The 55,164-nt window shown below is 72.8% G+C and carries 54 protein-coding genes (2 of these 54 cut by a window edge); 25 read left to right on the top strand and 29 right to left on the bottom strand.

Annotated features, from left to right (window positions below; genetic code table 11):
* Positions 1–94: the 5' portion of a chaplin gene (locus ACF09E_RS27840; RefSeq protein ID WP_392207974.1), read on the bottom strand. Its footprint begins 140 nt before the window's first position; only the first 94 of its 234 coding nucleotides appear in the window; it begins with the start codon at positions 92–94; the stop codon falls past the left edge of the window.
* A 171-nt stretch (positions 95–265) separates the two neighbouring features.
* On the bottom strand, positions 266–679 hold the full coding sequence (locus ACF09E_RS27835; protein ID WP_361861190.1) for a rodlin: 414 nt from the start codon (positions 677–679) through the stop codon (positions 266–268).
* Positions 680–897: 218 nt separating this feature from the next.
* Between ACF09E_RS27835 and ACF09E_RS27830 the strand changes: the two genes are divergently transcribed.
* The 3 genes from ACF09E_RS27830 to ACF09E_RS27820 all read left to right on the top strand — a co-directional run bounded on the left by ACF09E_RS27830 (position 898) and on the right by ACF09E_RS27820 (position 3,265).
* Complete coding sequence (locus ACF09E_RS27830) at positions 898–1,308, top strand: rodlin (RefSeq protein WP_388793020.1); 411 nt, start codon at positions 898–900, stop codon at positions 1,306–1,308.
* A 414-nt stretch (positions 1,309–1,722) separates the two neighbouring features.
* A complete protein-coding gene (locus ACF09E_RS27825) occupies positions 1,723–2,763 on the top strand; it encodes an LCP family protein (RefSeq protein ID WP_392207972.1) in 1,041 nt (346 codons plus the stop codon).
* Between the two features lie 94 nt (positions 2,764–2,857).
* On the top strand, positions 2,858–3,265 hold the full coding sequence (locus ACF09E_RS27820) for a rodlin (protein WP_341622677.1): 408 nt from the start codon (positions 2,858–2,860) through the stop codon (positions 3,263–3,265).
* A 76-nt stretch (positions 3,266–3,341) separates the two neighbouring features.
* On the opposite strand, the gene ACF09E_RS27815 is transcribed toward ACF09E_RS27820, so the two are convergent.
* Positions 3,342–5,360 (bottom strand): thioredoxin domain-containing protein, encoded by a 2,019-nt coding sequence (locus ACF09E_RS27815; protein WP_392207970.1) that lies wholly within the window; start codon positions 5,358–5,360, stop codon positions 3,342–3,344.
* A gap of 200 nt (positions 5,361–5,560) precedes the next feature.
* The gene (locus tag ACF09E_RS27810) at positions 5,561–7,480 is read right to left on the bottom strand and encodes a hypothetical protein (protein ID WP_392207968.1); all 1,920 of its coding nucleotides are present in this window, start codon (positions 7,478–7,480) and stop codon (positions 5,561–5,563) included.
* Between the two features lie 150 nt (positions 7,481–7,630).
* Between ACF09E_RS27810 and ACF09E_RS27805 the strand changes: the two genes are divergently transcribed.
* Together ACF09E_RS27805 and ACF09E_RS27800 are read left to right on the top strand one after the other, a co-directional pair.
* Entirely contained in the window at positions 7,631–7,894 is a 264-nt protein-coding gene (locus tag ACF09E_RS27805) for a hypothetical protein (protein WP_392207966.1), read from the top strand.
* The gene (locus ACF09E_RS27800; protein ID WP_392207964.1) at positions 7,891–8,298 is read left to right on the top strand and encodes a type II toxin-antitoxin system VapC family toxin; all 408 of its coding nucleotides are present in this window, start codon (positions 7,891–7,893) and stop codon (positions 8,296–8,298) included. Before ACF09E_RS27805 ends, ACF09E_RS27800 begins: the two co-directional genes overlap by 4 nt.
* 56 nt (positions 8,299–8,354) lie before the next feature.
* Here the strand turns inward: ACF09E_RS27800 and ACF09E_RS27795 are convergent, their stop codons facing one another.
* The 7 genes from ACF09E_RS27795 to ACF09E_RS27765 form a co-directional block, all read right to left on the bottom strand.
* Entirely contained in the window at positions 8,355–9,905 is a 1,551-nt protein-coding gene (locus ACF09E_RS27795) for a hypothetical protein (RefSeq protein WP_392207962.1), read from the bottom strand.
* Positions 9,902–10,534: an ATP-binding cassette domain-containing protein gene (locus ACF09E_RS27790; RefSeq protein ID WP_392207960.1), complete on the bottom strand. Its 633-nt coding sequence runs from the start codon at positions 10,532–10,534 to the stop codon at positions 9,902–9,904. The genes ACF09E_RS27795 and ACF09E_RS27790 overlap by 4 nt, the downstream gene beginning before the upstream one ends.
* On the bottom strand, positions 10,531–11,268 hold the full coding sequence (locus tag ACF09E_RS27785; protein ID WP_392207958.1) for a class I SAM-dependent methyltransferase: 738 nt from the start codon (positions 11,266–11,268) through the stop codon (positions 10,531–10,533). The genes ACF09E_RS27790 and ACF09E_RS27785 overlap by 4 nt, the downstream gene beginning before the upstream one ends.
* On the bottom strand, positions 11,261–11,827 hold the full coding sequence (locus ACF09E_RS27780) for a CypD family RiPP peptide-cysteine decarboxylase (protein WP_392208121.1): 567 nt from the start codon (positions 11,825–11,827) through the stop codon (positions 11,261–11,263). The genes ACF09E_RS27785 and ACF09E_RS27780 overlap by 8 nt, the downstream gene beginning before the upstream one ends.
* 2 nt (positions 11,828–11,829) lie before the next feature.
* Positions 11,830–12,390 (bottom strand): hypothetical protein, encoded by a 561-nt coding sequence (locus tag ACF09E_RS27775; protein ID WP_392207956.1) that lies wholly within the window; start codon positions 12,388–12,390, stop codon positions 11,830–11,832.
* On the bottom strand, positions 12,380–13,885 hold the full coding sequence (locus tag ACF09E_RS27770) for an alpha/beta fold hydrolase (protein ID WP_392207954.1): 1,506 nt from the start codon (positions 13,883–13,885) through the stop codon (positions 12,380–12,382). The genes ACF09E_RS27775 and ACF09E_RS27770 overlap by 11 nt, the downstream gene beginning before the upstream one ends.
* A gap of 408 nt (positions 13,886–14,293) precedes the next feature.
* Positions 14,294–14,497 carry a cypemycin family RiPP gene (locus ACF09E_RS27765; protein WP_392207952.1) on the bottom strand — a complete coding sequence of 68 codons (204 nt, stop codon included), beginning with the start codon at positions 14,495–14,497 and terminating at the stop codon, positions 14,294–14,296.
* A 572-nt stretch (positions 14,498–15,069) separates the two neighbouring features.
* Here ACF09E_RS27765 and ACF09E_RS27760 point away from each other — a divergent pair.
* On the top strand, positions 15,070–18,438 hold the full coding sequence (locus ACF09E_RS27760) for a tetratricopeptide repeat protein (protein ID WP_392207950.1): 3,369 nt from the start codon (positions 15,070–15,072) through the stop codon (positions 18,436–18,438).
* A gap of 64 nt (positions 18,439–18,502) precedes the next feature.
* On the opposite strand, the gene ACF09E_RS27755 is transcribed toward ACF09E_RS27760, so the two are convergent.
* A complete protein-coding gene (locus tag ACF09E_RS27755) occupies positions 18,503–18,739 on the bottom strand; it encodes a hypothetical protein (protein WP_392207948.1) in 237 nt (78 codons plus the stop codon).
* Positions 18,732–19,613: a mycothiol conjugate amidase Mca gene (gene mca / locus ACF09E_RS27750; RefSeq protein ID WP_361861595.1), complete on the bottom strand. Its 882-nt coding sequence runs from the start codon at positions 19,611–19,613 to the stop codon at positions 18,732–18,734. The genes ACF09E_RS27755 and mca overlap by 8 nt, the downstream gene beginning before the upstream one ends.
* Positions 19,614–19,711: 98 nt before the next feature.
* Here mca and ACF09E_RS27745 point away from each other — a divergent pair, with 98 nt between their 5' ends.
* The 4 genes from ACF09E_RS27745 (at position 19,712) to ACF09E_RS27730 (ending at position 25,703) form a co-directional block, all read left to right on the top strand.
* Entirely contained in the window at positions 19,712–20,113 is a 402-nt protein-coding gene (locus tag ACF09E_RS27745; RefSeq protein ID WP_392207946.1) for a DUF4307 domain-containing protein, read from the top strand.
* 189 nt (positions 20,114–20,302) lie between these two features.
* Entirely contained in the window at positions 20,303–20,800 is a 498-nt protein-coding gene (gene greA / locus ACF09E_RS27740; RefSeq protein WP_148005938.1) for a transcription elongation factor GreA, read from the top strand.
* A 108-nt stretch (positions 20,801–20,908) separates the two neighbouring features.
* Complete coding sequence (locus tag ACF09E_RS27735) at positions 20,909–23,359, top strand: protein kinase (protein WP_392207944.1); 2,451 nt, start codon at positions 20,909–20,911, stop codon at positions 23,357–23,359.
* A gap of 4 nt (positions 23,360–23,363) precedes the next feature.
* Positions 23,364–25,703 (top strand): protein kinase, encoded by a 2,340-nt coding sequence (locus tag ACF09E_RS27730; protein ID WP_392207942.1) that lies wholly within the window; start codon positions 23,364–23,366, stop codon positions 25,701–25,703.
* 686 nt (positions 25,704–26,389) lie between these two features.
* Here ACF09E_RS27730 and ACF09E_RS27725 read toward each other — a convergent pair.
* The 3 genes from ACF09E_RS27725 to ilvA all read right to left on the bottom strand — a co-directional run bounded on the left by ACF09E_RS27725 (position 26,390) and on the right by ilvA (position 29,778).
* On the bottom strand, positions 26,390–27,181 hold the full coding sequence (locus tag ACF09E_RS27725; RefSeq protein ID WP_392207940.1) for an ABC transporter permease: 792 nt from the start codon (positions 27,179–27,181) through the stop codon (positions 26,390–26,392).
* A gap of 154 nt (positions 27,182–27,335) precedes the next feature.
* A complete protein-coding gene (locus ACF09E_RS27720) occupies positions 27,336–28,376 on the bottom strand; it encodes an ATP-binding cassette domain-containing protein (protein ID WP_392207938.1) in 1,041 nt (346 codons plus the stop codon).
* A 172-nt stretch (positions 28,377–28,548) separates the two neighbouring features.
* Positions 28,549–29,778, bottom strand: coding sequence for a threonine ammonia-lyase (ilvA, locus tag ACF09E_RS27715; RefSeq protein WP_361846377.1), 1,230 nt, complete (start codon positions 29,776–29,778; stop codon positions 28,549–28,551).
* Between the two features lie 147 nt (positions 29,779–29,925).
* Here ilvA and ACF09E_RS27710 point away from each other — a divergent pair, with 147 nt between their 5' ends.
* The 4 genes from ACF09E_RS27710 to ACF09E_RS27695 are packed head-to-tail and all read left to right on the top strand — an operon-like array spanning position 29,926 to position 31,507.
* Positions 29,926–30,501, top strand: coding sequence for a MarR family winged helix-turn-helix transcriptional regulator (locus ACF09E_RS27710; protein ID WP_388792995.1), 576 nt, complete (start codon positions 29,926–29,928; stop codon positions 30,499–30,501).
* Between the two features lie 31 nt (positions 30,502–30,532).
* Positions 30,533–31,015 (top strand): sigma factor-like helix-turn-helix DNA-binding protein, encoded by a 483-nt coding sequence (locus ACF09E_RS27705; protein WP_388792993.1) that lies wholly within the window; start codon positions 30,533–30,535, stop codon positions 31,013–31,015.
* On the top strand, positions 31,012–31,260 hold the full coding sequence (locus ACF09E_RS27700; protein ID WP_392207936.1) for a hypothetical protein: 249 nt from the start codon (positions 31,012–31,014) through the stop codon (positions 31,258–31,260). The genes ACF09E_RS27705 and ACF09E_RS27700 overlap by 4 nt, the downstream gene beginning before the upstream one ends.
* Before the next feature lie 55 nt (positions 31,261–31,315).
* Complete coding sequence (locus tag ACF09E_RS27695) at positions 31,316–31,507, top strand: DUF1059 domain-containing protein (protein ID WP_361846369.1); 192 nt, start codon at positions 31,316–31,318, stop codon at positions 31,505–31,507.
* A 146-nt stretch (positions 31,508–31,653) separates the two neighbouring features.
* Here ACF09E_RS27695 and ACF09E_RS27690 read toward each other — a convergent pair whose 3' ends face one another.
* The gene (locus ACF09E_RS27690) at positions 31,654–32,808 is read right to left on the bottom strand and encodes a cystathionine gamma-synthase (protein ID WP_361846367.1); all 1,155 of its coding nucleotides are present in this window, start codon (positions 32,806–32,808) and stop codon (positions 31,654–31,656) included.
* Positions 32,809–32,880: 72 nt separating this feature from the next.
* On the opposite strand from ACF09E_RS27690, the gene ACF09E_RS27685 reads away from it, so the two are divergent.
* The 4 genes from ACF09E_RS27685 (at position 32,881) to ACF09E_RS27670 (ending at position 37,407) form a co-directional block, all read left to right on the top strand.
* Complete coding sequence (locus ACF09E_RS27685) at positions 32,881–33,987, top strand: hypothetical protein (protein WP_361846365.1); 1,107 nt, start codon at positions 32,881–32,883, stop codon at positions 33,985–33,987.
* Between the two features lie 153 nt (positions 33,988–34,140).
* A complete protein-coding gene (gene msrA / locus ACF09E_RS27680) occupies positions 34,141–34,803 on the top strand; it encodes a peptide-methionine (S)-S-oxide reductase MsrA (RefSeq protein ID WP_392207934.1) in 663 nt (220 codons plus the stop codon).
* 52 nt (positions 34,804–34,855) lie between these two features.
* Positions 34,856–35,491, top strand: a complete 636-nt coding sequence (locus ACF09E_RS27675) for a hypothetical protein (RefSeq protein WP_392207932.1) — start codon at positions 34,856–34,858, stop codon at positions 35,489–35,491.
* Positions 35,492–35,646: 155 nt separating this feature from the next.
* Positions 35,647–37,407 (top strand): ABC-F family ATP-binding cassette domain-containing protein, encoded by a 1,761-nt coding sequence (locus tag ACF09E_RS27670; RefSeq protein WP_392207930.1) that lies wholly within the window; start codon positions 35,647–35,649, stop codon positions 37,405–37,407.
* On the opposite strand, the gene ACF09E_RS27665 is transcribed toward ACF09E_RS27670, so the two are convergent.
* Positions 37,390–37,746 carry a DUF1330 domain-containing protein gene (locus tag ACF09E_RS27665; RefSeq protein ID WP_392207928.1) on the bottom strand — a complete coding sequence of 119 codons (357 nt, stop codon included), beginning with the start codon at positions 37,744–37,746 and terminating at the stop codon, positions 37,390–37,392. The genes ACF09E_RS27670 and ACF09E_RS27665 overlap by 18 nt on opposite strands.
* 153 nt (positions 37,747–37,899) lie before the next feature.
* Entirely contained in the window at positions 37,900–38,952 is a 1,053-nt protein-coding gene (locus ACF09E_RS27660) for an NAD(P)-dependent alcohol dehydrogenase (protein WP_392207926.1), read from the bottom strand.
* A 128-nt stretch (positions 38,953–39,080) separates the two neighbouring features.
* On the opposite strand from ACF09E_RS27660, the gene ACF09E_RS27655 reads away from it, so the two are divergent.
* Positions 39,081–39,950 carry a helix-turn-helix domain-containing protein gene (locus ACF09E_RS27655; RefSeq protein ID WP_392207924.1) on the top strand — a complete coding sequence of 290 codons (870 nt, stop codon included), beginning with the start codon at positions 39,081–39,083 and terminating at the stop codon, positions 39,948–39,950.
* A 59-nt stretch (positions 39,951–40,009) separates the two neighbouring features.
* On the opposite strand, the gene ACF09E_RS27650 is transcribed toward ACF09E_RS27655, so the two are convergent.
* Together ACF09E_RS27650 and ACF09E_RS27645 are read right to left on the bottom strand one after the other, a co-directional pair.
* The gene (locus tag ACF09E_RS27650) at positions 40,010–41,275 is read right to left on the bottom strand and encodes an Ig-like domain-containing protein (protein ID WP_361846357.1); all 1,266 of its coding nucleotides are present in this window, start codon (positions 41,273–41,275) and stop codon (positions 40,010–40,012) included.
* Between the two features lie 216 nt (positions 41,276–41,491).
* Positions 41,492–41,833, bottom strand: coding sequence for a hypothetical protein (locus tag ACF09E_RS27645; RefSeq protein ID WP_388792983.1), 342 nt, complete (start codon positions 41,831–41,833; stop codon positions 41,492–41,494).
* A gap of 111 nt (positions 41,834–41,944) precedes the next feature.
* Between ACF09E_RS27645 and ACF09E_RS27640 the strand changes: the two genes are divergently transcribed.
* Entirely contained in the window at positions 41,945–42,214 is a 270-nt protein-coding gene (locus ACF09E_RS27640; protein ID WP_392207922.1) for an LPXTG cell wall anchor domain-containing protein, read from the top strand.
* A 153-nt stretch (positions 42,215–42,367) separates the two neighbouring features.
* On the opposite strand, the gene hutH is transcribed toward ACF09E_RS27640, so the two are convergent.
* A complete protein-coding gene (gene hutH, locus ACF09E_RS27635; RefSeq protein ID WP_392208119.1) occupies positions 42,368–43,909 on the bottom strand; it encodes a histidine ammonia-lyase in 1,542 nt (513 codons plus the stop codon).
* Between the two features lie 236 nt (positions 43,910–44,145).
* Here hutH and ACF09E_RS27630 point away from each other — a divergent pair, with 236 nt between their 5' ends.
* Positions 44,146–45,180, top strand: coding sequence for a hypothetical protein (locus ACF09E_RS27630; protein ID WP_392207920.1), 1,035 nt, complete (start codon positions 44,146–44,148; stop codon positions 45,178–45,180).
* Position 45,181: 1 nt separating this feature from the next.
* Here the strand turns inward: ACF09E_RS27630 and ACF09E_RS27625 are convergent, their stop codons facing one another.
* Positions 45,182–45,367, bottom strand: coding sequence for a DUF397 domain-containing protein (locus tag ACF09E_RS27625; protein WP_388792981.1), 186 nt, complete (start codon positions 45,365–45,367; stop codon positions 45,182–45,184).
* Positions 45,360–46,160: a Scr1 family TA system antitoxin-like transcriptional regulator gene (locus ACF09E_RS27620; RefSeq protein WP_383428313.1), complete on the bottom strand. Its 801-nt coding sequence runs from the start codon at positions 46,158–46,160 to the stop codon at positions 45,360–45,362. Before ACF09E_RS27620 ends, ACF09E_RS27625 begins: the two co-directional genes overlap by 8 nt.
* Before the next feature lie 166 nt (positions 46,161–46,326).
* Between ACF09E_RS27620 and ACF09E_RS27615 the strand changes: the two genes are divergently transcribed.
* The 3 genes from ACF09E_RS27615 to ACF09E_RS27605 all read left to right on the top strand — a co-directional run bounded on the left by ACF09E_RS27615 (position 46,327) and on the right by ACF09E_RS27605 (position 48,105).
* Positions 46,327–46,566, top strand: coding sequence for a hypothetical protein (locus ACF09E_RS27615; RefSeq protein ID WP_392207918.1), 240 nt, complete (start codon positions 46,327–46,329; stop codon positions 46,564–46,566).
* On the top strand, positions 46,563–46,835 hold the full coding sequence (locus tag ACF09E_RS27610; protein WP_392207917.1) for a hypothetical protein: 273 nt from the start codon (positions 46,563–46,565) through the stop codon (positions 46,833–46,835). Before ACF09E_RS27615 ends, ACF09E_RS27610 begins: the two co-directional genes overlap by 4 nt.
* A gap of 145 nt (positions 46,836–46,980) precedes the next feature.
* Positions 46,981–48,105, top strand: a complete 1,125-nt coding sequence (locus tag ACF09E_RS27605) for a hypothetical protein (protein ID WP_392207915.1) — start codon at positions 46,981–46,983, stop codon at positions 48,103–48,105.
* Positions 48,106–48,614: 509 nt separating this feature from the next.
* On the opposite strand, the gene ACF09E_RS27600 is transcribed toward ACF09E_RS27605, so the two are convergent.
* From ACF09E_RS27600 to ACF09E_RS27580, 5 genes are all read right to left on the bottom strand, one after another.
* Positions 48,615–48,992, bottom strand: a complete 378-nt coding sequence (locus ACF09E_RS27600; RefSeq protein ID WP_392207913.1) for a nuclear transport factor 2 family protein — start codon at positions 48,990–48,992, stop codon at positions 48,615–48,617.
* 560 nt (positions 48,993–49,552) lie between these two features.
* Positions 49,553–50,710, bottom strand: a complete 1,158-nt coding sequence (locus ACF09E_RS27595; RefSeq protein ID WP_392207911.1) for a diguanylate cyclase domain-containing protein — start codon at positions 50,708–50,710, stop codon at positions 49,553–49,555.
* 81 nt (positions 50,711–50,791) lie between these two features.
* On the bottom strand, positions 50,792–51,586 hold the full coding sequence (locus ACF09E_RS27590) for an enoyl-CoA hydratase-related protein (RefSeq protein WP_341622662.1): 795 nt from the start codon (positions 51,584–51,586) through the stop codon (positions 50,792–50,794).
* Between the two features lie 60 nt (positions 51,587–51,646).
* Positions 51,647–52,789, bottom strand: coding sequence for an adenylate/guanylate cyclase domain-containing protein (locus ACF09E_RS27585; protein ID WP_361846335.1), 1,143 nt, complete (start codon positions 52,787–52,789; stop codon positions 51,647–51,649).
* 260 nt (positions 52,790–53,049) lie between these two features.
* Positions 53,050–53,901 (bottom strand): biotin--[acetyl-CoA-carboxylase] ligase, encoded by an 852-nt coding sequence (locus tag ACF09E_RS27580; protein WP_392207909.1) that lies wholly within the window; start codon positions 53,899–53,901, stop codon positions 53,050–53,052.
* Between the two features lie 134 nt (positions 53,902–54,035).
* On the opposite strand from ACF09E_RS27580, the gene ACF09E_RS27575 reads away from it, so the two are divergent.
* Positions 54,036–55,164: the 5' portion of an acyl-CoA carboxylase subunit beta gene (locus ACF09E_RS27575; protein WP_392207907.1), read on the top strand. The gene runs 464 nt beyond the window's last position; 1,129 of the gene's 1,593 nt are visible here — the first part of the coding sequence; it begins with the start codon at positions 54,036–54,038; its stop codon lies beyond the right edge, outside the window.

The raw sequence follows: 55,164 nt of genomic DNA, 5'->3' as shown, positions 1-55,164 counted from the left end.
GACCCTCGGCGCCCGCGTCGGCGAAGGCGGGGGTGGCGACACCCATGGCCATGATGATTCCGGCGACGACGGCAGCAGCCTTCTTACAGTTCATTTTCGTCTGCATCCTTTCGGTGGCGGAACGCTTTTCACGCAACACAACGAACATGCCGCACAAAGGAAACCGCGAGAAAGACCCCTGCCGTTCTTTCACTCCATTGCCCGCACGACACAGGGCCGGAGGGAGCGCGTACGCTCCCTCCGGCCCTGTGGGGCGCGGGACGGATCAGCCGTTGTAGGCGCCGTTCCCGGAGAGGACCGGGATGTCCTCCAGGACGTGCGACAGCGGCTCGTCACCCTTGGCCTGGGTGGAGTTCTCGGCGCACTGCTGGTTCTGCGGGGAGGACAGGACGTTGATGTCCTGGACCGCGACCGGGACGAGGACGCCGACGACCGAGCCGACGTTGCCCTTGACCGGCACGCCGAGGCAGAGCTTGTTCAGCGAGCCCTGGACGGCCGAGAACTGCGGGCTCATGTCACCGGTGGTCTTCGAGTTGCCGAAGGACTGGTGCGCGCCGTTGCCGCTGAGCGAGGTCGTGCCGCCGTCGTCGGCGATGGCGAGCGCCGGGGAGGCCGCCGCAGCAGAAGCGCCGACAACAGAGGCCGTAACAGCCGCAGCCGCCATAATCTTCTTGATCACGGTGATTCCGTTCCTGTTCCCACCAATCGACGTGATTGATGCGACGGGATCAACTGCGGTCGGGGGCTGAGGTTCCGGCTCTTCACCCGTTCGACTGGCGCCCCGTTCAGCGCTGCCGAGTGCGCTCCCCCAGGGGGGTGACACAGCGGAACCCCGGCGTCCGAACCCAGTTGACCAGGGCGCTCCCTGCACGGAGCCGGTTCTAGAAGGGAACTCCCGTGATCAAGAAGGTTATGGCCACCGCGGCCGCGGCCGTCTCCATCGTCGGCGCCACCGCCGCCGTCGCCTCCCCCGCGCTCGCCATCGGCAACGACGGCGGCACCACGTCGCTCAGCGGCAACGGCGCCCACCAGGAGTACGGCAACTCCGCCACGTACGGCAACATGAGCCCGCAGTTCGCGCTGGTCCAGGGCTCCCTGAACAAGCCGTGCGTGGGTCTGCCGGCCAAGGTCAACGCCGGTTCGCTCATCGGGGCCATCCCGATCGCGGTCCAGGACGTCAACGTGCTGTCCTCCCCGCAGAACCAGCAGTGCACCGAGAACTCCACCCAGGCCAAGGGTGACGAGGCGCTCTCGCACATCCTGGACGACATCCCGATCCTCTCGGGCAACGGCGTCGGCAACAACTGACGTCCCGCCTCCGCGCGACGACGTCCGTACGTCAGGGGCCGCCCTCCGGGGCGGCCCCTCTCGCGTCCCCCGAGGGCACGGGGCCGTCGCTACCAGGTCGGCCAGACCGGGGTGGCCATCAGCCGCTCCCACTCGCGGTCCGGCATCCCCGGCACCGTCCGGCCCGCCTGAGCCCATTGGGCCACGAGGGAGGAATAGAGGGGGAACGGTGTGCGGTCGGCAGGGGGCGGATCGCTCACATATCGGCTCTTCGGAATGAAGGCCATCCGTTCCCATTTACCGGGATCCGGCGCCATCTTCGCTCCTTCCGCTGCGATTCCCGCATCATTCCACAGGCATCGCGGGAGAGTGATTCGTCCTGTTCATGTCGCGTCGCGGATCTGTGTGCGAGGGTGCTCGAATTACCGTGCGGGAATGAAATTCCCGCGATCACGGAACGCCCGACGTCCGCTGTTCGTCCCGGTGGCGCTCGCCGCGCTCGCCGCTCTCGCTCCCGGCGCCCTCGCCGCGGCCCCGACCGCCCTCCCCTCCCCCGGCAAGGGGCTCAACCTCCTCGTGGTCGGCATCGACAGCCGCAAGGGGGTGACCCCGCAGGAGAAGGAACGTTTCCGGCTCGGCGGGCAGGAGTGCGACTGCACGGACGTGATGATGCTCGTCCACGTCTCGGCCCGGAACGACCGGGTCGACGTGGTGAGCCTGCCGCGCGACTCGCTCGTCTCCTTCCCCGACCCGCACCGCGACCGGCGCACCGGGAAGATGCACGAGGCGCACCAGGCGAAGATCAACGGCGCCTGGGCCGAGGGCGGTTCCGCCTACGCCGTGGAGGTCGTCGAGGCGGCGACGGGGGTGCCCGTCCACCGGTACCTGGAGATCGACTTCCGCCGCTTCATGGACACCGTGGACCGCGTCGACGGCGGGGTCCCCATCTGCACGGAGAAGGCCCTCGTCGACCCGGCCACCGGGATCGACCTCCAGCCCGGGACCAGGCCGGTCGGCGGCGGCGAGGCGCTCCAGTACGTACGGTCGCGGAAGGCCGACGGGGAGATGGACTTCGGCCGCATCCGGAAGCAGCAGAAGTTCGTGGTGAACACCCTGGAGCAGCTCCGCGAGGGAGTCCTCGGCGACCCCGGCAGGCTGCGGCGGCTCGCGGCGACGCTGCGGGGCACGGCGGCCGCCGAACGCGGGATCTCCGCCGCGGAGCTGCTGGAGCTCGCCACCCGGCTGCGCGACCTGCCCGCGGACCGCACCCGTTTCGCGACCGTGCCCGTACGCGGCTTCAACCCGGTCGTCGCCGGGGTCGGGTCCACCGTCGGCTGGGACGAGAAGGGGGCGGCCGAGGTCTTCCGGCGGCTGCGCGAGGACCGGTCCCTGCCCACGGCCGACGAGGTCGCGCCGAGCAAGGTGCCGGCCGCCGCCTACCGGCCCGCCTCGGGGGCTTCGCTCATCTGCCCGTAGGCCGTCCGGTGGACTTCGCGGAACCTCCGCACCGCTGACCAGTTGATCAGCACGGCTCGGCACTCAGCGAGCCACGATCCGAAAGGCCTGAACAATGAAGAAGCTGTTGGCTACGGCTGCTGTGGCCGCGTCGGTGCTCGGCGCGACGGCGGCGGGTGCCGGACAGGCGCTCGCCATCGCCGACGACGGTGGCACCACGTCGCTCAGCGGCAACGGCGCCCACCAGGAGTTCGGCAACTCGGCCACCCACGGCAACATGAGCCCGCAGTTCGCGCTCGTCCAGGGCTCCCTGAACAAGCCGTGCGTCGGTCTGCCGGCCAAGGTCAACGCCGGTTCGCTGGTCGGCCTCGTCCCGATCGCGGTCCAGGACATCAACGTCCTGTCCTCCCCGCAGAACCAGCAGTGCACCGAGAACTCCACCCAGGCCAAGGGTGACGAGCCGCTGTCGCACATCCTCAGCGACATCCCCGTGCTGTCCGGCAACGGCGCCGGCAACAGCTGAGCGACGGCGCTCGGCACGGCGGCCCCGCCGCCCCTCCTCGGAGGGGTCGCGGGGCCGTCCCCGTTCCGGGGGCTCCTCAGAGCTTCCGGCGGAGCTCCTCCGGGTCGGTGACCGGCGCGTCACAGGTGAAGTGACGGCACACGTACGCGGCGGGACCACCGGCCACCAGCGGACGGTCCCTCAGCAGCGGGAACTCACCGCTGTCGGGGGCGCCGGCGGCGAGGACCGCGCCGGGGGCGGTCGCGAGCAGCGCAGCCCGGCGCAGCCCCTCGAAGGCCTCGTCTCCGGGGGCGCCCACGACGGCGATCTCCCGGGGCCCGTCGAGGAGGGCCTCGGAGACGGCAAGGCCCCAGCCGATGAAGCGGGGCGCACGCGGGCCGAGGGCCTTGACGACGCCGAGGGCGCCCTCCGCGGCAGCGCGGTGGGCCTCCGAACCGGTGTGCGCGGCGTAGGAGAGCAGCGCGCCGGCGGCGGCGGTCCACCCCGAGGGTGCGGCGTTGTCCGTGGGGTCCTGCGGACGGCGGATCAGGGTCTCGGCGTCGTGCGCGGTGTCGTAGAGGGCGCCGCCCTCGGCCGTGAAGCGGTCGATGACGAGGTCCAGGAGGAAGCCGGCGAAGTCGAGCCAGGCGCCCTCGCCGGTGACGGCGGCGAGGGCGAGGAAGCCCTCGGCGACGTCGGCGTAGTCCTCCAGGACACCGGCGTTGGTGCCGGCCCGGCCGTCCTTGGAGGTACGGGTGAGGCGGGCCGACTCGTCCATGTGGACGCGGACGAGGAGGTCGGCCGCCTCGGTGGCGCGCTCGACGAGGTCGGGGCGGTCGAAGAGGGCGCCGGTCTCGGCGAGGGCGGCGACCGCCAGGCCGTTCCAGGCGGCGACGACCTTGTCGTCGCGGCCCGGGCGCTCGCGCTCCGCGCGGGCGGCGAGGAGCCGGGCGGCGATCGGGGCGATCCGGTCGGCGTCGACCGGGCCGGCCTCCTGCGGGAGCTGGAGCACGGAGCTGCCGTGCTCGAAGGTGCCGTCCTCGGTGACGCCGTAGTGGGTGGCGGCGAGGGCGGCGTCCTCCGCGCCGAGGACCTCGGTCAGCTGCGCCGAGGTCCACACGTAGTAGGCGCCCTCGACGTGCCGGCCGGTGCCGTCGTCGGAGTCGGCGTCGAGGGCGGAGGCGAAACCGCCCTCCGGGGTGCGGAGTTCGCGGACCATGAAGTCGGCGGTCTCCAGGGCGACCCGGCGGGCCAGATCGCTGCCGGTGGCCTTCCACAGGTGGGCGTACACCCGGCACAGGAGGGCGTTGTCGTACAGCATCTTCTCGAAGTGGGGCACGACCCAGCCGCGGTCCACGGCATAGCGGGCGAAGCCGCCGCCGAGCTGGTCGTAGATGCCGCCGCGGGCCATCGCCTCGCAGGTGTCGGCGGCCATCTGGAGGGCGCCCTCCGCGCCGGTGCGGGCGTGGTGGCGGAGCAGGAACTCCAGGGCCATGGACGGCGGGAACTTGGGAGCGCCGCCGAAGCCGCCGTGGGTCGCGTCGTACTCGCGCACGAGGCCGAGGAGGGCCTGGGCGAGCTCCTCGTCGCCGGGGACGCCGTCGCCTCCGTAGGCGAGGGAGCGGCCCGCGAGGTCCTTCACGATGCGCTCCGCGACCTCGCCGACCTCGTCACGACGATCGGCCCAGGCCCCCTTGACCCCCTCCAGGACCTCGGGGAACGAGGGCATGCCGTGGCGGGGCTCGGGCGGGAAGTACGTGCCGAAGTAGAACGGGGCGGCCTCGGGCGTGAGGAAGACGGTCATGGGCCAGCCGCCCTGGCCGGTCGCGGCCTGGACGGCCTCCATGTAGACGGCGTCGACGTCGGGGCGCTCCTCGCGGTCGACCTTGACGGCGACGAAGTTCTCGTTGACGAGGGCCGCGGTGGCATCGTCCTCGAAGGACTCGTGCGCCATCACGTGGCACCAGTGGCACGCGGAGTAGCCGACCGACAACAGAACGGGCACATCGCGCCGTTTCGCTTCCTCGAACGCCTCGGGTCCCCACGGCCACCAGTCGACCGGATTGTCGGCGTGCTGCAGCAGATAAGGCGAGGTCATACCAGCCAACCGGTTCATACGACCCAGCCTCTCACAGCGCCTGGCCCGGCCGGTGAAACCCTGGAGAGCCCGCCCCGCTTGGCCGAATTTCACTTGCTGGGGAGATACGGGGACGTGGCGCGCGCCAGTCGGTTAGGCATGCGCCATTCTCGCGCACCGGTCCAAGCAGCACCGGCAACCGGAGCTGCGGGGTACTCCGCGGGCGTCCTCCCAGATACCTACGCCGAGGACGTGCCCGCCGCGGTCCTCGCCGCGCACCGGGCCCTCCAGTAGGCGGCGGCGTCCTGTCCGTTCTGCATCGCGTCGAACTCGCCGGTCCTTCGGGCGAGGGCGGCGACAGGCGCCTCGCCCTCGATGTACGACTCCAGAGCGATGTTGAGTGCGCCACCGCTGAGGAACTCGGCGTACTCGCGCACTGACCCGACGATCGCGAAGCCCGCGGGATTGCCGTGCACCAGAGCATTGCGGACGCGGCTCCGTCGCGCCTCCAAGACGATCCCTTGAGCGGTGTACCGCTCGACCAGGGTCTGGTACCCCGCGTGATCGCTCACGCTGGAGAACATCCGGCTGATCCAGGCTCGCTCGTGCTCGATGCGGCAGAGCGAGAGCAGATCCATGGAGCGGTCTGCGACGAACAGGATCCATGGGCGCGACGGATCGTTCGCAAACCACTCCCGGGTCAGCTCGTCGACCAGAGCACTCCGGTTCCCTCCGCCGAGCAGGCACATCCCGACGGCTCGTCGCACGTCCGCGAGCCACCGCGCATGTGGCCAGCGCGCGCCGAGCAGACGGAACACCTCGCCGGGTGCGAGTGCCGCGTGAGCCGCGACGTGTTGCACCACGCGGTCCGTGAGGGGGATGACGCTGCGGATGTCCGCTTCGGAAGGCTCGCGCATCGCCATGTCACGACTGAACGGATGATCGGCGGTCGTCTGCACTTCGATCGCGGCGGCAAGGAACCGGGGCAGGTCTTCGCGGGCGAGCGCCGAAGCGATGCGCGGACCGTGCTCTTCGATCGCCTTGGCGGTGATGCCCGCACCGTAGTGGTCGTCAGGGAACGGCGTCTTGCGTCTGGGGAGCATGAAGCTCTGCGCGCTTCGGCGCCCGGAACACAGCAGCCCGTGCTGGACGAGGTCCGGGCGGATCCCGCCGGCGTTGTGGATGGCAACATCGATGATCGTCTCGACGGTGCGGACGGCACGGTCCACGGCATCGGCTGCCGTGGTGGTACCGAGGTCGACTCGAACAAGGAAGTCCACGTCGGATTCCTCGTCGACCAGCTCCGCGACTTTGAAGAGGCCACCGTGGCGGACGAATTCCCAGAGCTCCGCCTTGTGCTGGAAATCCCGGCCCCCCGGCTGGGCGTTGGGCACTGCCCAGTGGGCGTCCAGGAAGGACACTCGCCCGGCCGAGAGGTGCAGGAACGTCCGGCCCTGATACCCGAGCCACACGACGACAGGCTCGGCCACGGCTCGCGTGCCGACGTAGGTCCGGGCACTCGCGATGCGCTCCTCCAGCGGTACGTCCCTCTCACCGACCCGAGGGTCGTCAGGGTCCCGGCCGAACGCCGTCACGGAGACAAGCCCCCGGAAGATCCCCTCCGCATTGAGGCCACGCCTGCGCAACTGGTCGAAGAGCAGGTCGGCGATCGGGCGGTACTCCCGATCCGCCAGAGTTCGGTCCCGCGCCGTGGCCACCAGGTCGTCCCAGCTGAGGGAGGCTCCTTCGTCGGATTCGAGCGCGGCGAGCAGGTTCTCCCCGGTCGTTGCGACATCGGTCCAGACCGCATCGGTGCGGCTGCCCGGCGGCTGCCTCAGAACAGATCCGGGGCTGCTGACGAGCCGCGCGAAGGCGGCTTGGAACTCGTCGAGCGATGTGTCGATGTAGGCCCGGAGCGCGGGACCGAGCGACCGCAAGGACTCATCCAGATCGCTGCGCAAGGACGCACGGTTGGCCGAGTTCTTCCAGGCGTCGACGCCGCTGGCCAGCTCCAGCCATTCCAGGACCTCGTCCACGACCACGGTAAGCGGCAGAACGGTGCCGGCGCCGTGGCGCCGGTCGAGGGACGAGACGAGGGACTTCAACCAGTCCGGCGTGTCCGCAGGCCAATGATCGCTGACGTTGTAGTCGATCATCATCTCCGGCCACCCGCCTGCCATCCTCGCGGCGAGCCGAGAGGGCTGTCCCATCACTTCGCCCTCAGAGTACGGGGGCGGAAGAGCAGGCCGCGCCCGCGGATTGGGGCTCCAACCTTCGCAGTGTAATAAAGGTTGTCGTACACTTTGGACATGAAGCCGACCCGAGCCGGGACCACTGAGAACATCTCCGTGTCCATGCCCACCGAGCTGGTCAGTGAGCTTCGCTCTCGGACCGGTCGTCGTGGGCTGTCCAGCTACATCACCGAGGCTGTCAGGCATCAGCTCGCCATGGATGGGCTGGCCGAGATCGTCGCGGACCATGAGGAGGAGCACGGCGCGCTCACGGAGCAGGAGGTCGAAGCCGCTCGTCGTGAGCTGTTCGGAGACGAGAACGCCGAGCGGGGCGCCGCGTGAAGGAACTGCCGGCCCGGTCGCTGGTGCTCGACTCCGAGGCGCTGTCCCTGCTCCTGCGCAACGACCGCGGGATGGCGGCTCGCATCGAGGCATCCCGGCGGGTCGGGGTTCCCGTCCTCGTGTCTGCGCTGACCATCGTCGAAGCCGTACACGGGAAGACCGATCTGGCGCGCTTGAAGTGGGTGTTGTCCCGGCTGCGTGTGGAGCCGGTCAGCCAGGAGGACTCGCTGACCGCGGTGGAGCTGCTTCAGGACGCGGGTGGGCTGCACGGGCACAAGTACGCGATCGACGCCCTCGTCGCCGCGCTCGCGCTCCGCGTCCCGGCCCCGGTGATCGTTCTGACCTCCGACCGTGACGACTGGTCGAGGCTCTGCGGCGAGCGCGTGATCGTCAAAGAGGTGTGAGCATCACCGGCTGCCGGGTTCGCGAACCCACCGCCACCGGTCGACCGGGACTCCCGCTACGCCTTGCCGAGGCGGGACGCGAGGGGGCGCAGGGACCAGCCGGTGCGGCGTAGGCCCGCCCAGGTGCAGCAGGCTGCCGCCGCCACCGCCATCAGGGCGGCGCCGGACGCGGTCGGCATCGCGTTCATCGCGAGGACGCCGGCCAGGACGACGACGAGGCCGTCGAACTGCCACACGAAGACGCGGAGCGCGGACAGGTCGCCCAGGGGCGTGATGATCGGGAGCAGGAGTTCCACGGGCAGGTTCGTCTTCATCTCGCGCAGGAGCCGGGCGCCCAGGGCGAGGACGACGGTGCCCGCCGTGAGCAGTGCGGGCTCCGTCGGGCCGATGCCCTGGAGCGGCAGCAGGGTCGGTACGGTGGCGGCGGCCGCCAGGCCCACCGGGGCCACCACCGCGACCACCGGCCAGGCCAGGGTGCGGGCGAGCGCCCCGCCCCACCACTCGCCGAGCAGGGGTGCCAGGGTCAGTTCGTCGCGCAGTCCGCGCCAGCCTTCGCCGACCCAGCCGGAGCCGAGGTAGACGCCGACCGCGCCTGCCGTCCAGGAGAGGGTCGCCGTCCGGGCGTCGGGGGCGGTGACCCCGAGGGTGAGGAGGGCGCCGCCGGCGGGCAGGAAGACCACGGCCGCGAGCGCCCGGCCGGGGGTGCGCAGGGCGCGGACGGCGCCCTGGGCGAGGTGGCCGCGGAGCCGTCCGTCCGGGCGGGTCAGCGCGGTGGTGAGTCCGCGGGGCTGCGGGCGGTACAGGTCGAGGGCATGGTGGAGCGTGCCGGTCCAGGCGAAGGTCTGGGCCTCGGCGGCGCGCGCCGACTCGCGGGCGAGCCGGGTGAGGTCGACCGTGCGGACGGAGCGGAGGGCGGACCGGCCGAGCAGGACGGCGGCGACCGCGAGGGTGCCGGTGAGGAGCCACAGGCCGCCTCCGCCGAGGAGGGCGGACCGGCCGAGGAGGGCGACGACGGCCGCCGTGGCGGCCATGGCGGAGGCGAGCAGGGCGTTCTCGCGTACCGTCCGGACCTGCCCCCACAGCCATGCGGCGGGGGCGACGGCGCCGATGCCGGCCGCGACGGCGAGGCCCTGGGGCAGGAGGGCGCTTCCGGGCCGGTCGTACAGGTCGGTCGTCAGGAAGGTCGCCGTGCAGAGCAGCAGGAGCGTGCCGAGTCCCGCGTACGCGAGGCGGCGGCGGGCGATGGTGCCGAGGTAGTCCGTCGGGGACAGGTCCGTCGACATGAACACGTGCAGCAGGAACGGCTTGAGGACCAGCGGTCCCCAGAACCGGCCGGTGAGCTGGGCGCCGCCGACCACCGCCGCCGCGACCAGGCACGCCACCGGTGTCGCCGCCTCGGCGGACGGCAGGGAGACCAGGGCCTCGGTGGTGCGCACCAGGTAGACGACGGGTGCCACGTAGACGGCGCCGAGGATGACGGTGAGGTAGACGGTGTACGCCCAGTCCTGCACGGTGGCGCGGTCGCCGCGGTGGGCGTACCGGTGGCGTACGGCGTGGACGCGGTCCCTGGGGTCGGCCTCGACCGCGGTGACGCTGTCGGTGGTCATCCCAGCTCCATGACGCCGTCGCAGGCGTTCACCATGGCAGGCTCGTGGGTCGCGACGAGGAAGGACGTGCCCTGTTCGGCGCGCTCGGTGAGCAGGTCGGCGACGAGGTCGACGCGGTCGGTGTCGAGGTGCCGTTCGGGTTCGTCGAGGAGGATGACGTCGGCGGGGCGGACCAGGGTGAGGGCGAGGTTGAAGAGCTGGAGCTGGCCGGAGGAGAGCTGGGAGGGGAAGCGGGTGCCCAGCGCCGTGAGCCCCAGCCGGCCGATGATCTCGTCGGCGCGTTCGGCGGTCTCCGCGGTGTTGCCGTACCAGGAGGCGGCGACCAGTGTCACCTGCTCGCGGAGCGTCATGTCACGGGCGACGGGAATCGGTTCGACGAGGGAGGCCATCAGGCGCCGGTGCCGGGGCCGGGCCATGTCGACGGTCTCGCCGCGGACGAGTACGGCGCCGTCGGTGAGCCGCCGGCTCCCCAGGAAGGCCCGGAGCAGGGTCGTCTTCCCGGAGCCGTTGCTGCCGGTGAGGCACCAGAACTCGCCGGGCGGCACCTCGAAGGTCGTCGGCGCCAGGAGGGTGGTGCCGTCCAGGACGACGGTGGCGTCCCGCGCGGCGATCGCCGGTGTCTCGGTCACTGACGCTCCAGAACGACCAGCATCTCCCGGGACCGCGCGGTGTACGGCTCTCCCGCGTACGACCCGTCGACGCCCGTCACCTCCAGACCCGCGATCCGTGCCATCAGCCGGATCTCCGCCAGCGTAGCCCAGGTGGCCTGCTCGTGGAACGCGGTGAGGGTCGACGCGCCCTGGACCAGGAAGATGCTGAGGACCTGCTGGCCGGCGCGGTCCGCGGTCTGGGTGACGGTCACCATCCGGTCCCGGCCCAGCGGGTAGGTGACCGACTGCGCGTCGCCGCCGGCGCGCTGGAACTCGGCGGGGTCGGTGCAGTCCAGGAAGACCGCGCCGCCCGGCTTCAGGTGCCGGGCGATCCCGCGCAGGAGCTGGATCTTCTCCTCCTGCTCCTGCGCGAGGAAGAAGGTGTTCCGGGACATCGTGACGACGTCGAACGTCGTGTCGAGGCGGAGGTCGCGGAAGTCGCCCTCCACCGCCTCGACATCGTGGTCGACCCGCTTCTTCTCCAGCACGTCCAGGGACGGCCGGGAGGCGTCGACGGCCACGACCCGGGCGCCGGCCTCGGCGAGCGCGAGCGCGGACACGCCCGTACCGCACCCCAGGTCGAGGACGGTCCGCCCGGCCAGCGGACGGTGCGAGGACACCCAGGCGACGAGCCCGGCCCCCGGGGAGAGCATCGACGACACCAGGTCGTACGCCTCGATCGCCGTCTCGTCGTACACGCTCGGGTCACTCACCGGAACGCCCTTCCTTCCGCATCCTGTTGGCCGTGGCGAGGGCACCCGGCAGGTTGAAGCCCACCTCGGCCGTCTGCCGGTCGCTCGCGCGTACGCCGTTGACCCGCGGCGCGAACTCGACGTTCGGGCGGAGCTTGAGGGTCCGTACGTGGTGCTCGACGATCTCGTTCGTTCCCGGGAACGTGTCCGCGATCACGACGGGGGCGCCGGTGAGCTGGAGCATCATGAGGGCGGGCGAGTCCGCGCGCCCCTGCGCCAGGCGCATGACGGTGTCCAGCGTGGCGGGGAACACGAGGAAGCACTCGGAGGCCCCGCTCTTCCCGGAGTTGACCTCGCGCGGCACGTCCGGGTCGTCCCACGAGTCCACCCAGACCTGACCGTTGGCCAGGTGCCGGAGCGCCCGGACGGCCAGGAACCGGGAGGCGGCGGGGGTCACCGACACGTTCACGACCAGCTCGGGCTGGAACTCCCGCAGCCAGTGGATCCACCACGGCACGAGGGCCGCGCTGATGGAGCCCGTGACGTGGACGTGCAGCTCGGTCCCCTCGAACTTCTCCATGGTCACGCGGTGGCTCCCGCCGTGTGGCGGGCGGAGCCGAGGGGGATCCACTCGGAGGTGAGGATGGGCTTCATCCGCTGGTCGGCGGGCGCGCTGGGGAAGACGTTCATCAGCAGGAACTGCAGCGCCCTCGCGTCGTCGGCCACCGCGGCCCGGCTCGCGGCGAGCACCAGGTCGTACGGCAGGCTCTGGGTGACCCACGAGAAGTCTGCCTGGTTGGCGCTCATGACGGAGAGCTGCTGCATGGCGTCGAAGAGGGCCTTGGGGCCGCGGCTGCGCGGGTTGTACAGCACCTGCGTCCAGCCGTGCGGGACGACGGGTGTCACGTCGCGCCACGGCGTCGGTGTGTCGCCGGTGGTCTCCCGCACCAGGAGGTGGACGTTCTGCACGCCCGGGTTCGGTGCGAAGAACCGCCAGCCGGGCACGGGCCAGCCGCCGGTGAAGGTGCGCATGTCCTGGTTGTAGGAGTCGGGGGTGTTCTGGAGCACGGTCGCCACCAGGTGCGCCGCGAGCGCCCCGATCGCGACGGTGGCCGCCCCGCCCTTGATCCGGTCAGTAAGCATCCATGAACCTTCTGATAGCGCCCTCGACCTGTTCGGCGTGCTCCCGGTACCCGATGATCGACCGGTGCGCCGAGCCGCGTACCACCTCGTACTTCGCCCCGAGCTTCCCGGCCAGTACCGCCTGCTGGTCGGCGTACTCGTCGGAGGCGACGACCAGGACGGACTCCACCGCGCCGAGGCTCTCCACGGCGCCCTCGGTGCGGATGCGGCGGTACTCGCGGACCGAGTTGACGATGTTCCTCGGGGAGAACACGAACTGCACGTGGCTGTACTGGACGTCGGGGATGTAACCGGCCTGTCGTTCCACCGCGTTGGGCGCCCACTCGTAGATGCCGCTGAGGGCCGCCACGAGGGTGTAGAGCTGGGCCTGGAGGAAGCGGCCGAGGCGTCTGCGGTCCGTCCGGTCCTCGTCCAGCAGGACCGGATCGGTGCCGTCGACCACGATCAGCCGGTCGACGCGGCCGGCGAGGGGCCCGTCGCCCAGGTAGGAGGCCGCGCTCAGCGAGCCGATGGAGTGGGTGGCCACGACGACCGGCCCCTCGGCGCCCACCTCGTCGAGGACGGCGGCCAGGAGGTCGCCGTCGGCGGCGCGGGAGGTCGTGAGGCCGTAGCCGGAGCGGTGGTAGCGGACGACCGTGTGGTGCCGGGCCAGACCGGCGGCGACCCACTCCCATGATTCGAGGGACTGTCCGAGGCCGCACTCCAGGACGATCACCGCGCGGGAGGGGGTGCCCTCGGCGGGGCGGTCCACCCGGTACTCGACGTCGCCGTCGGCGAGCGCGAGCCGCGTGGCGCCCTTGGGGCCGAGGCGTCGCTGCTCGGCGACCCGGCGCTTCTCGCGGGCGATGAGCGCGCTCGTCAGGACGGCGCCGCCGGCGATGCCGAGTACGGCCTTCTCGAAGGTCCGGGGTGCGCCGCGGGTGTCCAGGACGTAGCCGACGGCTCCGTGGGATCCGAAGAACCCCCAGACGAAGCGCGGCAGTTCCATGGCGGCGGCCACGCCGACGTGGAAGCCCTTGACGGCCGTGAGCGCGTGGGAGGCCTGGGCGCGCGGCAGCAGGTAGATCAGCGGGAAGGACGTCTCCCAGACGATCGTGCCGACGGTGAGCGCCCGGCAGAGTCGCGGGTACCTGCGGAGGATCGCCGCGGCGGGTCCCCGGCCGTAGGCCTCGGTCTGGAGGACTTCGAGCAGGGCGTCGCCCTGGACCCAGCTGCTGCCGAAGGCCTTGGAGACGCCCGAGACCGCGTAGCTCAGCCCGGCCTGGAAGTTGACGGCGCGCAGGAAGAGGTCGTCGGAGAGCCGCCGGTCGGGGATCAGGGCCGTGAGGGCCCGGTACTGGGTGATGACCGCCGTCATCTGGTCCGCGCCGTCCCGCCCGTACGGGGTGCGGATCTCGCTGAGCCGGTTGCAGGCTCCGATGACCGTCGCGGCGGCGATCTGCGCCCCGCGGTTGCCGCGGGCGAGGACCAGCCCCGCGGAGGCGGCGAGGGTCACTCCGGCGAGGACGCGGGGAGTGCGCGGATGGTCGATTACGCGGCCTATTCGGTGGCGTAACGTACCGCTCTCGTACTGCTGCGCCGATGTCCCGCGCAGATATCCGTCGTCTTCGAATTCTTCGCGAAGGAAAAGGGTCTCGGCGGCGGCAAGCGCCTGCCCGACCGCAATCGGAAGGAATACGCGATCGGCCGCTTTCTGAGCTACTGACGCATTCGAGGCGCGCGGCCCCCACCACTTCCATTTCACCGGCTTGTCCGTCTCCCCCGTCGCATGTCTGGCCCGTCGCGTGTCCGGCCCGCCGCATGGGGCCCGGCGCGTGTCCGGCCGCCGTCCCGAGCATGTGCGAACCGCGCCGGAGAGGCCCGGTTGCGACGGGCCCCTCCGGTTACCGGTTCGGTCGCCGCGTCAGCAGACCAGGCAGATGGTGCTGCCCTGGATCACGAACTGGGCGACGGTCGGCGTGGCCGGGGTGGCCATGGCCGGCGTCTCGCAGTCCGCGTGGAAGCCCGGGCCCGCCGCGCTGAGCATGCTGTTGGCGAAGTCCTGAGCCGCGAGGGCCTCGGCGCCGACAACAGCGGAATTCGTCCCCGTAAGAATGTCAGATCGCACTTCACTAACCTTTCGTCGGTGGTCATGCGAGCGAATGGTCTCGGCGCGCCGAACGTTGCCACCCCCGTCGCCCGCTCTGAGTGAACGCGCTGCACAACGTTTGCAACTGAACGCTGCGCAACGACCTTAGGCAGAGGTTCAAGAAACCGTCAAGGGCAATTGACCACGGCAATGTGCATATAGCACAGGCCCGGTAAAGCGAGAGGATCGGAGACTCTTTTCGGCCATCGATCGGGAGTCTTTACACGGGGCACCTCGGAAGATTGGGGACGGTGGTTCCGCCCGCCGCGAGCCGTGTCCGGGAGCCTCCGGCGCGGGGGCGCCGGGCGGCACGGGGCCGGACCGGGTGGGTCGTCGCGCCGGGGGCCGCGGGACCCGGCCCGAGCGGCATCCGGCCATTTCTCGCCCCACGGGTTCCGGAGATGTTCGGCATGTCGGTCTTCGCGCCCTCTCCCCTTCTCCCTTCCTCTCTCGCGCCCGCGCGCACCGCGCAGCACACTGGACGCGCACGGTCCGGGGCCTGACAGGGCCTCAGGAGCGGGACGGTCGGGCACGCGCGGAGGGGGACGCACATGCGGGACAGCCATCGGGCCGAGGCGGAGCGGCGGTGGGAACGGACGGTGGAGCGGGAGCTGCGGAGCTCCGGGAGCGGGGCGGACGCGGAGACGCTGCTCGCCCGGGGCAGGGCAGCGCTGGACTCGATGGCGGCGGGCGCGGAGGCGGAGTACGCGGCCTACGTACGGGCCGCGGAGAAGGAGGCGGGCAGCCGCGCCGCGGCGGTCGGCTCCGCCGGTCCGGCGTTCCGCGGGCCCGCGCTGGTCGCCGGGGTCGCGGCCGTCGCCGCGGTCGGCGCGGACCTGGCGCTCGGTACGACGGCGGGGACCGCGCTCGGCGCGGGCGCGGTGGTGGCGGTGGCGGGCGCGGCGGCGACGGTGCTGAAGGCGACGTCGGGGCGGGGCGGGCAGTCGGCGGCGACCGGGGCGGGGCCGGACGGTGCGGGGCGGGCCGGTGCCGGACCGGACGGTGCCGGACCGGACGGTGCCGTCGAGGCCGCGCGGGAGCGGTGGCTGGCGGCTCTGGAGGTCCGGGGCATGCTGCCCTTCCTGGCACGGGAGCGGGAGCAGGCGGCCGACGGCGGCGCGGGCGGGCGGGGTCCGCTCGCGGACGGTCCCGAGGAGCGGGCCGCCGGGGACCGGCAGGCAGGGGCAGGCCGACCCGACCGGCCGACCGGGGCAGACCGCCCCGAGCCGGTGACGGGGTGGCCCGCCCAGGACCGGGTGACGGGAACGGTCCGCCCCGACCGGCTGCGCGGGGCGGACCGGAGCGCCGCGGCCCGGCGCCGGGCCGTGCTGGAGCGGTCCTTCGGGCAGCTGCCGGACGCGGGCGGGGACTTCGCGGGGCGGCGGGAGGAGCTGTCCCGGATCACCCGCTGGGTGCAGACCGGGCGGGCGTCGCCGGCGACGCGGCCGACGGTGGTCCTGCTGCACGGCGAGCCGGGCTCCGGGCGGACGGCGCTCGCGGTGCGGGCCGCGCACGCGCTGCGCGACCAGTTCCGCGGCGCCTGCGTGGTGGACCTGAGGGGTGGCGCGAGCGGAGAGCGGCCCCTCGCGACCCGGGAGGCGCTGCTCCATCTGCTCAACCGGCTCGGCGCCCCGCGCGAGCGGCTCCTGTTCCGGGAGGGCGCCACGGCGGACCAGCAGGCGGCCCGGCTCACGGAGTTGTACCAGCGGCAGCTGACCGGGGTCCCGGTGACGGTGATCCTGGACGACGCCGTGGACGCGGCGCAGGTGCGGGCCCTGCTGCCGGAGCGTTCGGAGAGCCTGGTCCTGGTGACCTGCCGGGAGCCGCTAAACCTGGGGGACGTGCCCGCGCACGTCCTCCCGGTCGCGGCGCTGGACGCGGCCGGGGCGGAGGAGCTGCTGCGGGCCGCGGGCGGGGCGCCGGACTCCGGCCCGTACGACGCGGAGGCCCTGGACCGCATCCGGGAGCTGTGCGGCGGGCTTCCGCTGGCGCTGCGGGCGGCGGGCTCCCTGCTGGGGCGGCGGTCGGGGGACGAGGTGGCGGCGGCGCTCGGCCGGACGGACGGCGGCTCCCCGGTCGAACGGGCCCTGTGGGCGCGGTACTCCGTGGACCTCGACGACGAGGCCCGGCGGCTGCTGCGGCGGCTCTCGCTGGCGGGGCGGGCCTCGCTCGGCGCGGCGGCGGCCGCCGCGCTGCTCGACGGGACCGGCCCCGACGGCGCCCGGCTGCTGCGGGAGCTGGCGGGGGCGGGGCTGCTGGCCCCGGTGCGCGGCGAGCGGTACCGGCTGCACGACGCGGTGCGCGGTTTCGCCGCGCTCCGGCTCGTCGACGAGGAGGACGCGGCGGAGATCGCGGCGGCGCAGGAGCGGTTGATCCGGAACTACGCGGAGCTCGCGGACGCGGTGATCCGGATGGTCGACGGCAAGATGTCGACCCGCGCGAACCGTTTCGACGGGCACGGCTTCGGCTCGCTGGAGGCGGCCCTGAGCTGGCTGGACGAGGAGTCGAGCTTCATCACGGCGGCCCTGCGGCACACGGAGGGAGTCGATCAGCAGACCGTGCTCGACCTGCTGGGCGCGCTCTGCGACTACTGCCTGCTGCGGGGCGACCTGTACCGGCTCGGTGAGATCAACGAACTGGCCGAGGCCGTCGGGCAGGGGCAGTTGTCCCGCTCGGTGCAGTGGCGCACCGGCATCGCGGCCCGGCAGCTCGGCGAGCTCGACAAGGCGCGGACGACCCTGACGTCCGTGGTGTCGCTCTACCAGGAGGCCCGGCAGGAACCGGGGGCGGCGCTCGCCCTCTGCTCGCTGGGCATCACCCTGCACCACCAGGGCCGGCTCGCGGAGGCGGCGGCCAGGCTGCGGGAGGCGCTGGCGCTCCAGGAGCCGGAGGCGCTCGCCGCCGACCGGGGCTGGACGCTGCACGCGCTGGCCGCGGTGGAGCGGGACCGGGGAGACCTGGCGGAGGCCTCCGCTCTGCTCGACCGGTCCCTCGCGCTGCACCGGGAGCACGAGTCGCCGCACGGCCAGGCGTGGGCGCACTTCCAGCGGGGCCAGGTCCTGCTGCTGCGGGGCGACGTGCCGGCCGCGGAGGCCTCGCTGCGGGAGGCGCTCGACGGCTACGGGCGGATCCACGACGGGCGCGGCGAGGCCTGGGCGCTGACCCAGCTGGCCAGGGCGCGCCTCGCCGCCGGGGACGCCGAGCCGGCGGTGGAGGGGCTGCGCGGGGCGCTGGCCCGGCACCGGGAGCAGGAGGACGCGCGCGGGGAGGCGTGGACGCTGTTCCACCTGGCCCACGCCCTGGAGGAGCGGGGCGACCGGGACGACGCGGTCCGTGAGCTCGGCAGGGCGCGGACGATGTTCTCGCGGATGCGGGACGTGTACGGGCTGGCCAGCGCCCGGCACCACTCGGGGCGGGTGACCCGCGACCAGCTGGCGGCGCGGACCGGCGGTCTGCGGAACTCGGGCTTCGCGCGGCAGCTGCTGGTGGACGCGCGGGCGGACTTCCACCGCATCGGGGTGCCGCACGGGGAGGCGTGGACCTCGCTCGAACTGGCGGTCATCGACGCCGGCAACGCCCGGGTGCCGCAGGCGCTGGGGCTGTGCGACGAGGCCCGTGCGCTGTTCGACGGCTACGGCGACCGGCGGGGCGCGGACTGGGCCCGTTTCCTGCGCTGCACCCTGCTGCCGCACGCGGTGCCGGGCAGCCCGGAGCCGGGGACGGCCACGGCCCGCGAGGAGCTCGCCGCGCTGGTCGCGGACCGGCATCCGGCGCGGGATCCGCGGCTGGACGACTGCGCCGAGGCGTACGCGGTGGTCCTCGGCCGGGGCGTGCACCCGTCGACGCCCTGGCAGGCGTGGGACCTGGGCATGGTGCCGAACCGGCACGCCCGGGAGGTCCTCGGGGTGCCGCGGGGGTAGCCGTCGGGGCACGACGGCGCCCCCGGGCCCGTACCGCGGGGGTACGGGCCCGGGGGCGGTGCCGCTACTTGCCGGCCGAGGCGGCCGGGGCCTCCGTGGCGGCCGCCGGGTCGGGGGCCTCCTCGAAGTCGACCTTGCCCATGTGGCGGTTCATCGACTTCATCAGCTGCCAGACGGCGAGGGCCAGCACGGCGAAGACGACGAAGCCGAGGACGCCGGGTGTCACCTTGTTCTCGTCCAGCTCTTCGGCGGCGAAGGGGACAAGCTGGGTCAGTGCCAGGTGTGCGCTCATGTCAGGCATTGTCGCGGATGCCCGCGAAGAGATCTTCCTCGGGGAGGGAGGTGGGCACCAGCGCCTTGCTGAGCTCGTACTCCTCCGTCGGCCAGACCTCCTTCTGGATGTCCATCGGGACCCGGAACCAGCCGCCGTCGGGGTCGATCTGGGTGCGGTGGGCGATCAGGGCCTTGTCGCGGATCTCGAAGAAGTCGGAGCAGGGCACGAAGGTGGTCAGCGTCCGCTCCTTGCCCGCGAAGTCCTTCCAGCGCTCCAGCCACTCGCCGTACGGGGACTCCAGGCCGCGGGCGAGGAGCGCCTCGTGCAGGGCGACCGTGCGGGGGCGGTTGAAGCCCTGGTTGTAGTAGAGCTTCAGGGGCTGCCAGACCGGGCCGAACTCGTCCTCCGGGTACGTCTCCGCGTCGGCCGCGCCCTCGAAGGCCACCATCGTGATCTTGTGGGTCATGATGTGGTCGGGGTGCGGGTAGCCGCCGTTCTCGTCGTAGGTCGTGACGACCTGCGGACGGAAGGAGCGGATCTTGCGGACCAGCGCGCCGGCCGCGGTGTCGACGTCCTCCAGGGCGAAGCAGCCCTCGGGGAGCGGCGGCAGCGGGTCGCCCTCGGGGAGGCCCGAGTCCACGAAGCCGAGCCACTCCTGGGAGACGCCGAGGATCTCGCGGGCCTCGTCCATCTCCTTGCGGCGCACCTCGTGGATGTTCGCCTCGACGTAGGCGTCACCCTGGAGCTGGGGGTTCAGGACCGAGCCGCGCTCGCCGCCCGTGCACGTCACGACCATGACGTCCACCCCCTCGGACACGTACTTGGCCATCGTGGCCGCACCCTTGCTCGACTCGTCGTCGGGGTGGGCGTGAACGGCCATCAGTCGCAGCTGCTCAGTCAAGACTCGATCCTCAGTGATTCGACGCGGAGGGTGGTCTCTATAGTGACGGAATCGGGGGAGCGAAAATTCCGCCACCCCCGGCTTCGAGAGGATCGGTCATGAGCGCGGTGCGAGAGCAGCTGCCCGAGGGGCGCTACGGGCGCTCCGCGGACGAGGCGGCCGACCGCAGGCTCAGGATCACGGGCGCGGTGCTCGGCGTGCTCTTCCTCGGCCTGCTGGGCTGGTTCGGCTGGTACTACGTGGTCGACAGCAAGATCAGCGCCGAGATGATCAAGTTCGACGTGGTGAGCTCCACCGAGGTGCAGGTGCACCTGGAGATCCGCAAGGACGAGGACGCCAAGGGCGTCTGCACCCTGCGCTCCCGCTCGGAGGACGGCGCCGAGGTGGCCCGCAAGGACGTCCGGATCGACGACCCCGCCGGGCGGATCGACCGCGTCTTCTCGCTGCGCACGACCGCGCAGGCGACGAGCGCGGAGCTCGTGGGGTGTACGGCCCGGTAGCGGTGGGTAGGGACCGGGTGTCGAGTCCCGGCGAGTCACCCCGGTGACCTGGGGTGACGCCATCCCGATGGTTATGTCCTCCCGCTTTTCGCCACTCATTGTTAGGCTCGTGGTTTCGCCCACCCGGGAGAGCAGAGCTTTCCCGTGTAGGGCGATGCTTTGTATTCCCAGTACCTACGAGGAGCACCTGTGACCCAGACCAGCGACAACGTCACCTGGCTCACCCAGGAGGCGTACAACAAGCTCAAGGACGAGCTTGAGTACCTGTCTGGTCCCGCGCGCACGGAGATCACCGTCAAGATCGCCGCCGCCCGCGAAGAGGGGGACCTGCGCGAGAACGGCGGGTACCACGCGGCCAAGGAGGAGCAGGGCAAGCAGGAGCTCCGCATCCGGCAGCTGACCCAGCTCCTCGAGCACGCCAAGGTCGGCGAGGCTCCGGCGGACGACGGCGTCGTCGAGCCGGGCATGGTCGTCACCATCGCCTTCGACGGTGACGAGAACGACACGATGACCTTCCTGCTCGCCTCCCGCGAGTACGCGAGCGGTGACATCGAGACCTACTCGCCGCAGTCGCCGCTCGGCGTCGGCGTCAACGGCAAGAAGGCCGGTGACGACGCCGAGTACGAGCTGCCGAACGGCAAGAAGGCCACGGTGAAGATCCTCGGCGCGAAGCCGTACACCGGCTGATCCAGGCTCTCCGCGAAGGGCCGGCCCCCACCGGGGCCGGCCCTTCGTGCCGTCTGCACCCGCGTGCCATGATGCGGCCTGACGTCGCGTCACGAGGGGGATGGCGAAGTGCTGGGACCGCTGCGCGAGGGCGCGCCACGCCGGATAGGACCGTACGAGGTGCTCGCCCGCCTCGGGGCGGGCGGGATGGGGGAGGTCTTCCTCGGGCGGGGCGGTTCCGGCGCGGACGGCACCTTCGTCGCCGTGAAGACCGTCCGGCGGGACGTCGCCGGCGATCCGGCCTTCCGGGACCGCTTCCGCCGCGAGATCCGGGTCGCCGCGCTCGTCGACAGCCCGTACGCCGCCGCACCGCTCGGCGGCGACGCGGACGCCGAGGTGCCCTGGCTGGCCACCGCGTACGTCCCCGGCCCCAGCCTCTCGCAGGCCGTCCGGCGGGGCGGCGCCCTGCCCGTCTCCACCGTCCGCGCGCTGGGCGCCGGCGTCGCGCGGGCCCTCGCCGACCTGCACCGGGCCGGGGTGCTGCACCGGGACCTCAAGCCCGGCAACGTCATGCTCTCCGTGGACGGGCCCCGGCTCATCGACTTCGGCATCGCCCGCAGCGACGCGGCCACGACCATGACCGCCACCGGCGTGATGGTCGGCACCCCCTCCTTCATGTCGCCCGAGCACGTGGCCGGTGCCCGGCGGGTGACCGCCGCGTCCGACGTCTTCTGCCTCGGCTCGCTCCTCTGCTACGCGGCGACCGGCGAGGACCCCTTCGGCGACGGCCCCCTCGCCGCCGTGCTCTACCGGGTCTCGCAGGCCGAGGCCGACCTCTCCCGGCTCCCGGAGGAGCTCCGCGAGACCGTCGCCGGCTGCCTGGCCGCCGATCCGGCGGACCGGCCGGCGCCCGAGGCGCTGGCGGACCTCCTCGGCGGGGACGCGCCCAGGGTGTTCCCGTGGCCCGGGCACATCCGGGAGCACATCGGGGAGTACGGCACCGAGCTCGCCCAGCTCGTCGCCGCCGGCGGACCGCTCCTGGCGGCCGGGCCCGCGGCCGGCCCCGGGGCGGCGGGTCCCGCGGCGCCCGGCCCGCACTCCCAGGCGACCCAGGCACGGCCGGCCGTCCCGCCGGAGCCCGCCGTCGCGCCGGAGGCACCCGCCCGCCGGGGCCGCCGCGCGGTCGCGCTCGCCGCGGCCCTCGCGGTGGTGGCCGGGGGCGTCGGCGCGTACCTGCTGTGGCCGGAGGGAGCGCCGAAGCAGCCGCGGCCCGCGAAGGCGGCCCCGCCGGCCGCGTCGGCGGCGCCCCGGATCCCGGGCGTCGACGGCCGGGGCCTCGCCGACTCCTCCGGCGTCGTCCCGCAGAACACCGCCCAGCGACCGGCCGGCTGGAAGCCCTGGCAGACGAGGCTCAAGGCCCCCGCGCTCGGCTGCTCGGCCGGCGAGAAGGTGCTGGTCTGCCGGACCACGGACGGCCGGTACGAGGCGCTGGACCCGGCGGGCGGCCACCGGCTGTGGGACGTCCCGGCCGCCCGCGACACCCCCGGCGACACCTACGTCACCGGCAAGGGCTTCCCCTTCACGGCCGGGAACGCCACGGCCCCCACCGTCCACGACGGCAGCGCGGTCCTCGTCGCCGACGGCTCCCTCCAGGTCCGGGACGCGCGCAGCGGGGCCGTGCGCTGGGAGAAGCCCGCGGTGGGCCCGCAGGGCTTCTGGGCCACCCGGCCCGTCGTCGCCGACGGCATCGTCTTCGCGGCGACGAACGTGGCGGAGGACGCGCTGAACGTGCGCGCCGCGCTGACGGCGTTCTCCCTGGCCGACGGGCGCACGCTCTGGTCGGAGGAGCTCACCAACGGGGAGACCTCGTTCGCCGAGCGCCGGGCGTACGAGCCGGTCGCCTACGCCGGGGGCGTCGTCTACGCCCTCAGCCAGGGCGGACTCGTGTCGTACGACGGGCGGACCGGGACGCAGCTCGGCCAGGTGGAGCCCGACGCCCGGGAATGCGTGGTCGTCCAGGTGCTCGGCCCGGCGGCGTACTGCACCGCGGGGGGCCCGGGCGGCGGCCCCGGCAGAGGTACCGGTACGACCCTGCACGTGCTCGACGCCCGCACCCTCGCCCCCCGGGCCGCGCTGCCCGGGGACCTCGGCACGACGGCCCCGGCGGTAGTCGGCCCGCGGGCCGTCGTCGCCTTCGACGGGGGCCTGCGGATCCTCGACCCGCGCACCGGCGGGACCCTCGCCTCCTTCCCGGCCGAGCGGGCTCCGTCCGGTCTGGCGCAGAGCTGGTCGTCCCCGCTGCTCGCCGGCGACCAGGTCGTGTACGCCGACTACTCGGCGCTCCACACGGTGCGGCTCGGCGCCGACGGGAGACCGGGCGATCCCAAGGTCGTCCCGGTGCCGGGCGCGCCCGGTCCGCGCGCCGAGGAGGAGTACCACGACCCGGACTACGGCGACCTCGTCGGCAAGCAGATCCGGCCGCCGGAGGTGCTGCCGGTGGGCGGCATCGCGTACGTCGTCTTCGACAAGGGCGCGGTCGCCTCCGTGGCGCTGCCCGGCTCCCCCGGCGACAAGGAGTAGTCCCGTGCTGGAAGCGCTTCCCGCGGACCGGCCCCCGCGGCTCGTCGGCCCCTACCGGCTGCTCGCCCGGCTCGGGGCGGGCGGCATGGGCGAGGTCCACCTGGCGTGCCGGGCGGACGCGCCGACGGCGGATCCGCAGCGGATGATCGCGGTGAAGACCGTGCGGGGCGACCTGGAGGTCGACGAGGACTTCCGGACCCGGTTCCGGCGGGAGATCGCGGCGGCCCGGACGGTCGACGGGCCGGGGGTGGCCCGGCTGGTGGACGCGGATCCCGACGCGGCCTCGCCGTGGCTGGCGACGGAGTACGTGCCGGGCCCCTCGCTCGCGGAGGCCGTCGTCCGCTCGGGGGCGCTGCCGGTCGCGACGGTCCGGACGCTGGGGTCCGCCCTCGCCTCCGCCCTGGCCGCGGTCCACGGGGTGAAGGTCCTGCACCGCGACCTCAAGCCGGCGAACGTCCTGCTCGGGAGGACCGGGCCCCGGCTCATCGACTTCGGCATCGCGCAGGCCTTCGAGGCGACGGCGCTGACCTCGACCGGGCTGGTCGTGGGCTCCCCCGGGTTCATGTCGCCGGAGCACCTGGCGGGCAGCCGGGCCGTGGTGCCCGCGTCGGACGTGTTCTGCCTGGGCGCGGTCCTGGCGTTCGCGGCGAGCGGCCGGGGCCCCTTCCAGGACGACGAGATGGCCGCGGTGGTCTTCCGGATCATCCGGGCCGACGCCGACCTGTCCCGCGTGCCGGAGGAGCTGCGGCCGGTGGTGGGGCGCTGCCTGCGGCTCGACCCGGCGGAGCGGCCGACGGCGGCCGAGCTGGCGTCGCTGCTGGGCGGCGGGGCGGACGCCGGGGCCTTCCCCTGGCCCGGCGGGGTCCTCTCGCTGCTCGCCGAGTACGGGGAGGCGGCGCGGGCGGCCGGCGAGGCGGCGGCCTCGGGGGCGGGCGTCGCGGACCTCCCGACGCTCGGGCCCGCGGTGCCCTACTCCCCGACGGCCGTCCCGGACCGTCCGGCGGCCGCCCCGCCCGACGCGCCCGGGGAGCCGCGCCGCCGGCGCCGGGGCGCGGTCGTGGCCGGTGCGGTGGCGCTGGCCGTCGTCGCGGCGGCCGGGGTGGCGCTGGTGGACCGGGACGGCGGGGCGGGCGGCGGGACGGCGGGGCCCACCGTCGCGGACAGTCCCTCCCCCGGTGCGAGCGCGACGGCCGACGCGGGCCCGGCGACGCTGAGCCGGGTCGTCCTGCCGTACGGCGGGGAGGGCCGGACCGGCGACTTCGGCGCGGCGGCGACCGACCGGGGGCACCGGCCGGCGGGCTGGTCGCCCTGGATGGTGCGGACGAAGGCCACCGACGGCGGCTGCGCCCTCTCCCCGAACGTGCTGGTCTGCGCGGGCTCCGGCGGCGCGCTCGTGGGGCTGAGCGCGGCGGACGGCCGTGAGCTGTGGTCGGTCCCGGCACGCGACAGCGTCATGGGGGTGCCGTCCGCCGCGCAGTACCCGGCGGTCGTCGGCGACCGGGTGTACGTCGCGGGGGCCTCGGGGATCGTCGCGTACGGCCTCCGGAACGGCCGGAGGCTGGGCACGCTCCCCGGCCCCGGTGCCGCGTGGGCGCCCAAGGGTTCGGACCTGGCCGACGGCGTCCTGTACGTCTCCTACGTGAACATGGCGGCCGAGGGGGACTCCGACGGGACGGGCGGCGGTCTCGTGACGGCCGTGCGGCTGGGCGGGAGCGGGCAGGACGTGGGACACGAGCTGTGGCGCTCGGAGCTCGACGGCTTCCCCGAGCAGCCGGTGGCGGCGGGCGGACGGCTCTACGTCACCCTGGGGACCGTGCCGGTGGCGCTCGACGGGCGGACCGGCGAGGTGGCGGCGCGCGGGGCGGAGGGCTGCCAGCGGGTCACCGTGCACGAGAGGAGCGGCAGCGTGCTCTGCTCGGGCACGCCGGACGGTTCGGTGACCGTGCTCGACGCCGGGTCGCTCAAGCGCCTGCGGTCCCTGGGCTCCGGGGTGACGGCGGGCCCCGCCGTGAACGCGGACGGCCTGGTGGCGGTCGCGACCGGGCAGACGGTGAGCGCGTACGACCTGCGGAGCGGCCGGAAGCGCTGGTCGCTGCTGCCGATGATGCTCCAGGGCGATCCGCAGCGGGTCTACTTCGCGGGCGACCGGGTGATCACGGTGGGGAAGTTCGAGGTGGTCTCCCTGCCCGCGGCCGGCCCCGCGGACGACGACGACTTCGAGCGCTTCGAGGCCAACGTGCCGGACGACTTCGACGCACAGGCCACCGGGGAAGCGCTGGCCGCCGGGGGCTCGGTCTTCCTCGCCCTCCCCGACGGGCTCGTCGTCTCCGGGTACCTGCCCTGACGGTCCCGGAGACGCGCGGACGGCTCCGCCCCGGAAGGGATGGAGCCGCCGGCGACGGGGGTCGTGCGCGCGCTCAGCCGTTCGCGCGCCCCCGGATCAGGAGGGTTTCGGTCGGCCTCTCCCCTCCTCCGGGGGCAGCACGGGAGCCGAAGTCTCTAACCCGCCCGGCCTACTCGGCCCCGCGGCAATGTCAGCCCGGCCTTCGGGGAACCACGGTGATCAGCGCAGATCAGGGCCTCTCTCCCCGCAGGCCCATTTCCAGCTGCTGTTCCTTCAGCCGATTCGCGCCGTTGACAGGCACAACGGCATCACATCAGGGTCGGCTCGTAGCTGCCGTCCCTCAGTGGAGCTCCCCACACGGTCGAGCATCTCGCGGAGATCCGAGTCAGCACCCCTACGGCCCGGACACGGTGTTCGCATCCACCTGCAAGTCGATCAACGCCGGAACTGTGACCACGAGCGGGACACTGAATACATGCGTCGCCGTCAAGACCTACGCCTCGGCGACGTACAACGGGAGGGTGACGTGGGGCCCCGTGGAGTCCCCGAAGTACACCACCTTCTGCCGGTGAGCATCCAGGGCAGCAGGAGCAGGCGGCTCCCCCGGATGGCACCGGAGGCCTAGCCGGCAAGAGGTGCTCGGTCATCCTGCCCGGACCGAGCACCTCTTGGCCGTGCTCTTGATCTCACACCGCGTTGCGGTACTTCCGAACCGACAGTGTCCGGAAGACCGCGATGATCAGCACCGACCAGATCAACGACGCCCAGACCGGGTGCTGCATCGGCCACGCGTCGGAGGTGGAGACGCCGGGGTTGCCGAAGAGCTCGCGGCATGCCTGCACCGTCGCGCTGAACGGATTCCACTCGGCGATCGGCTGGAGCCAGCCCGCCATGTTCTCCGTGGGCACGAAGGCGTTGGAGATGAACGTGACCGGGAACAGCCAGATCAGTCCGCCGGACGTGGCCGCCTCGGGCGTGCGGACCGACAGGCCGATCAGCGCCCCGATCCAGGAGAAGGCGTAACCGAGGAGGAGGAGCAGCGCGAACGCGCCGAGTGCCTTGGGGATGCCTTCATGGATGCGCCAGCCGACCAGGAGGGCGACGATCGCGAGGACCACGAGGGTCAGTGCGGTCTGAGCGAGGTCCGCGAGGGTGCGGCCGGTGAGAACCGCGCCTCGGGCCATCGGGAGGGAGCGGAAGCGATCGATCAGACCCTTGCTCATGTCGTCGGCGATGCCGGCGCCGGCTCCGGCCGTGGCGAACGTGACCGTCTGCGCGAAGATGCCGGCCATCAGGAAGTTCCGGTAGTCACTGGCGCTGGTCGATCCTCCGATCATCATCGAGCCGCCGAAGACGTAGCTGAACAGCACCACGAACATGACGGGCTGGATGACCCCGAACACCAACATCTCGGGAATCCGGGTCAGTCGGATCACATTCCGTCGTGCGATGACCAGCGAGTCACTCACCACGCTCATGCCGCCCACCTCTTCTGACTCGTCAGCTCGCCTTTGCCCAGTTCAGCGCGGACTCCTGAGAGGTTGCGAAACCCAACCGAGGGAACAAGGTCGGGAATCCGGGACATCCTGATCAGGTTCCTGCGGGCGATGACCAGGGAGTCGTTCAGGGTGCTCACTCGGCCGCCCCCTTCACGCGCTTGCCGTCGCGTCCGCCCGGCCGGGACTTCCCGGCCGGCCCGCCGTTCTCCTCGGCCTCCCGCTCCGCCGCGTGGCCGGTGAGGGAGATGAAGACGTCGTCGAGGGTGGGGCGGCGCAGTCCGATGTCGTCGATCTCGACGCCCGCGGCGTCCAGCTCGCGGATGACCTCGGCGAGCAGCTTCGCGCCGCCGGCGACGGGGACCGTCAGCTTGCGGGTGTGCTCCTCCACGGACACCTCGCCGCGGCCGGCGTCCCCGATGCCGTGGCGTGCGAGGACCTGCCGGGCGTCGCCGATCATCCCCGCCGTGTGGACGACGACCTCGATCCGCTCGCCGCCCGTCTGCGCCTTGAGCTGGTCGGAGGTGCCGCGGGCGATGACCCTGCCGTGGTCGACCACACAGATGTCGTGGGCGAGGTGGTCGGCCTCCTCCAGGTACTGCGTGGTGAGCAGCAGGGTCGTGCCGCCCGCCACGAGCTCCTTGATGACCTCCCACAGGCTCTGCCGGTTGCGCGGGTCGAGGCCGGTGGTCGGCTCGTCCATGAACATGACCGGCGGGGACACGACGAGGGCCGCGGCGAGGTCGAGCCGGCGGCGCATGCCGCCGGAGTACGTCTTCGCGGTGCGGTCGGCGGCGTCGGCGAGGTTGAAGCGCTCCAGGAGCTCCTCGGCCCGCACCTTCGCGTCCTTCGCCTTCATCTGGTAGAGCTGCCCGACCATCTGGAGGTTCTCCCGGCCGGTCAGGTACTCGTCGACGGCGGCGAACTGGCCGGAGAGCCCGATCCTGCGGCGCACCTCGTCGGGGTCCTTGAGGACGTCGATCCCGGCCACGACGGCACGGCCGCTGTCGGGCTGGAGGAGGGTGGTCAGCACGCGCACGGCGGTCGTCTTCCCCGCGCCGTTCGGGCCGAGGAGGCCCAGGACGGTTCCTTCGGGGACGTCGAGGTCCACGCCGTCCAGGGCTCGTACGTCGCCGAAGGTCTTCACGAGACCCTCGGCGTAGATCGCTCCTGGCATGGGGGTACTCCCAGGGGGAAACGGAGGTTGAATCCGGTCGTTTCCCACCGATCCTAGGGTCGCCGGGGCCGCCCCGCCCAGTGAATATGTGACCCGGCCCACATGATCATGGGGCAGGTGGGGTTTCCGGTCGGGCGCCGTGCGCCGGCCCCGGCCCCCGGCGGGGCGCACCTCAGTCCAGGACCGTGTACCCCGCCTCCCGCAGCGCGTCCGCCACCTCGACGCAGTGCTCGGGGCCCTTCGTCTCCAGGTGCAGCTCGACCTCCACCTCGGTCAGGCCCAGCCGCGGATCGGTGCGCACGTGGCCGACGTCCAGGACGTTCGCGTCGGCGACGGTGAGCACCGCGAGGAGGGTCGCGAGGACTCCCGGCCGGTCCGTGACCCGCAGGCGCAGACTCAGGTAGCGGCCCCCCGCGGACATGCCGTGCCGCAGGATCCGCTGGAGCAGCAGCGGGTCCACGTTGCCGCCGGACAGCACCGCCACCACCGGCCCCCGGAACGACTTCGGGTCGCTGAGGAGCGCCGCGACCGGACTGGCGCCGGCCGGTTCGACGACCAGCTTGGCCCGCTCCAGGCAGAGCAGCAGCGCCGAGGAGAGGGCGTCCTCGGAGACCGTGCGGACCTCGTCGACGTACTCCCGGACCAGCGCGAACGGCACGTCGCCGGGCCGTCCCACCTTGATGCCGTCCGCCATCGTCACCGGCGACTCCACCACCACGGGGTGTCCGGCGGCCAGCGAGGGCGGGTAGGCGGCGGCCCCCTCGGCCTGCACTCCGATCACCCGCACGTCCGGGCGCAGGGACTTCACCGCGAGCCCGATGCCGGCGGCCAGACCGCCGCCGCCGACGCCCACCAGGATGGTCCGCACCTCCGGGCACTGCTCCAGGATCTCCAGGCCCACCGTGCCCTGCCCCACGATGATGTCGGGGTGGTCGAAGGGGTGGATGAAGACGGCCCCGGTCTCCCGCGCGTACCGCTCGGCGGCCGCGAGCGTCTCGTCCACGACGTGCCCGTGCAGCCGGACGTCGGCCCCGTACTCCCGGGTCGCGGCGACCTTGGGCAGCGGCGCCCCGACGGGCATGAAGACGGTCGCACGGACCCCGAGCAGATGTGAGGCGAGCGCCACACCCTGCGCGTGGTTGCCCGCCGAGGCCGCGACGACGCCCGCCGCCCGCTCCTCCGGGCGCAGCCCGGCGATCCGCACGTACGCCCCGCGCAGTTTGAAGGAACCGGTCCGCTGCAGGTTCTCGCACTTGAGGTGCACGGGCGCCCCCACCAGCGACGACAGATGGCGGCTGCCCTCCATCGCGGTCGTCCGGGCCACCCCGGACAGCATCTTCTGCGCCCCCCGTACGTCGTCGAGCATCAGCCGGTGCAAGGGGTCTGGCGTACGGAAGCTCATGACAGCAAGTCTCGCAGCTCACGGCCCTGGTGGCCGCCCGGCCACCAGGGGGTCGAGCGGGTTTGCGCAGGCCCGGTACGGACCTCCCCGGGGCCGCGTACTCTGTCCCCCACACCGACCACCCCCGCACGAGAGAGACCCACAGCCATGCCCACATCTCAGGACATGACGACTGAGTTCGACCCCGGTCTCCTCGATGCCCTCCAGCACCAGGTGGCCGTCTTCGCCCGCCGGGCCGAGCAGACCCGTCTCGGCGGTACCGGGCAGCTCCGCAACTCGATGGACCGCGCCGCCTATCTGCTTCTCAACCGCCTGGACCAGGAAGGCCCGATGGGCGTCAAGGCCCTGGCGGCGGGCATGGGCATCGACTCGTCGACGGTCACCCGCCAGGTCGCCCCGCTCGTCGACACGGGCCTGGTGAAGCGCACCTCGCACCCGGAGGACGGGCGCGCGGTCGTGCTCCAGCTGTCCCCGCGCGGCCTCGCCCGCCTGGAGGAGGTCCGCTCCTCGCGCCGCCAGCTGATGGTGGAGGTCACCGAGGGCTGGACGCCGGACGAGCGGGAGTCCTTCTGCACCCTCCTCACCCGCTTCAACACCGCCCTGTCCGCACGGCAGTCGGCGCACGCGGGCGGACCGGTCGCGGAGTCCGCGGCGCCGCCGGCGCCCGCGGCGGAGGCGGGGGACCCGGCCGGGGCGTCGAGCGAGTCCGCGCAGACCTCTTGACCCCGCTCCCGCGCTGTCCTCAGATGAGGACGTGCGAGAGCAGCGCGCCGGACACCGGGCCGAACGCGCCCACCGCGCCCGGGAGTTCGACGCGTTCGTGGCCGGGGCGGCGGGCCGGCTGCTGCACGCCGCGACGCTGCTCACCGCCGAGACCCGCACCCGCAACCCGCACGCCCGCGCACTGCTGACCGCCGCCCTCGCCCACACCTTCGCCGTGTGGGACCGGCTGCGGGACGAGGATCCGTACGACCTGACCCGGCGCGAGCTCGCCGCCCGGTTCGCGCGCACCGCCTGGCGGCACCACGGCGGCCGGGGCGGGGTGCTCTCCGCGCTCCCTCCGCAGGAACGGCTCGTCGTCGTCCTCCGGCTGTACGAGGGGGTCGCCGAGGAGCAGGTGGCGGCCCTCCTCGGGCTGCCGGAGGCCCGGGTGCGGGCGGTCCACGCCCGGGCGGTGGCCGCGCTGCGGGCGGCCCGGGGCGGGGCGGGGACGCCCGGCGGGAGGAGCGCCGCGTGAGCCGCCACGAGGACAAGGAGGCGGCGGTCCGGCGACTGCTCGACACCCCGCATCCGCCGGTCCCGGGAGACCTCGCCGCCGAGGCCGCGGAGCGCGGAGCCCGGCTCCTGCGGCGGCACCGGGCGGCCCGCCGGACCGCGTGGACGCTCTTCGCGCTCGCGGTGCTCGCCTTCGTGCTGTGGGCGTCGGCGGCCCAGCCCTGGGAGGCACCGGCGGAGACCACGCCGCCGTTCGACGGCCTGTGACGACGGTCCTAGCCTGGAAGGAGGGGCCTGTCCGCAGGCCCGTCAGGAGGTCGTCATGGCCAGGAAAGCAACCGACTGCCGGGACACCCCGAGTGTGTCCGGCTGCTCGCTCTACATGTCGGGCGAGGAGGAGGAGCTCGTACGGGCCGCCGTCCAGCACGTGGTCTCGGTGCACGAGCACACGGACAGTCCCGAGCTCCGCGAGGAGATCCGGGCCTCGATGAAGGACCCGCTGCCCGGCACCTGACCCGCCGCCCCGGGACACCGGACGGGCGGCGCGGCCGTGCCACGGGCCGGGCGGGCACTCCCGCGGTGGGAGCGTCCGCCCGGCCCGCGGCGACCAGGCCGTCTCTTCCGGATCCTGCCTGACCCGCGCCGCCCGGTCCGCTGCGACTAGCCCAGCGCCTGGCGCAGGTCGGCGAGCAGGTCGTCGACGTTCTCGATGCCCACGGAGAGGCGGACGAGGTCGGCGGGGACCTCCAGGGCGGAGCCCGCGACGCTCGCGTGGGTCATCCGGCCCGGGTGCTCGATGAGGGACTCGACGCCGCCGAGGGACTCACCGAGGGTGAAGAGCTGGGCGCGGTTGCAGACCTCGACGGCCGCCTCCTCGCCGCCCTCCACGCGGAACGAGATCATGCCGCCGAAGGAACGCATCTGCTTGGCGGCGACCTCGTGCCCCGGGTGCTCCGGCAGGCCCGGGTAGAGGACCTGGGTGACCTTCGGGTGCTGGACCAGCATCTCGACGATCTTCTCGGCGTTCTCGCTGTGCCGGTCCATGCGGACCGCGAGGGTCTTGATGCCGCGGAGCACGATCCACGAGTCGAAGGGGCCGGCGACCGCTCCCATCGCGTTCTGGTGATACGCGAGCTCCTCGCCGAGCGCCTCGTCGGCCGTCACGAGCGCGCCGCCGACGACGTCCGAGTGGCCGCCCATGTACTTGGTGAGGGAGTGCACGACGACGTCCGCACCGAGCGCCAGCGGCTGCTGGAGGTAGGGCGACGCGAAGGTGTTGTCGACGACGAGCTTCACGCCGGCCTGGCGGGCGACGCCCGCGATCGCCTCGATGTCGGTGATGCCGAGCAGCGGGTTGGACGGCGTCTCGACCCAGATCAGCTTGGTGCGCTCGTTGACCGCGGCGCGCACCGCCTCGACGTCGGAGGTGTTCGCGACGGAGAAGTCGACGCCCCAGCGCTGCACGACCTTGGCGAAGAGCCGGAAGGTGCCGCCGTAGGCGTCGTTCGGGATGACCACGTGGTCGCCGGGCGCGAGGAGCGCGCGCAGCAGGCAGTCCTCGGCGGCCAGGCCCGAGGCGAAGGCGAGTCCGCGGCGGCCGCCCTCCAGGGCCGCCAGGTTCTCCTCCAGCGCGGTGCGGGTGGGGTTGGCGCTGCGGCTGTACTCGTAACCGCCGCGCAGCCCGCCCACGCCGTCCTGCTTGTAGGTGGACACCTGGTAGATGGGCGGGACGACCGCGCCGGTCAGCGGGTCGGCGGTGTTGCCCGCGTGGATCGCGCGGGTCTCGAAGCTCTGGTGAGAGTGCTGGTCGCTCATGTGTCAGGAGCGTAGTCCCGAGCGGCCCCCGGTGCCGCGATCGTCTCATCGTGCGTCCTGGACAATGGACACATGGAGATTCTCTGGTTCCTGATCGCCCTGGGCCTGCTGTTCGGCGTCCTCGGCCCCTACCTGCTGCGCCGCCGCGGTGGCGGGATCCGCCAGGTCGCGCCGGGCGCACCGGACGCGGCGGATCCGGAGGCGTACGGATTCGTGCGTCAGGAGGACCAGGACGTGCGGCTTCCGGGCGCGGACGACGAGCTGCTGCACGTGCTGGACGTCGTCCAGGCCACCCAGGACTGGCGGGCCGCGTCGCGGCTGCTGGCGGCCACCGACAAGGACGGCGAGGTCCGCTGGCAGCGCGTCCAGGCGTTCGCGGGCGCCGCGTCGCTCGAACTCCAGGAACGGCCGGGCGTCGGCGGCGCCTGGCTGCGGACCTGGCGGGCGGAGGCCCCGAAGGACGCGGGCGGCGCGGCCGTGCACGGCGAGTTCCTGGTGCAGCAGGCCTGGCGTTCCTCGGCGGCCGGGACCGAGGACTTCCGGATCATCCTGGAGGAGGGGCGGAAGGTCACCGAGGAGGCCGCGCTGCTCGCCCCGGGCGACCCGGTCCCGTACATCACGCAGCTGGCCGTGGCCCGCGGTCTGGGCTACAGCCACGAGGAGTTCGACCAGGTGTGGGCGCGGGTCATCGACCGGGCGCCGCAGCACATGGGCGCCCACCTCGCGGCGCTGCACTACTGGTGCGAGAAGTGGCACGGTTCGCGCGAGGAGGCCGACCACTTCGCGACGACGGCCGCGGCGCGCGCCCCGCGGGGTTCGCTGCTGTCGGCGCTCCCGCTGTTCGCGGTCTACGAGCACGTGCCGGACGTGGTGCTCGTGCAGGACTTCTTCCGTACGGCCGTGGTGTCGAAGGCGATGGACGGCGCCCTGTACGCGGTGCACTCGGCCCGGCCCGACGACCCGATGCTGGCGCACGTCCGCCATCTGCTCGTCTGGTTCCTGGTGCGCGGTGAGCGCTGGGCGGAGGCGATGCACCAGCTGGTGAAGGTCGACGGGCACGTGGGCTCGGTGCCGTGGACGCTGAGCGGGGATCCGGCGGCGGAGTTCACGGTCTTCCGGAACCTGGCGGTGGCGGGGTACGAGGCGAACGGCGGCAACCCGGCGACGCTGCCGCGGTGACCTGGGCGCGGTGACCTGGCGGCAGGCGGGCGCGGCTTACGAGTAGCCGGGTGCGGCTTTGCGTGCGGGGAGGGCCTTGCGGGAATCTCCCGGGGAATCCCTCCCCGCCCGTCGGCGTTGTGCGCACTGCCGACCGTCGAGGAGAGATGCAGCATGTTCCTGTCCCGCACCCCCGTCCTCCCCACTCCCGAGCAGGCCCTGCGCGGCCGTCCCGAGCCGGAGTTCACCGTTCCCGAGCGCCACACCGTCCTCGGCAACCCGCTCGTCGGCCCGTACCCGGAGGGCCTGGAGGTCGCCGACTTCGCCCTCGGCTGCTTCTGGGGCGCCGAGCGGAGGTTCTGGCAGACCGACGGCGTCTGGACCACCCTCGTCGGCTACCAGGGCGGCTCCACGCCGAACCCGGCCTACGAGGAGGTCTGCTCGGGCCTGACCGGTCACACCGAGGTCGTCCGGGTCGTCTTCGACCCGTCGCGGGTCTCGTACGAGTCCCTCCTGAAGCTCTTCTGGGAGTCGCACGACCCGACGCAGGGCTTCCGCCAGGGCAACGACGTGGGCACCCAGTACCGCTCGGCCCTCTACCCCCACTCCCCCGCCCAGGCGGCGGCCGCCGAGGCCTCCCGGGCGACCTACCAGCGGGTCCTCACGGGCTCGGGCCACGGCACGATCACCACGGAGATCCTCCCGGCGGAGGGCCGCCCGTTCTATCCGGCGGAGGGGTACCACCAGCAGTACCTCGACAAGAATCCCGGGGGCTACTGCGGCATCGGCGGCACGGGCGTGTCCTGCCCGATCGGCGTCGCGAAGACCGACGGCTGACGGTCCGGGGACCGGGCTTCGCCGGATGGGTTTCGGGACCTACGCACGACGGGTGCGCGACGAGCGGGTAGCCGCCCCGCGCCGCTACCGGGCGCTGCGGTGCGCCGTCGGTGAGTACGGGCCGCTCGGATTCCACGCGACCTGGGCCTATCTGGCCGCGACGGCCGTGCCCGCGCCGGATCTCCGGCGGGACACGGCCGCCCAGCTGCGCGCGCTCGCCCTCCTGGAGACGAGCCGGGCGGCGAGGATCGAGGAGATCGCGGTCTTCGCGGCCCGCCGCCGCGTGGAGAAGGCCGCGGGGGTGCGGGTGCCCCGGAGCGACGATCCCCTCGCGCCGCCCTGGCGGCCCCGCTGGCCGGGCGGGGCCGGACCCTCGCGGCTGGGGCTCGTCGCCGCCGTGGCGGACCGCCGCGCCGCGTTCCTCGCCGTCCCCCGCCCCGATCCGTCCATGGACCCCCGGGGCAGGCTGGCGGACCTCCACGGCCGGCTCGACGCCTGCGCGGCGGCGTATCTCGGGGCGCTCGGACAGGTCGACGACCCGGACGCGCCGGGTGACGTCGTCGCCGACATCCGGCGGCACCTCACCCCCGGCTTCGCCCCGCTGAACGTGGCCCTCCTCCCCTGGCTGCGCTTCGCCACGCTCCTGGAGTACGCCGCACAAGCGGGGGCGGGCCCGCACCCCCGGTAGCTACACTCGCCCCCATGGGTGCCTTCTACTTCTTTCTCTGATTCCGGCCGAGGACACGGTCCGACCCGCTGATCCGCCGCCCCCGGGGCGCGGCAGTGGTGGTCCCGGTGTTCCCTTCGCGGCCCGAACGCCCCCAGCACCCAGAGAGAGATCCCATGCGCGACCGCGCCCAGTCGACCCTGAAAGACGTCTCCAAGTCCTACGGGGACCGCTCCGTCCTCGACCAGCTCACGCTCACCGTCCGGCCGGGCGAGAAGGCCGCCGTCATCGGGGAGAACGGCTCCGGCAAGTCCACCCTGCTCCGGCTCCTGGCCGGGGCCGAGGCGCCCGACACCGGCGAGGTGACCGTCCGCTTCCCCGGCGGCGTCGCCCGTCTCGCCCAGACGCTCGCCGAGACCCTCGGCCTCGGGCCCGAGCACACCGTGCGGGACGCCGTCGACGCGGCCCTCGCCGAACTCCGTTCCATGGAACGGGGGATGCGGGCCGCCGAGGAGACGCTCGGCTCCGCGACACCCGCGGAGCTCCTCGCGTACGGGGAACTCGCCGCCCGCTACGAGGAGCGCGGCGGCTACCAGGCCGACGCCCGGGTGGACGCCGCCCTGCACGGCCTCGGCCTCGGTCACGTGCCGTACGGGCGGCGCCTCGGCACGCTCTCCGGCGGCGAGCAGTCCCGGCTCGCCCTCGCCTGCGTCCTCGCCTCGGGCGCCGAGCTGCTGCTCCTCGACGAGCCGACCAACCACCTCGACCGGGCGGCCGCCGGCTGGCTGGAGGAACGGCTGCGCACCCACCGCGGCACCGTGGTCGCGGTCACCCACGACCGGGCGTTCCTGGAGGGCATGGCGACCACGATCCTGGAGGTCGACCGGGACACCCGCACGGTGACCCGGTACGGCGACGGCTGGTCCGGCTACCGCGCGGCGAAGGCCGCGGACCGTCGCCGCCGGGTGCGGGAGCACGAGGAGTGGCGGGAGGAGCTGGCCCGTACCGAGGAGCTGGTGGCGGCGGCCGGGCAGCGGCTCGCGGGGGCGGGGAAGGACCCGGGGCAGGGCTTCGGCAAGCACCGCCGCTCGCACGAGAACAAGCTGTCGGGCCAGGTCAGGGCTGCCCGGGTCAGACTGGAGCAGCTGCGGAGGTCCCCGGTCCCGGCGCCACCGGAACCCCTGCGGTTCACGGCCCGGATCGCGACGGCGGCCCCCACCGCCGCCGAGGGAGGGTCCGGCACCGGGCCGCTGGGCGCCGGGCCGTGCGGCACCGGGCCGTTCGACGCCGGATCGCTGGGCGCCGGGGCGCGCGTCGACGGGTCGCTGGGCGCCGGGGCGCACGTCTCCCGGCCGCCCGTCGCCCGGCCGCTCGTCGAGCTCCTCGACGTCGCCGTCGGCGAGCGGCTGCGGATCGACGCCCTGCGGGTCTCGGCCGGGGACCGGCTGCTCGTCTCCGGGCCCAACGGCGCCGGCAAGACGACCCTGCTCCGGGTCCTCGCCGGGGACCTGCGTCCCGATCGCGGGACGGTCGGCCGTTCGGGCCTGGTCGGCCGGCTGCGCCAGGAGCTGCCCGCCGTGCCGTCGCCGGAGCCGCTGCTCACGGCGTACGCGGAAGGGCGCCCCGGTCCGCCCGAGGAGCACGCGGCGGAGCTGCTCGCCCTCGGGCTCTTCCGGGAGGAGGACCTGTCCGTGCCGGTGGCGCGGCTCTCGGTGGGCCAGCAGCGCCGGCTGGAGCTGGCCCGGCTGGTGACCCGGCCGGTCGATCTGCTGGTCCTGGACGAGCCGACCAACCATCTGGCGCTGTCCCTGGTGGAGGACCTGGAGGCGGCCCTGGCCGCCTTCCCGGGCGCGGTGGTCGCGGTCTCCCACGACGAGCGTTTCCGGGCGGGTTTCGGCGGCCGGCGGCTGGAGCTCCGCTCAGGCCTGGTCGCCTGACGCGGCCCGCATCGCAGCGGCCGTCGCCGCCGGGTCGTACCCGTCGGCGACGCCGTCGATCAGCAGGATGTCGCCGGCCATGTGGCGGGTGCGGAGCGGTATGAGGGCCTGGTAGGCGGCGGAGTCGTACCAGGCGCGGGCGTCGTCGTAGGAGGGGAAGCCGATGATGACGAGGGCGCCCGGCCAGTCGCCCTCGCGCACCTCGCGGGCGGGTGCACCGTGGACGAGGAAGCGGCCTCCGAAGGGGTCCAGGGTGCTCTGGACGCGCTCGATGTAGGTGAAGACCTCCTCGTCGAGGACGGGCTTCGGGTGCAGGTTTCCGATGGCGTATGCGGTCATGACGCAAGAGTGCCGGGGCATGCCCCGCGGGGTCGATTACCCCGCAGGTCATGCCCCGGCGACGCGCGGCGCGCGGTGCTTCCGGCGGCCGTGAACGCGGGCCCCTGCTCAGGCACAGGCGTCCTGCGCGGGTGCCGTACGCGCCCGCGGCCGTCAGATCGTCGACGCGTCGATCACGAAGCGGTAGCGGACGTCGCTCGCGAGCACCCGCTCGTACGCCTCGTTGATCTGCTCGGCGCGGATCACCTCGATCTCCGCCCCGAGGCCGTGCTCGGCGCAGAAGTCGAGCATCTCCTGCGTCTCGCCGATGCTGCCGATCATGGAGCCCGCGAGGGTCTTGCGGCCTCCGATGAGGGAGAAGAGGTTGACGGAGACGGGCTCCTCGGGGGCGCCGACGTTGACGAGGGCGCCGTCGGTCCTGACCAGGCTCAGGTAGGCGTTGAAGTCCAGCGGCGCGGAGACCGTGGAGATCACCAGGTCGAAGCTGCCGGCCAGCTCGGTGAAGGTCGCCGGGTCGCTGGTGGCGTAGTAGTGGTCGGCGCCCAGCTTCAGCCCGTCCTCCTGCTTCTTCAGGGACTGGCTGAGGACGGTCACCTCGGCGCCGAGGGCGTGGGCGATCTTGACGCCCATGTGGCCGAGGCCGCCGAGGCCGACGATCGCGACCTTCTTCCCGGGGCCGGCCTTCCAGTGGGCGAGCGGCGAGTAGAGCGTGATGCCGGCGCAGAGCAGCGGCGCGGCCTCGTCGAGGTCGATGCCCTCGGGGATGCGCAGGGTGTAGTTCTCGTCGACGACGATGTGGCTGGAGTAGCCGCCGTAGGTGGGCTCGCCGTCCTTGTCGAGGGCGTTGTACGTGCCGGTCCCGCCGGTGACGCAGTACTGCTCCAGGCCCTGGAGGCAGTAGGCGCATTCACGGCAGGAGTCGACGAAGCAGCCGACGCCGACCCGGTCGCCGACCTGGAACCTGCTGACGCCGGGGCCGACCTCGGTGACGCTGCCGGCGATCTCGTGGCCGGGGACCATCGGGAAGATGCCCTCGCCCCAGCCGTTGCGGGCCTGGTGGATGTCGGAGTGGCAGATCCCGGCGTACTTGATCTCGATGAGGACGTCGTGCTCGCCGACCGGCCGGCGCGGCACCGTGGTGCGCTCCAGGGGGGCGTCGGCGGCGGGTGCGGCGTACGCGGGGACGGTGGTCGCGTTCGTGGTCATGGCTCCAGCCTGCGCCGCGGCGGCGTCGTCACCCAGCCCCCTGTTCTGCCTACGTCCAGCGTGCCTACCACTGGCAGGGACAGGAACAGACGTCCGCCGGGACGCATGACCTGGGATAATCGGGACGCATGGACCTCAGTGCCGAACTCAGCGAATTCCTGCGCTCGCGCCGGGCCCGGCTGAAGCCGGAGGACGTGGGTCTGCCGGAGTTCGGGCGCCATCGCCGGGTGCCGGGGCTGCGCCGCGAGGAGCTGGCGCAGCTGGCCGGGGTGTCGGTGGCTTACTACACCCGGCTCGAACAGGGCAACGGCCGCAACGTGTCCATGGAGGTCCTGGACTCGATCGCGCGGGCGCTGCGGCTGAGCGACACGGAGCGGGCGCGTCTGACGCATCTGGCGAAGCCGACGGCGAAGAAGAAGCAGCACCGGGCGGCGATCGCGCGGCCGCAGCAGGTGCGGCCGGGGCTGCGGCACCTGCTGGACGCGATGGTGGACGTCCCGGCGTTCGTGGTGGGCCGGCGTCTCGACGTGCTGGCCTGGAACCGGATGGCGCGGGCGCTGATGGGCGATTTCGAGGCGATGGAGCCGGCGGAGCGCAATGTGGCCCGGCTGGTGTTCCTCGGGCCCAACTCGCACGATCTGTACCGGGACTGGGAGTGCAAGGCGACCGAGGTGGTGAGCGTGCTGCGGTTGTACGCGGGCTGCTACCCGGACGATCCGGCGCTGCTGGCGCTGGTGGGCGAGCTGTCGGTGCGCAGCGAGGCGTTCCGCTCGCTGTGGGCGGCGCACACCGTCGCGGACAAGGGACACGGGACGAAGGTGCTGCGGCATCCGCTGGTGGGCGAGATGACGCTGTCGTACGAGAGCATGCAGGTGGCGGGCGGGGATCCGGATCTGGTCCTCATCACGTACCAGGCGGAGCCGGGCTCGGCGTCGGCGGACGCGCTGCGGCTGCTGTCGCAGTGGGGCGTGGACGAACCGGCGGACACGCTGTCGTGACGGAAGGGCCCCCTCCTGCTCCTGGCGGAGGGGGCCCTTCCTTGTGCGTCCGGGGAGGATCAGGCTGCGGAGCCGGCCTTCCAGTCCGCCCAGCTCATGTTCCAGCCGTTGAGGCCGTTGCTGGGGGAGATCGTCTTGTCCTTGGAGTTCTTGACGATCACGACGTCGCCGACGATCGAGTGGTCGTAGAGCCAGGCGGCCTGCTGGTTCGGGTCGCCGGCGCCCTTGACGTCGTTGAGGCCGACGCAGCCGTGGCTGGTGTTGGCCGAGCCGAAGATCGAGTCGGGGCCCCAGTAGTTGCCGTGGATGAAGGTGCCCGAGGTGGACAGCCGCATGGCGTGCGGCACGTCCTTGATGTCGTACTCGCCCTTGCCGTCGTCGTCGGTGAAGCCGACGGTCGCGCCGTTCATCCGGGTCTCCTTGAACTTCTCGGAGATCACCATCTGACCGTTGTAGGTCGGGTTCTCCGGGGAGCCGGCGGAGATCGGGATGGTCTTGATCGTCTTGCCGTCCTGGGTGACCGTCATGGTCTTGGTGGCGACGTCGACGGTGGAGACCTGGTTGCGGCCGATCTTGAAGGTGACGGTCTTCTGCTGGACGCCGAAGACGCCGTCCGCGCCCTCGACGCCGTCGAGGTCGAGCTTGAGGGTGACGGTCGAGCCCTCGGTCCAGTAGTCGTCCGGGCGGAAGTCGAGGCGGGTGCCGTCGAACCAGTGCCCCACGACCTCCTGGCCGGTGCTGGAGGTCACCGTGATGCCGTCCTGGACGGCCTTCTTGTCGGTGATCGCCTTGTTGAAGTTGATCGAGACCGGCATGCCGACGCCGACGGTCGAGCCGTCCTCCGGCGTGAAGTTGCCGATGAAGCTGTTGGCCTTGGAGACCGTGGTGAACGAGGAGTTCTCGTGCGCCTCCAGGCCCTCCGCGTCCGTGGCGGTCGCGGCGATCTTGTAGACCATCGCGCGCTCCAGCTGGCCGCTCGGCTTCCAGCTCAGGCCGTCGGCGGCTATCTCACCCTCGACGGCCTTGCCCTCGGCGGAGGTCATGACGACCTCGGTGAGCTTGCCCTCGGTGACGGAGACCTTGGCGTCGTTGTTGATGGAGGCGTTCTGCGCGCCGTTCTTAGGCGAGATCGTGATCTTCGCCTTGGAGGTCTTCTGCGCGGCCGCCTCGTCGACCTGGGCCTGTGACTGTGGCGTCGCCGAGCCGGATGCGCCCTTGTCCTCGTCGCTGCACGCCGAGAGCACCAGCACACCGCTGAGCACGGCGGCCGCGGCGGCCAGGCTCCTGCGGCGGCGCTTGCCGTCCGTCATCACACGCTTCTCCATCGTCGCCGGTTCCCTGCCAACTTCTTGTATGAACGCCCATGACACCCCGTCCGGTTCCGGAAGCGGTGCGTTTGTGGGGAAGACCACTGATCCACACGCACGTGGGTCCCCCTCGGTTCCCGGAGCCCCAGTGGCCCCCGTCACCTGTCGCGCCGCTCTCGCACCACGGGCCCCGGGACGGCGTCCCGGGGCCCGCGAACAGGTCGGATACCGGTCCTACGACCGGTCGTCGTCGTCTTCCTCCTGCCCATCTTCCTCGCCGAGATCCCACTCCAGCGCATCGGGGTCGTACTCGATCTCCTCACTGCTCCAGGAGGCCTGGACCATCTCGATGCCGGGGACGTCGCGGATCAGGTCGAAGGGCTCGACGAGGTGGGCGAGGGCCTCCGCGCTGTCCTCGTTCGCGGCGGCGCGGGCGGGGACCCGCTCCTCCTCGGGCATGAAGGGGTCGGCGTCGATCCGGGCCTCGGCCGCCGCGGCCAACTCGGCCGGGCCGTCGACCTCCAGGACCACATCGACCCGAAGGCGTACATAGCGCGGTGCGTCAGAAGTGCTCATGGGTCGGAGCGTAGGCGCCCGGGGCCTCCCGGCTTTCCCACGACCCGCTGTGTTCATTAGCATCGGCGCACCGACCAATTCGCGGTTTCCGCAAGGGGGATCGAAATTTCCGTGTCCGCCGCCCGCCGACCACTGCTGACCGCGACCGCCGCGGGCATGCTGCTGTGCGCCTTGTGGTTCGTTCCGTCCGCCAACGCCACCGACGACCGCGGCGGGATGAGGATCGGGGTGACCCAGGACGGCCCCGCCGGGGACGGCGGGCGCCTCGCCGAGACCGGCGACCGGAACACCACGTCCTATCTGCTCGGCGGTACGGGCTTCCTCGGTGTCGGGGCGGGGTTCGTGGCGCTGGCGATGCACCGCCGCGACCGGACGTCCTGACCGCACGCGCAGCGCGCGAGGGCCCGCCCCGGGCAGTACGGGGCGGGCCCTCGCGTCGTGTGCGGGACTCCTCGCCTGGGCGCCCGGTCCGGTGACCGGTCCCGGATTCCTCGCCTGGGCGAGCGGTCCGGTGACCGGCTCCGGACTCCTCGCCTAGGCGAGCGGTCCGGTGACCGGCTCGACCGCGGCGACCAGGCGGCCCTCGCGGACGAAGGCGTCGGCGGCGGCCAGGTCGGGGGCGAGGAACCGGTCCGGGCCGGGGCCCTCGACGCCCGCCGCGCGCAGCGCCTCGATGGCCGCGGCGGAGGCGGGGGCCGGGGACAGTCCGTGGCGGAGCTCGATGCCGCGGGTGGCGGCGTACAGCTCGACGGCGATGATCCGGTTCAGGTTGCCGATCGCGGTGCGCAGCTTGCGGGCGGCGGACCAGCCCATGGAGACGTGGTCCTCCTGCATGGCGGAGGACGGGATGGAGTCGGCGGAGGCCGGGACGGCGAGCCGCTTCATCTCGCTGACCAGGGCGGCCTGGGTGTACTGGGCGATCATCAGGCCCGAGTCGACGCCGGCGTCGTCGGCGAGGAAGGGCGGCAGGCCGTGCGAGCGGTTCTTGTCGAGGAGCCGGTCGGTGCGGCGCTCGGCGATGGAGCCGAGGTCGGCGGCGGCGATGGCGAGGAAGTCGAGGACGTACGCGACGGGGGCGCCGTGGAAGTTGCCGTTGGAGCGGACCTGGCCGTCGGGGAGGACCACCGGGTTGTCGACGGCGGCGGCCAGCTCGCGCTCGGCGACGAGCAGGGCGTGGGCCATGGTGTCGCGGCCGGCGCCGGCGACCTGGGGGGCGCAGCGCACCGAGTAGGCGTCCTGGACGCGGGGGGCCTCGCCGCTCTGGAAGTGGCCGGTGAGCTCGGAGCCCTTGAGCACGGCGAGCATGTTGGCGGCGGAGGCGGCCTGGCCCGGGTGCGGGCGGATGGCATGCAGCTCGGGTTCGAGGACCTTCTGGGTGCCGAGGAGGGCTTCGAGGGAGAGCGCGGCGGTGATGTCGGCCGACTTGTAGAGGGTGTCGAGGTCGGCGAGGGCCATGATCAGCATGCCGAGCATGCCGTCGGTGCCGTTGAGGAGGGCGAGACCCTCCTTCTCCTTGAGCTCGACGGGGGTGATGCCGTGGGCGGCGAGCAGTTCGCCGGCCGGCCGCAGCTCGCCGTCGGGGCCCTCGGCGTCGCCTTCGCCCATGAGCGCGAGCGCGCAGTGGGAGAGCGGCGCGAGGTCGCCGGAGCAGCCGAGGGAGCCGTACTCGTGCACGACCGGGGTGATGCCGGCGTTGAGGACGTCCGCCATGGTCTGGGCGACCTCGGGGCGGACCCCGGTGTGACCGGAGGCGACGGTCTTGAGCCGCAGGAACATCAGGGCGCGGACGACCTCGCGCTCGACGCGCGGGCCCATGCCGGCGGCGTGCGAGCGGACGATGTTGCGCTGGAGCTGGGCGCGGAGGTCGTGGCCGATGTGCCGGGTGGCGAGGGCGCCGAAGCCGGTGGAGACCCCGTAGACGGGCTCGGGCTTGGCGGCGAGCGCGTCGACGATGTTGCGGGCGGCGGCCAGGGCCTCCACGGCCTCGGGCGACAGCTCGACGCGGGCGCCGTGGCGGGCGACGTCGATGACGTCCTGCGGGGTCGTGCCGGACGTGCCGAGGACGACTGTCTGCATATCCATATTCAGCACCCTACGGATTGAAGACCGACCTGTCACTAGGGGAACTGTCACCGGCCCGGCGGGGGGCGAACCCTTACGGAACCGTGAGGGCCGACAGCATGGACCGGGGCTGCCCGGCCGGTGATCACCGGCCGGGTCCCAGTCTGCCGCCCGGGGGCGACGACGGCACGGGAGGCGACGCCGGGGGACGCCGTGGAGGGGCCCGGAGGAAGCCCCCCTAGGGTCACTCCATGACGAGAACCACGCCGCCGCGCCCGCTCGACGTCGAAGCGCTCTTCCCCGAGCTGGCCGCGCACCGGGGCACGACCACCCGTCTGCACCCGCGGCCGGGACGTCCCGGCGTGTCGGACAGCTCGGTCGGCGGGCCGGTGCTGTGGCCCGCGGACGAACCGTGGCCGGTGTGCACGGAGGCCCACGAACGCGGGCGCGGGCGGCGGCCCGCGGACATCCGCCGCGGGCGCGAGGTCATGGCCGCGGCGCACGCGCGGACGCCGTACGAGGGCCTGACGGAGGAGGAACGGCGCATCGTCGGGGAACTGGAGCGCGAGCACCGGGTGACGGGGGCGGGCGAGACCGACCCGGTGCCGATGATCGGCCTGGCGCAGCTGTACGCGAAGGACGTCCCGGACCTGCCGGCGGGGCCGGACGGCACCGACCTGCTCCAGGTCTTCTGGTGCCCGTTCGACGCCCACGGCCCCACCGGCTACGGGATGCACCTGGACGTGCGCCGGCGGAGAGCGGCGGACGTGACCGACCCGCTGACGGCGCCGCCGGTTCCGGAGGTCGTCGGCTACGAGGGGTACGTACCGGAGCCGTGCGTGCTGCACCCGGAGCAGGTGGTCACGTACCCGTTCGCGGGTCTGCTGCCCGAGGAGCTGTGCGAACGGATCGACGCGTGGGAGGAGGCGCTGGAGGAGGAGGCCGAGGAGCGGGAGGACGGCGAGGAGGGGGCCGACCCCGTCGGCTACCAGTACGACCTGTCGATCCCGCCCGGCTGGCGGGCCGGCGGGTACGCGTCCTGGCACAAGACGGACCCGTACCCGATGGACTGCGCGACCTGCGCGACCCCCATGCACCTGCTGCTGACCGTCGACTCGTCCGAGTGGGACGGCGGCAGCGGAAGCTGGACCCCGCTGGAGGAGCAGGGGCTCCACCCCAGCGTGGCGGCCCTGCCGACCGCGGTCGTCGTCGGCAACCACGGCGAGCTGAACGTCTTCGCCTGCCCCGCCGATCCGGGGCACCCGGCGCGGTGGAGCGTGCAGTAGGTCAGAGCGCGCGGGTCCGCGCGAAGGCGGTGAAGGCGGTCCAGGCGGCGGGGGTGGCGGTGAGTTCGCCCCTGGCGCGGTCTTTGGTGTCGCGGACGCGGATGACGCCGGGGGCGTTGTCGGCGACCTCGATGCAGTTGTCGTTGTCGCCGCTGTACGTGCTCTTGTGCCAGTTCGACTCAGTCATCGTGCTCCATCCGTATGGAGCGCATCAGCTCCATGGACTCCCTGGGGCCCAGCGCGTCCTGCCGCAGAAGATCGTAGGCGCGCTGGAAGCGCATCACTTCTTTGTGATCCTCCGTGTAGTTTCCCGTGCCGAACCCCTCCGTGTACGCCCCTCGCTTCCCTTCGGGAAGGGTGAGGAGCGCGAAGGACCCCGTCACAGAGGCCGCCTTGGCAGGGAGTACGTGAATGTTCACGTTCGGACGCTGAGCCAGGGAGAGCAGGTGCTCGATCTGCTCTCGCATCACCTCACTGCCGCCGATCTTGCGGTGCAGGCCGGCTTCGTCCAGCACGACCACCATCCAGGGCGGTTCGGGTCGCCCGAGTACGACTTGCCGCTCCAGACGTGTTCGGACGAAGCCGTCGATCTCGGCCGGACTGCCTGCGGCACCCCGTTCCATCAACCCCCGCGCGTAGCCCCCGATCTGGAGCAGTCCTGGCACGCCCAAGGAATACTCATGGATCGCATCGGCTTCGAGCTGACGGCGCATGTAGGTCTTCGCGTAGCTTCTGACGCTCTGTCGACTCAGAACTTTCGCGTAGTGGCGAACGGTCTGCCGACTCAGAACCTTCACGAGGTTCGCCAAGGAGTCGCGCGGGAGCTGAAGGACGACTTCCAGCTCTCTCGCCAGTTCCCGATCCGGCGGATCCTCACCGCGCTCGATCTCCGAGATCCGCGTACTGCTACTGAAGACCGTCGCTGCGAGACGCGACTGCGTCCACTCACGCCCCAGCGCCAGCCGTGCCTCGCGAACCATGTTCCCGAGGTACTGCTCGATGCTGTCCCCGGGGTCCAGATCTTGCGCTCCTGGCATATGCCCCGTTCCCCACCTGCGCAATGGCACTCAACTCCTGGTGAGCGTAGGGCTGCACGCGCGATCGTGAGAGGGGTCCGGAGGAGATCCATCAGAAAGTGAGCCCTCCATGCGCACACCCCCCACCCCACCTCCCATCCGCCCCGTCTCCGAGTCCGAGGCCGCACAGGTCTTCCGGGACCTCAAGGCCGCCATGGACACCGCCGGGCTCTCCACCAGCGGCCTCTACCGGGACGTGACCCGCTCGGCCGGCGGCGACGTCCACCGGTACGGGCTCGGGGTCGTCGGCGTGACCGGCGCGAAGCGGCTGACCGCCCTCCTCCGTGACGCCCGGCGGGACGCTCCGTGAGGTACCGGATCAGCGACGTCGTGACCGACGCGCAGCGCGCGCTCACCGGGCGGGTGCGGTACGTGCACGGGAACCTGCTGACCCTGGCCCGCCCCAGCGGCTACCTCTGGGAGGCGGCGGCGGACGAGTGCTGGACGGCGAGTCCGGAGGAACGGGCGAGCCTGACGCCGCGAGGTGCGGTACGTGTCATCAGCACCTCGCCCACGCGGGGCGAGGGCTTCGGGGGCGGCGGAGACGCGGAACCGGAGGGCTGCCGTCAGGTTCGGTGACCGACCGTCACTCGTACGGGCGATCTTCACCCGGTGTGTCGGTTTCGGCATATGCGCGTGCATTACGTTCGCAACAAAGCGGCCCCCGACGACGGCTGGAACCCGTCGTGAGGGCCTGAACCACCAGTGGAAAAAGAGTCCACCCGTGATCTATCGGCACTTTATCGCGCCCTCTCGCGCCTTCAGCCAGTTCTCTCACGAGATCATCAGGCACCCCCGGCTCGGTTCCGACGCCACTCGCCTGCTCACCTGGCAGCTCTCCCTTCCCTCACACGCGAGGGAAACCCTGTCGGAGACCGCCAAACGCGCCCGGATCGGGGCGACTTCCTTCATCACCGCCAAGCGCCAGCTCAGGACCGAGGGGTACGTGCACGAGCGGCGGGTGCAGGTGGGCGGCGGGCTCTGGGTCACCCAGCAGCTTGTGTCCAGCACCCCGCTACGGCCCGAGGAAGCCTCCAAGATCTTCGCCCGCATGCCCGCCCACAGCGGGGTCGAGCGGGTGTACTCGCAGGTGGCACCGGGTAACGCGGTCCCGGCCGTCGGTCAGCCGGTGCGCCCGTCGACCGACGGTCAACCAGAGAAAGACCGCAGGGCCTACACCTCCGACCTTCCGCCGGAGTCCGTTACGAGGACGGAGGTGGAGGTGGAGGAGGAGGCAGAACCGGAACCGCCGGGGGGCGGGGCGGGTGCGGGTGCGGGTGCGGGTGGGCCGGGGATGAGTTCGGAGTTCGGGGCGGAGTCGTCCGAGGCCGTCGACGGAGTCGCGGGGGTGACACGGCCCGAGGACGAAGTCCCGGGCGTGACGCGGCCCGAGGACGAAGTCCCAGGCGTGACGCGACCGGTCGCGCAAGTCGACGAAGCACGCGCGCTCGTGGGTGCCCTGCCTCTCCTCTCGCCTGCACTCCGGCACATCCCGCCGGGAATGCGTGAGGAGTTGACCCGGCTCGCGGCCGCCTGGCTGGCCGCCGGGCACAGCGCGGCGGATGTCCATGAACACGTCCTGCGCGGGCTGCCCGGCGCGGGAACTCCCGTACAGCGGCCCGGTGGGCTCGTGCGGTACCTGCTCCGGGAGATCCCGCCCCGCGCGCTCCCGCGACCCGCGCCGACTCCCCCGGCGTCCGGCCCCCGGCTCTCGTCGCGCCTGGAAGGCACGCGGGAGTGCGCGGGCGACGGGCACACCCAACCCATGCTCTTCCGGCCGGTGGCCGACGAGACCTTCTGCGCCGGGTGCCTCGGGGAGCCTCTCAGGGTGGGCCGGGTGCGCGAGTGACGGGTGGGACCGCCCTCTTTCCGAGAGTCGCTCCTTCCGGCGGTGCGTCAAGGGCGCTCCTTCGTCGCGTCGCTGCGCGATGACCTTCGGCCACCCTTGACCCACCACCGGAAGGAGCGAAAACACTCTCGGAGGGCGGTCCGGGGGCCGGGGTCCACGCCTGGCTTCGGGCAGCGGTCCTCGCCGCTTGCGTGTGCCGGCCGGTGGGTGGGGGCTTGGTTCCCCGTGCGGGCCGGTGGGACTCCGTCCGCCGGTTCGGGGTGCGCGGTCGTTGAATGGGGCGGTCGGGGTCCGGCTCAGCGGGTTGCGGTCGTGCGTGGTCGGGCTTCAGGCCCCGCTGATCACTCCCGGTGGGGGTAGACGAACGAAACTGCGCACTACTCCGAGTAAGAGGCCCTGAGTTAAGCCCTATTCGGGGCCAATCACCCTTTTCGGGCGATGAAAGTGCACGAAACTTTCGTCGGCCGGTTCCCACCACCCATCAGAGGTGACCAGCGGGGCCCGCCGCTTTACATCGGCTCGACGAGGGCGGCCCGCCAATCAGGCTGCGGGTCGGCTCCCAGGCTCGTCCAGTACTCAGTCCCACGGGCGACCTGCCCGTCACGGACAGTCCAGAACGACGCCGCGCGAAAGACGCCAAGACCGTCGTGTGGGACTTCCACCTCGGAGACGACTTGGTCGCCCTCGGCCACCACCTTGAGCACCCGGATCGACCAACCCTCCGGATACTCGCGGTTCACCGCGACGAAGTTCTCCCGGCCGATGATGCGTTCGAGGCTGACCGGCCACTCGACGACGACGTCCTCCGCGATCAACTCGGCGACACCCGCCCAGTCCCGCTCCTGAATCCGGCCCCACAGCGTCTCGATCACCTCAGAAGGTTCCATCGGCGGAGCTTCCCACAGCGGTCCGACAGAGGCCCGGCAACAGATTCACCGCGGAGGCCGGCGAGAAACTGCGCACTACTCCGGGTAACAGGCCCCGGATTAGGCCCCATTCGGCGCGAATCGCCCTTATCGGGCGATGAATCTGCATGAAACGTTCGTCGACCGCTCCTCACCACCCACCAAGGGTGACCAGCGGGGCCTGAAGCCCAGCCCGAAGACGACCGTCACCCGCTGAGCGCCGCCGGGCCACCCCATTCAACAACCGCGCACCCCGAACCAACCCGACGGAAACCCACCCGCCCCCGCCGCTAACCAAGCCCCCACCCACCGGCCGTCCGACGCACGCGTCGAGCGGCCACTGCCCGGGCTGAACGCGCGGCCACGCCCCCGGCCGCCCTCCGAGTGTGAAAAGGCGGCCTCCGCCGCCGGGTCAAGGGTGGGCGCAGCCCATCGCGCAGCGACGCGACGAAGGAGCGCCCTTGACGCGGCGGCGGCGGCCGCCACACTCGGAACGAGGGCGGCCGCACCCGCACCAGACCAGGACGCCCACCCCCAGAGCCTCAAGAGCCCGACTCCCCCGATTCCGCCCCCTCCCCCGGCAGTCCCACCGGCGGTGCGTCCCTGAAGCGCCTGCGGTCCCGCGCTCCCGGCGGGGCGTCCGCGAGGCGGATGACCGTGCCGTCCCGGCCCGCCACCACAGGCTTCGCCGAGCGTGCCGCCTTGGCCTGGTACTGGGCCGCGTCCGCGAGGCGGAACAGCCGGCGGGCCGACCTCAGCGGGCCGATCGGGTCGCCCGTGGACGCCACCCCGCAGGCCACGCCCTCCCCCAGCTCCAGCTCGGCCGCCCGTACGCAGAGCTCCTCGGCCACCGCCACCACCTCGTCCGCCGTCGGGCCGACCGTCAGCAGGCAGAACTCGTCCCCGCCCAGCCGGGCCGCGAGCGCGCCGGGCAGCATCGCCCCGCAGCGCGACAGGACGGAGCCGAAGCGTTCGAGCAGCCGGTCGCCGACCGCATGGCCGTGCGTGTCGTTGACCCGCTTGAGGCCGTTCAGGTCGCAGACCATCAGGCTGACGACCGACCCGTCCACCCGGTAGCGCTCGATCGCCTCGTCCAGGCGGGTGTCGACCGCCCGCCGGTTGGCGAGTCCGGTGAGCGGGTCGGTGAAGGCCAGCTTGCGGACCTCCTCCAGGCGTTCCGCCTGGGCGATGCCCGCCGCCACCACCGCCGCCAGCACCGTGGCGAAGTCGGCGTCCGCGCCGGTGAAAGGTTTCTCCTGCGGCAGCCGGGCCACGTACAGCTCCCCCCACGCGCGCCCGTGCAGCACGATCGGGGCCACGACGCAGCTTCCCCGTCCGCGTCGGCGCAGCCCCGCCACCCGCCCGGTCCGCACCGGGTCGTCGGCGGTCTCCACCCAGGCGGACGGGGCGCCGCCGCCCGCCCACTGCTCGTGCAGGAACTCGGTGATCTCGGGGTACTGGTGCACCGGATACGTCTCCGAGTCCGGGAACTCCTCCTCGCCCGGGGCCCGCTCCCCGGCGTTCACCAGGACCTTGAGGCGTCCGTGGTCCCGCTGCCAGACGGAGAGGGCGGCGAAGGTCCCGTCGAGCCCCTCGCAGGACCCGAGCGCCGCCGCCCGCCAGAACTCGCGTGGAGTGTGCGCCGCCGCCATCCCCTGCGCCAGCGCCACTACGGCCCGCAGCCGTCCGTCCTCACCCATTCCTCCAGCTTAGGGAGGTTTGGGGCGTTTTCCCCTCCGAGGGATCACCGTGCGTGACAATCGGTACGGAACCGTAGGAAATCACTCCCCGGGCCAGTTCGGCTTCCGCTTCTCGTTGAAGGCCGCGACGCCCTCCGCGCGGTCCCCGGAGAACGCCACCGAACGCCATGCCGCGTCCTCGACCTCAAGGCCCGCCCGCAGGTCCAGGCCCTGCCCCAGCCGCATGGCCTTCTTCGCGGCCCGCAGCCCGACCGGCGAGTTCGCCGCGATCCGGCCGGCCAGCTCCAGGGCCGCCGTCCGCGCGTCCTCCTCCAGGAGGTCGACCAGGCCCAGCTCACGGGCCTCCGCGGCCTCCACCCGGCGGGCCGTGAAGACCAGCTCGGCCGCGCGCGCCGCACCCACCCGGCGCGGGAGCAGCTGCGTGCCGCCGCCGCCCGGGATGACGCCCACGGAGACCTCCGGGAGGCCGACCACGGCGGTCGCGTCGGCCACGATCACGTCGCAGGCGAGCGCCAGCTCGAAGCCGCCGCCGAGGGCGAAGCCGTGCACGGCGGCGACGGTCGGCATGGGCAGCTCCAGGACGCCGGTGTAGGCGGCGCGCGCGGTCGGCCGCTGGCGGACCAGCTCGGCGTCGGTGAAGGAGTTGCGCTCCTTGAGGTCGGCGCCGACGCAGAAGGCCCGGTCGTTCGACGAGGTCAGCACGGTGACGCGGACGGAGGCGTCGGCGGCGAGCGCCGCGCAGGCGGCGCCGAGGGAGCGGGCCATCTCCGAGGAGACGGCGTTCATCGCCTTGGGCCGGTCGAGGACCAGCTCGGCGACGTGTCCGTCCCCGTCCTTCCTGACCACCACGAACTCGCCAAAGCGCTGCTCGGACATGCCACACACCCTCCCGGTCAAGGTCTGTTAACGGCTGTTAACAGACGTTCACCGGAGATCCTAGGTGGGGCGGCGGGTCAGGAGCCAGGGTTCGACGACGCCCAGGCCACGGACGGGCCGCTGCCACATCGGCTGGAGGGCGAAGCGGTAGGTGGCGGCCTTGCGGCCCTCCTTCTCCGCGAGGGCGGCCTCCTCGGCGGCCTCCGTCTCCGAGACGGGTGCCTCCCCGGTCCTGGACAGTTCCTCGGCGAGCGCGCCGTCGACGAGGACGGCGTCCTTCGGCGCTATCGAGGTGAGGCGGCTCGCCAGGTTCACGGTGGTGCCGAAGACGTCGCCCATCCGGGTCGTCACGGTGCCGAAGGCGATGCCGACGCGGAGGGCGGGCATCGTCTCGTCGTGGCCGAGCGTCTCGATGAGGCGCAGGGCGATCTCGGCGGCGGTGCCGGCGTCGTCGGCCGCGTACAGCACCTCGTCGCCGAGGGTCTTGATCAGCCGGCCGCCGTGCGCGGCGACCAGGTCGGCGCAGGTGGTCTCGAAGGCCTCGACGAGTTCGCCGAGCTCCTCCTCCTCCAGGCGGCGGGTCAGCCGGGTGAAGCCGACGAGGTCGGCGAAGCCGACGGCGAGCCGCCGGTCGACCATCTCCTCGTCGTCGGCGGCCTGCACGAGGACCCGACCGGTCGCGGCGGCGAGCTGGCGCCGCCACACGTAGATGAGGAACTCCTCCAGCTCGGGCAGGAGCAGCTCGACCAGCGGATACGTGACCTCGGTACGGGTCATGCCGGGCTCGGGCGGCTCGGTGAGGCCCTCCAGGAAGGAGTCGATCTGCCATTCGGCGAGCCGTGCGGTGGTCTGCCCGGTGGAGCGGGCGACCTGGACCGCCATCGGCTCGCTGAGCAGCCCGGCCTCGACGAGGCCGGCGAGGCGCCGCAGGGCCAGCACGTCGGCCTCGGTGAGCGCCTTGGCCTGGCCGATGTCGGCGAAGCCCATGGCGCGCCAGAAGCGGGAGGCGAGCTCCATGGAGACGCCGGCCGTGCGGGCGGCCTGGAAGGGGGTGTAGCGGCGGTCCGCACCGAGGATGAGCTGTTCGAGGCGGATGGCGAGCGGATCGTCGCTCGGCTCGGCCGTGTGGTCGACCTCGTGATGGGGGGTGGGGTACGCGGGGGGCTCGGGCGCTCGGCCCTCGTTCTCGTCGTCGACGGTCACCGGCCGCCTCCTGCCCGTTCCCTGCCCACTTGCCCTGCCGATCTGTCGCCCTGGATCGCGGTCCACGATACGGCAGGTGTGGCTTGGCTCACGCGCTTACGGCTTTCGCCCCTGTTTCGCGGGCGCGGATCGTGCGGGGATCCGCTGGACGCGGGCCCCCGGGGCGGCCGGCCGCGGGGGCGCCGCGCGTGTCGGGCGGGCCCCCGCGGCCGGGTGCGCCGGGGTGCGGGGCCGGGCCCCGGCGGGGCGGGTCCGGCGGGTCAGCCGGCCGCCCGCAGGTGGACGATGTCGCCCGCGCCGACCGCCTCGGTGCCGCCGCCCTCCGTGGCGACCACCAGGCGTCCGTCGCCGTCCAGGGCGACCGCCTCGCCCTCCAGCATCCGCTCGCCCGGGAGGTCCGCCCTGACGCGCCGGCCGAGGGTGGCGCAGCCCGCCGCGTAGGTCGCCTGGAGGCCGGAGGCGTCGGGGTCCCCGTCGGCCCGGACCCAGTCGCCGTACCACTCGCCGAGGGAGCGCAGGACGGCCCGCAGGAGGGTGTCGCGGTCGGTGGAGACGGCTCCGGCGAGGAGGAGGGAGCCGGCGGCGGGGACGGGCAGTTCGTCCTCGCGGAGGGTGACGTTGATGCCGAGGCCGACGACGACGGCGTCGGCGCCCGCGCGTTCGGCGAGGATGCCGCCGGCCTTGCGCTCCTCGCCCGCCATGGAAACCAGCAGGTCGTTGGGCCACTTGAGGGACATGTCGACTCCGGCGGCCTTCGCGAGGCCGGTGGCGGCCGCGACGCCGGTGAGCAGCGGGAGCCAGCCCCAGCGGTGCACCGGGACCTGCGGCTTGAGCAGCACGGAGAGGAAGAGTCCGGAGCGTGCGGGCGCGGTCCAGGTGCGGTCCAGGCGGCCGCGTCCGGAGGTCTGCTCCTCGGCGACGAGGACGGCTCCCTCGGGCAGCTCGTCGGCCCGGGCGGCGAGGTCGCTGTTGGTGGATCCGGTGCCGGTGACCACGTCGAGGGAGGTCCACAGGCCGTCGGGGAGGACGAGGGCGCGGCGCAGTGCGGGGGCGTTCAGCGGGGGCCGGTCGAGGTCGGACCAGGGGCCGCCGGAGCCTTGGGAGGACGTCATGCAAGCCAGAGTAGGTGTGGCAAAGACCGCAGTGCCGAACCGTATCGGCGTGGATACGCTACGGCTCAGTAGGGCAGCAGTAGCCCATTCGAAGTCAACGAACCCCCCGTGACCAGGCAGGGAGCCGCATCCCGATGTCCGAGCCGGCAGAGCAGTACGAGATCGACATTCACACGACCGCGGGCAAGATCGCGGACCTCAAGCGCCGTATCGACGAGGCCACTCACGCCGGCTCGGAGCGTGCGGTGGAGAAGCAGCACGCGAAGGGCAAGCTGACCGCGCGCGAACGGATCGCGCTGCTCCTCGACGAGGGGTCCTTCGTCGAGCTGGACGAGCTGGCCCGGCACCGGTCGACCAACTTCGGCCTGGAGAGGAACCGTCCGTACGGAGACGGTGTCGTCACCGGTTACGGCACGGTCGACGGGCGGCCCGTGGCCGTCTTCTCGCAGGACTTCACGGTCTTCGGCGGCGCGCTCGGCGAGACGTACGGGCAGAAGATCATCAAGGTGATGGACTTCGCGCTGAAGACGGGCTGCCCCGTCGTCGGCATCAACGACTCCGGCGGCGCCCGCATCCAGGAGGGCGTGAGCGCGCTCGGCATGTACGGCGAGATCTTCCGCCGCAACACCCACGCCTCCGGTGTCATCCCGCAGATCTCGCTGGTCGTCGGCCCGTGCGCGGGCGGCGCGGTCTACTCGCCGGCGATCACCGACTTCACGGTCATGGTCGACCAGACCTCGCACATGTTCATCACGGGCCCCGACGTCATCAAGACGGTGACCGGCGAGGACGTGGGCTTCGAGGAGCTGGGCGGCGCGCGCACGCACAACGCGACGTCGGGCGTGGCGCACCACATGGCGGGGGACGAGAAGGACGCCATCGAGTACGTGAAGTCCCTGCTGTCGTACCTCCCGTCGAACAACCTCTCGGAGGCGCCGGCCTTCCCGGAGGTCGCGGACACCGAGGTGACGGACGAGGACCGCGAGCTGGACGTGCTGATCCCGGACTCGGCGAACCAGCCGTACGACATGCACCGGGTCATCGAGCACGTCCTGGACGACGGCGAGTTCCTGGAGACGCAGGCGCTGTTCGCGCCGAACATCCTGACCGGTTTCGGCCGGGTGGAGGGCTTCCCGGTCGGCGTGGTCGCCAACCAGCCGATGCAGTTCGCGGGCTGCCTGGACATCGACGCGTCCGAGAAGGCCGCGCGGTTCGTGCGCACCTGCGACGCCTTCAACATCCCGGTGCTGACCTTCGTGGACG

This window comes from Streptomyces sp. NPDC014891 (genome assembly GCF_043081085.1).
Lineage (GTDB): Bacteria > Actinomycetota > Actinomycetes > Streptomycetales > Streptomycetaceae > Streptomyces.
The sequence above is the reverse complement of the archived record's forward strand: the minus strand, read 5'-3'. Positions and strand labels throughout refer to the sequence as shown.

What these genes read in the sequence shown, in the direction of transcription:
- ACF09E_RS27825 (WP_392207972.1), top strand. Translation starts at nt 1,723, where the DNA reads ATGAAATTCCCGCGATCACGGAACGCCCGACGTCCGCTGTTCGTCCCG.
- ACF09E_RS27820 (WP_341622677.1), top strand. Translation starts at nt 2,858, where the DNA reads ATGAAGAAGCTGTTGGCTACGGCTGCTGTGGCCGCGTCGGTGCTCGGC.
- ACF09E_RS27815 (WP_392207970.1), bottom strand. Translation starts at nt 5,360, where the DNA reads ATGAACCGGTTGGCTGGTATGACCTCGCCTTATCTGCTGCAGCACGCC.
- ACF09E_RS27810 (WP_392207968.1), bottom strand. Translation starts at nt 7,480, where the DNA reads ATGATGATCGACTACAACGTCAGCGATCATTGGCCTGCGGACACGCCG.
- ACF09E_RS27805 (WP_392207966.1), top strand. Translation starts at nt 7,631, where the DNA reads ATGAAGCCGACCCGAGCCGGGACCACTGAGAACATCTCCGTGTCCATG.
- ACF09E_RS27795 (WP_392207962.1), bottom strand. Translation starts at nt 9,905, where the DNA reads ATGACCACCGACAGCGTCACCGCGGTCGAGGCCGACCCCAGGGACCGC.
- ACF09E_RS27780 (WP_392208121.1), bottom strand. Translation starts at nt 11,827, where the DNA reads ATGGAGAAGTTCGAGGGGACCGAGCTGCACGTCCACGTCACGGGCTCC.
- ACF09E_RS27775 (WP_392207956.1), bottom strand. Translation starts at nt 12,390, where the DNA reads ATGCTTACTGACCGGATCAAGGGCGGGGCGGCCACCGTCGCGATCGGG.
- ACF09E_RS27760 (WP_392207950.1), top strand. Translation starts at nt 15,070, where the DNA reads ATGCGGGACAGCCATCGGGCCGAGGCGGAGCGGCGGTGGGAACGGACG.
- ACF09E_RS27755 (WP_392207948.1), bottom strand. Translation starts at nt 18,739, where the DNA reads ATGCCTGACATGAGCGCACACCTGGCACTGACCCAGCTTGTCCCCTTC.
- ACF09E_RS27745 (WP_392207946.1), top strand. Translation starts at nt 19,712, where the DNA reads ATGAGCGCGGTGCGAGAGCAGCTGCCCGAGGGGCGCTACGGGCGCTCC.
- ACF09E_RS27725 (WP_392207940.1), bottom strand. Translation starts at nt 27,181, where the DNA reads ATGAGCGTGGTGAGTGACTCGCTGGTCATCGCACGACGGAATGTGATC.
- ACF09E_RS27720 (WP_392207938.1), bottom strand. Translation starts at nt 28,376, where the DNA reads ATGCCAGGAGCGATCTACGCCGAGGGTCTCGTGAAGACCTTCGGCGAC.
- ilvA (WP_361846377.1), bottom strand. Translation starts at nt 29,778, where the DNA reads ATGAGCTTCCGTACGCCAGACCCCTTGCACCGGCTGATGCTCGACGAC.
- ACF09E_RS27710 (WP_388792995.1), top strand. Translation starts at nt 29,926, where the DNA reads ATGCCCACATCTCAGGACATGACGACTGAGTTCGACCCCGGTCTCCTC.
- ACF09E_RS27695 (WP_361846369.1), top strand. Translation starts at nt 31,316, where the DNA reads ATGGCCAGGAAAGCAACCGACTGCCGGGACACCCCGAGTGTGTCCGGC.
- ACF09E_RS27690 (WP_361846367.1), bottom strand. Translation starts at nt 32,808, where the DNA reads ATGAGCGACCAGCACTCTCACCAGAGCTTCGAGACCCGCGCGATCCAC.
- ACF09E_RS27685 (WP_361846365.1), top strand. Translation starts at nt 32,881, where the DNA reads ATGGAGATTCTCTGGTTCCTGATCGCCCTGGGCCTGCTGTTCGGCGTC.
- msrA (WP_392207934.1), top strand. Translation starts at nt 34,141, where the DNA reads ATGTTCCTGTCCCGCACCCCCGTCCTCCCCACTCCCGAGCAGGCCCTG.
- ACF09E_RS27670 (WP_392207930.1), top strand. Translation starts at nt 35,647, where the DNA reads ATGCGCGACCGCGCCCAGTCGACCCTGAAAGACGTCTCCAAGTCCTAC.
- ACF09E_RS27665 (WP_392207928.1), bottom strand. Translation starts at nt 37,746, where the DNA reads ATGACCGCATACGCCATCGGAAACCTGCACCCGAAGCCCGTCCTCGAC.
- ACF09E_RS27660 (WP_392207926.1), bottom strand. Translation starts at nt 38,952, where the DNA reads ATGACCACGAACGCGACCACCGTCCCCGCGTACGCCGCACCCGCCGCC.
- ACF09E_RS27655 (WP_392207924.1), top strand. Translation starts at nt 39,081, where the DNA reads ATGGACCTCAGTGCCGAACTCAGCGAATTCCTGCGCTCGCGCCGGGCC.
- ACF09E_RS27650 (WP_361846357.1), bottom strand. Translation starts at nt 41,275, where the DNA reads ATGGAGAAGCGTGTGATGACGGACGGCAAGCGCCGCCGCAGGAGCCTG.
- ACF09E_RS27645 (WP_388792983.1), bottom strand. Translation starts at nt 41,833, where the DNA reads ATGAGCACTTCTGACGCACCGCGCTATGTACGCCTTCGGGTCGATGTG.
- hutH (WP_392208119.1), bottom strand. Translation starts at nt 43,909, where the DNA reads ATGCAGACAGTCGTCCTCGGCACGTCCGGCACGACCCCGCAGGACGTC.
- ACF09E_RS27630 (WP_392207920.1), top strand. Translation starts at nt 44,146, where the DNA reads ATGACGAGAACCACGCCGCCGCGCCCGCTCGACGTCGAAGCGCTCTTC.
- ACF09E_RS27625 (WP_388792981.1), bottom strand. Translation starts at nt 45,367, where the DNA reads ATGACTGAGTCGAACTGGCACAAGAGCACGTACAGCGGCGACAACGAC.
- ACF09E_RS27620 (WP_383428313.1), bottom strand. Translation starts at nt 46,160, where the DNA reads ATGGTTCGCGAGGCACGGCTGGCGCTGGGGCGTGAGTGGACGCAGTCG.
- ACF09E_RS27615 (WP_392207918.1), top strand. Translation starts at nt 46,327, where the DNA reads ATGCGCACACCCCCCACCCCACCTCCCATCCGCCCCGTCTCCGAGTCC.
- ACF09E_RS27600 (WP_392207913.1), bottom strand. Translation starts at nt 48,992, where the DNA reads ATGGAACCTTCTGAGGTGATCGAGACGCTGTGGGGCCGGATTCAGGAG.
- ACF09E_RS27595 (WP_392207911.1), bottom strand. Translation starts at nt 50,710, where the DNA reads ATGGGTGAGGACGGACGGCTGCGGGCCGTAGTGGCGCTGGCGCAGGGG.
- ACF09E_RS27590 (WP_341622662.1), bottom strand. Translation starts at nt 51,586, where the DNA reads ATGTCCGAGCAGCGCTTTGGCGAGTTCGTGGTGGTCAGGAAGGACGGG.
- ACF09E_RS27580 (WP_392207909.1), bottom strand. Translation starts at nt 53,901, where the DNA reads ATGACGTCCTCCCAAGGCTCCGGCGGCCCCTGGTCCGACCTCGACCGG.